This is a genomic window from Nocardia sp. NPDC004340 (assembly GCF_053602575.1).
Genome location: NZ_JBSGDW010000007.1, coordinates 114,223 through 171,251 on the forward strand (window position 1 = coordinate 114,223; position 57,029 = coordinate 171,251).

The following is a 57,029-nucleotide window of genomic DNA, read 5'->3' on the forward strand; positions in this document are numbered from 1 at the left end:
TTGACTCACTCCGGCGCGTCTTGGGACGCGCCGTTCAGAGAGAGGTCAACAGAGATGTCCGTCGTGGTGTTCACGGTGCTGACGGTGGCGTTGTTCGCGCTGTTCGGCTTGATCCAACGCGGGGTGGAGCGGCTGTGATCCAGAACGTTGTGGGTCTGATTCTGGCCGTGGGGATCGCCGTCTATCTGGTGGTGGCGCTGCTGTATCCGGAGAGGTTCTAGTGAGCACTACGACTGCGGGGATCCTGTTCGCGGTATCCCTGATCATCGCGCTGGTCGCGGTGCATGTGCCGCTGGGCGATTACATGTACCGGGTCTACAGCAGCGAGAAGCACAGCAAGGCCGAGAAGGGCATCTATCGACTGATCGGCGTGCAGCCGGGCGTCGAGATGACCTGGGCCGTCTACGCGCGCAGCGCGCTGGCCTTCTCGGCCATCAGCGTGCTGTTACTGTTCTTCCTGCAGCTGGTCCAGGGCAAACTGCCGTTGCACCTGAATGATCCGGGCACGAAGATGACCCCGGATCTGGCGTGGAACACCGCCATCAGCTTCGTCACGAACACGAACTGGCAGAACTATGCCGGTGAATCGACGATGGGTCATGTCGTTCAGGCCGTGGGTCTGAGCGTGCAGAACTTCGTGTCGGCGGCCGTCGGGATGGCCGTGGCGGTCGCGCTGGTGCGCGGCTTCGCCCGGCACCGGACCGGCGAACTCGGCAACTTCTGGGTGGATCTGGTGAGGGGAACCACCCGAATCCTGTTGCCGCTGGCCGTGTTCTTCGGCATCGTGCTGGTCGCGGGCGGCGTGATCCAGAACCTGCACGTGTATGACCAGATCGCTCAGACGGTGGGCAACACCGGTTCACAAACCCTGCCGGGTGGACCCGTTGCCAGCCAGGAGGCGATCAAGCTGTTGGGCACCAACGGCGGCGGGTTCTTCAACGCGAACTCCGCGCACCCGTTCGAGAATCCGACCGCGTGGACCAACTGGGTCGAGATCTTCATGCTGCTGGTGATCAGCTTCTCGCTGCCGCGCACCTTCGGGCGCATGGTCGGCTCGCCGAAGCAGGGCGTGGCCATCGCCGCCGTCATGGCGACCTTGGCGATCCTCAGCGTCACCCTGATGAACCTCTTCCAGCTGCAGCACCATGGCACCGTCCCCAGTGCCATCGGAGCGTCGATGGAAGGCGTGGAATCCCGCTTCGGTGTCTCGGATTCGGCGACCTTCGCCACCGCGACCACACTCACGTCCACCGGTGCGGTGGACTCGGCGCACGACTCGTACACCAGCCTCGGCGGCATGATGACCATGTTCAACATGCAGCTCGGTGAGGTGGCGCCCGGTGGTACCGGGTCGGGTCTGTACGGGATGCTGATCCTCGCGGTCATCACCGTGTTCGTGGCGGGCCTGATGGTCGGCCGCACCCCGGAGTACCTGGGCAAGAAGATCACTCCGAAGGAGATCAAGCTCGCGGCCGCCTACTTCCTGGTGACGCCGTTGATCGTGCTGACCGGAACCGCTGTCGCGATGGCCCTGCCGGGGGAACGCGCGAGCATGGCGAACTCGGGTCCGCACGGGCTCTCGGAAGTGTTGTACGCCTTCACGTCCGCGGCCAACAACAATGGTTCGGCCTTCGCCGGTCTGTCCGGTAACACCGTGTGGTGGAACACCGCACTCGGCCTGGCCATGGTCTTCGGCCGCTTCATCCCCATGATCTTCGTGCTGGCCCTGGCCGGTTCGCTGGCGGCGCAGGGGCACACTCCCGCCTCCGAGGGCACGCTGCCGACGCATCGGCCGCAGTTCGTCGGCATGGTCGCGGGCGTCACCGTCATCCTGGTCGCGCTCACCTTCCTGCCGATGCTGGCGCTCGGCCCGCTCGCTGAAGGAATCCACTCATGAGCACTCCCACCATCGACTCCGCGCCGGTGCAGACCGCGCACAGCAACCCGAAACGCGGTGTGTCAGCGGGGTTGTTCGACCCCAAGATGCTGCTCGGGTCGCTGCCGGACGCGTTGCGGAAGCTGGATCCGCGCATCATGTGGCGCAATCCGGTGATGCTGATCGTCGAGATCGGCGCGGTCTGGGCCACCTTCCTGGCCATCGCGAGTCCGACGTTCTTCGCCTGGGCGATCGTCGTCTGGCTGTGGCTGACGGTGATCTTCGCCAACCTGGCCGAAGCCGTGGCCGAGGGCCGCGGCAAGGCGCAGGCGGACACGCTGCGAAAGGCCAAGACCGACACGGTCGCTCGCCGTCTGGCGAACTGGTCGCCGGGCGCGCGCGTCGTCGAGGAGCGGGTGCCCGCTCCCGAACTTCGCCGCGGCGACTGCGTGGTCGTCGAGGCGGGGCAGGTCATCCCGGGTGACGGTGATGTCGTGGAAGGCATTGCCTCCGTGGACGAATCGGCCATCACCGGTGAGTCCGCGCCCGTCATCCGCGAATCCGGCGGTGACCGGTCGGCCGTGACCGGCGGCACCACCGTGTTGTCGGACCGCATCGTCGTCCAGATCACCCAGGAGCCGGGCGGTTCGTTCATCGACAAGATGATCGCGCTCGTCGAGGGCGCGTCGCGGCAGAAGACGCCGAACGAGATCGCGCTCAATATCCTGCTGGCCGCGTTGACGATCATCTTCGTGTTCGCGGTGGCGACCTTGCAGCCGTCGGCCATCTTCTCGAAGGCCAACAACCCTGGCGTGCTGGACAATCTGGCCCTGGACGGCAATGGCGTCACCGGCATCGTGCTGGTCTCGCTGCTCGTCTGCCTGATCCCGACGACCATCGGCGCGCTGCTGTCGGCCATCGGCATCGCGGGCATGGACCGCCTGGTGCAGCGCAATGTGCTGGCCATGTCCGGTCGTGCCGTGGAGGCCGCGGGCGACGTGAACACGCTGCTGCTGGACAAGACCGGCACCATCACCCTGGGCAACCGCCAGGCCTCGGACTTCGTGCCGATGCCGGGCGTCACCGCCGACGAATTGGCCGACGCCGCACAGCTTTCCAGTCTCGCGGACGAGACCCCCGAGGGCCGCTCGATCGTGGTGTACGCCAAGGTGGCGTTCAACAAGCGTGAGCGCACCCCCGGTGAGCTCACCGGCGCGACCTGGGTGGAGTTCACCGCCCAGACCCGCATGTCGGGTGTGGACCTGTCCGACGGGCACCAGTTGCGCAAGGGCGCGGCCAGCGCGGTCACCGAATGGGTGCGCGCCCACGGCGGCGAGATCCCGAGCCAGGTCGGCGAGACCGTCGACGGCATCTCGGCGTCCGGCGGCACGCCGCTGGTGGTCGCGGAGATCAAGCAGGACACCGCGAAGCTGCTCGGCGTCATCCACCTCAAGGATGTGGTGAAGCAGGGCATGCGGGAGCGGTTCGACGAGATGCGCCGCATGGGCATCCGCACCGTCATGATCACCGGCGACAATCCGTTGACCGCCAAGGCCATCGCCGACGAGGCGGGCGTGGACGACTTCCTCGCGGAGGCCACTCCGGAGGACAAGCTCGCGCTCATCAAGAAGGAGCAGGCCGGCGCCCGCATGGTCGCCATGACCGGTGACGGCACCAATGACGCGCCCGCGCTCGCGCAGGCCGACGTGGGCGTCGCCATGAACACCGGAACGTCCGCCGCGAAAGAGGCGGGCAATATGGTCGACCTGGATTCCGACCCGACGAAGTTGATCGAGATCGTCGAGATCGGCAAGCAATTGCTGATCACCCGTGGCGCGCTGACCACGTTCTCGATCGCCAACGACATCGCCAAGTACTTCGCGATCATTCCCGCGTTGTTCGTGTCGATCTTCCCGGGCCTGGATCTGCTGAACGTGATGCGGCTGCATTCGCCGCAGTCGGCGATCCTGTCGGCGGTCATCTTCAACGCGCTGGTCATCGTGGCGCTGATCCCGCTGTCGCTGCGCGGTGTGAACTACCGGCCGTCCAGCGCGTCGAAACTGTTGAGCCGCAACCTCTATATCTACGGACTCGGTGGCATCATCGCGCCGTTCATCGGGATCAAGCTCATCGACCTTGTCATTCAATTCTTCCCGGGGATGTCCTGATGCGTATGTCGGCCTGGATCAGGCAGCACATCGCGGCGCTGCGAGCGCTGCTGGTGCTCACCGTGATCACCGGAATCATCTATCCCGCCGTCGTTCTCGGCGTCTCGCAACTGCCGGGGCTGAAGGACAAGGCGAACGGCTCGCTGCTCGAGCGGGACGGCAAGGTCGTCGGGTCCAGCCTGATCGGTCAGGCCTACACCGACGGTAAGGGCAACGCGCTGGCGCAGTACTTCCAGACGCGCCCGTCCAACGCGGCATGGAGCGGCGACGACGCGAGCCCGGACGCCTACAACGCGCTCAATTCCGCGTTCGGGAACATGGGCCCGGAGTCCACCGTGGACACGCTGGACGCGGCGGACCCGAGCAAGGACAAGCTCAGCCTGCTGAGCACCGTGTGCTCGCGCAGCGCGGCGGTCGGCAAACTGGAGGGTGTGGACGGCAGCCGTCCGTACTGCACCTCCGGCGGCGTCGGCGCGGTGCTGGCGGTCATGGGCGAGCGTGACTCGCACGGCCTGGTCACTCACCCGACCCGGGTGATCAGTGTCAACGAGGCGTGCTCGGCCGACCCGAAGAACGCGACCACCCCGTTCCAGGAGGCGTACGAGGGCGTGAAGGTGGAGTGCGCCAAGCGTGGCGAGGACTACTCCGCCGGTCAGATCGTCCCGATCCGCGGCGACGCCTCGGCCGACACCCCGGTGCCGACCGACGCGGTGACCGCTTCGGCCTCCGGCCTGGATCCGCAGATCTCCCCGGAGTACGCGGCCATCCAGGTGGCGCGGGTCGCCAAGGCACGCCACGTGTCCGTGGACCAGATCAAGTCGCTGGTGGATGCCCACCGCAGCGGCCGGGCCCTGGGCTTCCTGGGGGAGCCCACGGTCAATGTCGTCGAGCTGAACTACGACTTGGACAGCAAGTACCCGTTCAAGGGCTGATCAGCCGATACCTGGGGTCCGGTCGCTTCGCTCACGAAGGCGACCGGGCCCCTTGGTCTTTCCTTAGGGCGAGCAGGTGGTCGGGTTCGGCAATTCGCCGCACGGGGTATTGCCCCGCGACCGCAGCACGTCCTTGCCGGTCCCGCCGGTGAGGAAACGCAGGAACGCCGCGGCCGGTGAATCGGCGGGGAGTTCGCCATTGCTGTAGGCGTATTCGACGCTCCAGAACGGATAGGTGCGGGCGAGGACCTGCTCCCGGGTGGGCGAATGCCCGTCGATGGTCACCGGCCCGACACCGGTGGCCTTCGCGGCATCGGAGAATTCGCTGTAGCCGATGGAACCCGGCAGGTCGGCAATGGTTTTCAGCATGTCGTTGGTCACCGGGACCTCGCAGAACGCGGGACTCGGCGGCTTGGTGGCGGCGATGGTGCGGCAGCTGGTGGCGGCCGGCGCGGGGGGCTGGTCGTCGCCGAGGACATGCTGGCGGAACGCCTCCCGGGAGCCGGAGCCGAGCATTCGATTCACCACGCGCACCGGCAGATCCGGGCCGCCGACCAGCTGCCAGTTGTCGATCCGGCCCGCGTAGACATCGCGGATCTGCTGGGTGGTCAGGTCGTGAACTCCCACAGCGGGATTGACGATCATCGTGAACAGTGACAGCGCGAGCGGGCGGGGGAGCAGTGTCGGGTAGCCGACGCCTTTCGGGCCGTCGGTGATCGCGAGCAGCCCCGGGTCGTTCTTGCCCTGTTCGTCCAGGCGGCTCAAACCCCGGTCGCTGCTGTCGAATTCGAAGTCGAACGCGAGGGTGGAACAGTTCTTCGCGTACGCCGCCGCGGCTTCACGGATGGTGGGCTCGAAGGCCGTGGACCCGACCAGGGTGAGTTTGCCGGACGCGCAATCCGCTGCGTCCTTCTTGCCCGGATCATCCAATCCCACCACGAATTGCACGGCGATGACCGCGACCAGAAACCCGATGAGCGCCAGCAGTTTCGGTGAGGCGCCGATGCGGCTGCGGGTCTCCGACACCCGCCCGCCCTTGAGCTTGGCCCGCACCACCGGCGGCGGATACTCCCCGGCCCCGGCCGTCCGCTGCAGGATGGCCAGGATCTTGTAGTGATCGCCCCGATCCATCGGCACCTTGGGCAGATCGATGATTCCGACCCGGTGCTGCGCGTCCTCCCGGCTCCCTATCCCGGTGTCCGGCTTCAGGCTGTCACCCATCGCGTCATCGGACAGTTCGGTCACGGCCATGCCGATCACCCGCCGGTGCGGGAAGTGGATGTGCATCCCGACCCGCTCACTGTCCGGCGAGGCGTAATCGGTGCTGTCCACGTCGGTGAGCCCGTTGTTCTCGATCCGCACCAGCACCACCGAGAGGTCCTGCAGATCCGGCGCGGCCCCGTCGCCCTCGGGCCGCAATTGCGGTAGCACGCCCGGAAAGACCGATTCGATCTCACCCGTGACCGGCGTGTCCATCTGCACCCGATACCCGAGCCGTTTCCGCCCCACCAGCACGAATTCCCAGACGAATGCCATGATCGGCACCGCTATACCGATGACCGCCAGCACGATCTCGAGGGGAAAACCGTTCACCGAAAACCCCGAATTCTGTTGTCCTCCAGCCTTGCCGCCCGAGCCTAAGGCCGTTTGCATCAGGTGAAGAAGGCGGGGCGCGGTGAACAGGGGACGTCAAGATCGGTCTTCCAGACCGGGCGGTCGGCCTAGCGTGTTCGGCCCGATCATGATCGCCTGGTTCCTGGTGATCGGCGCGTGCGGGATCTCGGGCATCACCGAGCATCCGGAGATCCCGCGGGCCCTGTCGCCGACCTACGCGCTCGGCACCGCGATCTTCGCGGTCGAATTGCGTTGACACGCTGGACGCTCGTGTGGCTGGCTGACCGTATGGGGCGAGTTGACCGTAATGGGCCCGCCGGCGGATTGCGGGGCGGCGACCGTGGATCCGGCTGTGTCAGGGTGGCGGCGGTGGGTGATCTGCACTTGCGTGAAACCCTGCGTGGTCGCTTCCGTCCCGCTCTGATGGAGTTGGGTGAACGGGCGGACGTGCTGTTGCTGGCGGGTGATCTGACCAACGGCGGCACCTTGCGGGACACCGAGGTGCTGTGTGCGGAGATCGCCGGCCTGCCGGTGCCGGTGGTCGCGGTCCTCGGCAACCACGATCACGACCGGCGCCTCGGCTTCCGGATCGCGGTGCGGCTCGGTGAGATCGGCGCTCACGTGCTCGACGGAACCGCGATCACCCTGCCGGTCAACGGCATTCGGCTCGGCATCGCCGGGGTGATGGGCGGTAGTGGCGGATTCCCCGGCCACCCGGGCACTCCCGACGAGGGCAGCGCCGAACACCGGGCGCGTTACCGCCGTGGGCCTGCCGACGCCGCCCGTCTGCGCGCCGCCCTCGAGTCCCTCGACTGCGAACTGCGCATCGCCCTGATGCACTTCTCGCCTGTCGTGGACACCCTGGTCGGCGAGCCGCCGAAGATCTACCCGGGGCTCGGCTGCGCGGAGCTCGCCGACGCCGTGGATGCGGGCGGCGCGCACCTCGCGATCCATGGACACGCCCACAGCGGCACCGAGTTCGGGCGCACGCCGGCCGGGGTCGAGGTCCGCAATGTCGCCCACCCCGTCATCCGCGCGGCCTATCGGGTGTACGAGGTGCCCGGCGTGGGCGACAGGTAAACCGGGTCCGGGTATTCTTTTACGCAATCTGTACCAACGGTGCGCCGGGAAGTCTGGTCGGCCGGTCCGAAACCTCGGGCCGTACGTTCCGACCGGGGAGTTTCGATGCGGCGTCCGTTTTCGATCTTGACGAATATTGCTGCCGTGAAGGTCCGGCCGATCGTCGTATCCTGCAGTTATGCATGCCGCTCAGATGGCCGAGGAATACCCGGTGATCGATTTGGACTCCGACGCCATCGACGCCGCGAGGCTGCTGGCCGAGCATCGGCTGCCGGGGATCCTGGTGACCGACGCCGACGGGGCTCCGCATTCGGTGCTGCCCGCTTCGCAGGTGGTGCTGTTCATCGTGCCGACCTACGTCCAGGACGACCCGTCGCTGGCGGGGGTGCTGAACGAATCCATGTGCGGCCAGGTGGTGAAGCGGTTGCGCGGCAAGAAGGTCCGCGACGTGATCCCGGAACGGCTCACCAAGATCCCGGCCGCCGAGGCGGACGACAATATCGTCGAGGTCGCCGCGCTCATGGCGAAGTACAAGTCGCCGCTGGTGGCGGTGCAGGAGGGCGAGCGGCTGCTCGGTGTGATCACCTCGTCGCGGCTGCTCGAGGTGGCGCTGGCGAACTGAGCCCGCCGGGGCGGCGACCGTGAACGTCGCCTTCGCCCTCGCGGTCTTCGCGATCGCCTACGTGCTGATCGCCTCCGAACGCGTCCACAAGACGACCGCGGCCCTGGTCGGTGGGGGCGCGGTGGTGGCGGTCGGCATCGTCGACGCCGACGACGTCTTCTACTCGCACGAGACCGGCATCGACTGGAACGTCATCTACCTGCTGCTCGGGATGATGATCATCGTCGGCGTGCTACGCCACACCGGTATCTTCGAGTACGTCGCGATCTGGGCGGCCAAGCGGGCCAAGGGATCCGCGCTGCGGGTGATGATCCTGCTGGTCCTGATCACCGCCACCGCCTCCGGATTTCTCGACAATGTGACGACCGTGCTGCTGATCGCCCCCGTCACCCTCCTGGTGTGCGAGCGGCTGGAGGTGTCGCCGACGCCCTTTCTCATCGCCGAGGTGCTGGCCTCCAATATCGGCGGCGCGGCCACCCTGATCGGTGACCCGCCGAACATCATCATCGGCAGCCGAGCGGGGTTGTCGTTCAACGACTTCTTCCTGAATCTGACCCCGATCGTGTTGATCGAACTGGCGGTGTTCACGCTGCTGCTGCCGCGGCTGTTCCGGGGCGCGTTCGACGTCGATCCCGAGCGGGCGGCCGACATCATGGGTCTGAACGAGCGTGAGGCCATTCGCGATCCGAAACTGCTGATCAAGTGCGGAATTGTGCTGGCGGCGGTTTTCGCGGGTTTCTTCGGCCACCCGATTCTCCACCTCGAGCCGTCCCTCGTGGCATTACTCGGAGCCGGTGCGCTGGTGTTGATTTCCGGTCTGCCACAACGTGATTACCTGGGCGCGGTGGAATGGGAGACCCTGCTGTTCTTCGCGGGCTTGTTCGTGATGATCGGGGCGCTGGTGAAAACCGGTGTGATCGGCCGTGCGGCGAAATTCGCGACCGAACTCACCGGTGGAAACGCGCTCGTGGCAACCATGCTGATACTGGTCGTCTCGGCGGTGCTGTCGGGGGTCATCGACAACATCCCGTACGTGGCGACCATGAGCCCACTGGTGGCGGAGCTGGCCGCGCACGTCGACCAGCCCGGCCGGGCGGACGCGCTGTGGTGGGCGCTGGCACTGGGCGCGGATTTCGGTGGCAATCTCACAGCAGTCGGGGCCAGCGCGAACGTGGTGATGCTCGGGATCGCGCGGCGTTCGGGCCATCCGATCTCGTTCTGGGAATTCACCCGGAAGGGCATTCTGGTGACGGCTGTCACTATTGCGGTGGCCGCTCCCTATCTCTGGTTGCGCTATTTCGCATTCGCCTGACCAGTGCAAATCGGTACATTCCGGACGTCTTCTGTGTGGCGATTGGGGATTTCCACGACCCCTGACCGACAATGGCAGCCGTCATGTCCATATCCAGCACCGATCATCCGACCGCGCCCGATCGCGACCGCCAGCCGGTCCCGGGCGCCCCCGTCAGGCCCGGCTCCTACCGACACGATCTGGACGGCCTGCGCGGCGTAGCTATCGCCCTCGTGGTCGCCTTCCACATCTGGGCCGGCCGGGTGTCGGGCGGCGTGGACGTGTTCCTGGTGCTGTCGGGCTTCTTCTTCACCGGCATGCTGGTGCGGCGCGCCGACACCGGCTCGGTGGGGGTGCTGCGGACCGTGCGGCGCACCCTGCGCAGACTGCTGCCCGCCATGGTGGTGGTGCTGGCCGCGGTGGTGGTGGCCGCGGTCGTGCTGCTGCCGCACACCCGCTGGTCCGATATCGCGGGGCAGACGCTGGCTTCGCTGTTCTACTACCAGAACTGGTATCTGGCGACGTCCTGGTCGGATTATCTGGCCGCGGATCCGTCGGTGAGCCCGTTGCAGCATCTGTGGTCGATGTCGGTGCAGGGGCAGATGTATCTGGCGCTGCTGCTGGTGGTGGCGCTGGTGGCGACCGGGCTGCGGCTCGCGTACACCTGGAAACGCGCTGCCGCGCATCCGATCGTGCGGCGGCTGGGCCGGGACGGGATGCTGCGGGTGACACTCGCGGTGGTGTTCGCGATCGCCGTGGTGATCTCGTTCAGTTATGCCGCCGAGGGTGTTTCGACCCAGCAGGGCTGGAACTACTACGACACCTTCGCGCGCGCCTGGGAACCGCTGGCGGGAGCGTTGCTCGCGCTCTGCGCGCCCCTGATCCGGCTGCCCACGCCCGCGCGGGAAGCGCTGGCCTGGATGGGAATCGCGGTGATCGCCTGCTGCGGCTGGGTGGTCAACGGTGTCCTGGTGTTCCCCGGTCCCGCCGCCCTGATCCCCGTGCTGGCCACCGCCGCACTGATTCTCGCGGGCGCGGGCCGCGACACCGCCGATCAGCCGGTGGTGAACCGGCTGCTGGCCACCGGCCCGATCGTGCAGCTGGGTGGTTTCGCGTACGCGCTGTACCTGTGGCACTGGCCGATTCTGATCTTCTATCTGGGTGAGCAGCATCAGCGCCGGGCCGGAGCGCTGGACGGCCTGGTCATCATCGTGGTCTCGCTGCTGCTCGCCTACGCCACCCACCATCTGGTGGAGGAGCCGCTCCGGGAGCGTTCCAAGCCCGCGACAGTCCCGCAGCGCGGTCGCGTGGCCACCGGACTGTCCCGTCTGCTCGACGGCCGGTTCGCCGGTCGCGCGCTCGCGGTCCCGGTCCGCCTGCTCGCCGGGCGGGGCGGTCTGCTCACCGGCATCGCGGTCACGACTGTCGGTGTGCTGCTGCTGGGTTCGACGGTGGCGTGGCAGTGGAACAACGGCGCGAAGGCGCACGCTGTCGGCCAGCTGGATCCGGCGAAGTACCCGGGCGCGGCGGCGCTCACCGATCACGCCCTGGTGCCGCGCGCGCCCATGCGCCCCACCACGGAGGAAGCCCCCGCCGATATCGCGTACCCGACGCGCGACGGCTGCATCTCCGACTTCGACACCCGCGCGGTGATCACCTGCACCTACGGTGACCAGAACGCCCACCGCACCATCGCGGTGGTCGGCAATTCCCATGCCGAGCACTGGATTCCGGCGCTGCAACTGCTCGGCGAGCAGTATCGCTTCCGTGTCGTCGTCTACCTGAAGATGGGCTGCCCGCTGACGGTCGCCGAGGAGCCGATGTACAAGGGTCAGCAGAACCCGGACTGCCGTGACTGGTCGGGCGAGGTCATCGACCGTCTCGGCATCGAGCGCCCCGACTACGTCTTCACCACCGCCACCCGCCCCAGCGACAATGGCGGCGACGAGACTCCGCAGGACTACATCGACGTCTGGTCGGCCCTGTCCGACCGCGGCCTCGAGGTCATCGGCATCCGCGACACCCCGTGGTTGCGCCGCAACGGCATCCGCTACCGCGCCATCGACTGCCTGGCCAGCGGCGGCGACCGGGTGAGCTGCGGTCTGAAGCGCTCCGAGGCCCTCTCGCCCCTGAACCCCGCCGAGGACCCCGCGTCCGCCTTCCCGAACATGCACCTGATCGACCCCAACGACGCGGTCTGCGAGCCCGTCGTCTGCGCCGTCGTCGAGGGCAACATCCTCGTCTACCACGACGAACACCACCTGACCGCGAGCTACGCGCGCTCCCTGGCCCCCGAGCTCGGACGCGAACTGCGCCCGATTCTCGGCTGGTGGTGATCCCGCTCCGCGGGTGTGTGCGAGACTGCTTGGACTGCAACGGGTATCGAGCAAGTACGCGAGGAGTCGGGTGTCTTTCGAACGGTGGAGCGCGAGTTGGGAATCGGTACCGCTGTCCGAGGCGGTGAAGCGCTACGACATCGGCAAAGCCAGCGACGACCACGTGGAGGATCTGGAAGACCTCTTCGAGGAGGAGCCGGAGTACTTCTTCGTGCACCAGGGCGACCTGACCGTCGACGGGTCGTTGTCGATCGGGAACGATCCCGGTCTGGCGGAGGACACCGTGTATGTCATCGATGGCGACCTGACGGTCGACGGGCCGATGCGCTTTCTGAACGGAGACGTCTACACGCCGCTCTACGTCACCGGCTCGGTCACCGCGCGCCACCTGATGTGCCTGCTGGACAGCAACCTTTTCATCGGCGGCTCGCTCACCGTCGGGGGCCTGCTGATGACGGAGTTCTCCGACATGGGGATGCTCGCCGTGCACGGCGCCGCGACAGTGGGGGCGTGGTTCGAGGCCGGGGACAGGGGCGAGGTCGTCTTCCTCGGTGATGTGAAGGCCCCGCGAGTGCGGGTGTCCGAGGCCGACGTCCTGTTGCCCGAGTTCCTGGACGGGGACATCGAGGATGCCGCGGACAAGCTCTGGGCCGCGGCCCTCGAAGGACGTCCCCTGCTGCGCCCCTGATTCCGGCTATTGCGAGACGGAACCTAGCCGCCGAGCGGCTCCAGCCGGAGCGGGACGCCGATGCGGTTCCACAGGTTGATCTGCGCGGTCACCGCGACCAGGCCGGCCCGCTGGCCGTCGTCGAAGTGCTTCTCGACGCCCGCCCAGATCTCGTCGCTCACCCCGTGCGGGCCGAGCTGCGTTGTTGCCTCGGCGTATTCGAGCGCGGCCCGCTCGGCCGGGGTGAACAGCGCCGACTCGCGCCAGGCGTTGAGATGCCAGAGGCGACGCTCGGTCTCGCCTTCCTTGCGGGCCTCGGTGGAGTGCATGTCGATGCAGAAGAGGCAGCCGTTGATCTGGGAGACCCGGATCTTCACCAGCTCGCGCACGGTGGCGTCGAGCGGGCCGCGCCGGATCGCGGTCTCGGCGGCGAGCCAGGCCTGGTAGACCTCGGGAGCCGCCTCGTGCATGGTCAATCGCGACATGGTGTCGTCCTTCCTGGGATCGTGTACCCCTTGGACGAGACAGGTCCTGCGGACGTGACGGGCGGGCCGCTGTGGCCTCGATCACACTCACGGTACGGTGGTCGCGCTGCCGTTGCCTTGTATTAGCCGAAATTGGCCGAAACACCCCCAGGCGGACAATAATCCGCACGTGGGAACCGTTCTACTGATCGCCCTGAGTCTGTTGTGCTTCGTCACCGGACCCGCGATGGCACTGGTCATCGTGGCTGCGGTGCGCAGGTCCACCCGGCATGTCGCCGCCGAACTCCGGCGTGGCGCGGATGAATCGGGTTCCGGTGGATCGGTCACGCGATCCACCGGAACCCGATCCGGCACCGGTCACCCCTGAGCCGGTGCGCGGGAGCGCCCGCTACGGCCGCGTCAGTGAGGCGTAGCGGGCAATGTGCTGGTCGGTGGTGCCGAACTCGTACTGGACGGCGGTCAGGCGCTTGAAGAAGTGGCCGATGGCGAGTTCCTCGGTCATGCCCATGGCGCCGTGCAACTGCACCGACTCCTGGCCGATCTTGCGGGCGGCGCGGCCCACGGTGGCCTTGGCTGCCGAGGCCGCGCGGGCCCGCTCGGCGGCGGGGGCGTCCAGCTTCAGGGTCACCAGATACGTTGCGGCCACGGCCTGTTCGAGCTCCAGCAGCATGTCCACCATGCGGTGCTGCAACGCCTGGAAGCTGCCGATCGCGACGCCGAACTGGCGGCGTTGCTTGGCGTAGGCGACGGTGTCGTCGACCACCTTGCGCATGGCCCCGACCGTCTCCGCGCACACCGCCGCGATGGCCTCGTCCACGGTCGCGGCGATGGCCTCACCGGCGGACGCGAGCAGCAGGGCGTCGGCGGGGACGCGCACACCGTCGAAGGTCAGGTCGGCGGCCTGACGCTCGTCGATGGTGCGGTAGACGCGCGCGGTCAGACCCGCGGGCGGCGCGGCCGGGTCGACATCGACGGCGAACAGCGCGATCTCGCCGTCCGCGACCGCGGTCACCAGCAGGTGGGTGGCCAGCGGGGCCGCGGTCACCACCGTCTTCTCGCCGGTGATCACCCAGTCGTCGCCGTCGCGCACCGCCGTGGCCGCCACCGCGGTGTAGTCGTAGCCGGATCGCGGTTCCAGCGCGGCGAATCCGGTCACCACCTCACCGGCGGCGATGCCCGCCAGCAGATCCTCGGCGCGCTTGCCGGTGGCGCGGCGCAGCAGGCCGCCGCCCACCACCACGGTGTCCACGTACGGCTCCAGCACCAGGGCCGCGCCCAGCGCCTCGGCGATGATCATGGTCTCGACCGGTCCGCCCCCGATGCCGCCCGCCGACTCCGGCAGGCTGGCCCCGAGAATCCCGACCTCCTCGGCCAGTCCGCGCCAGATCTCCGGCTGCCACCCGGCCCCGGTGCGCGCCGCGGCCCGGCTCGCCTCCAGGGGGTAGCGGGCCGTCAGGAACTCGGTGACGGTGTCGCGCAGCAGTTCTTGTTCCGCGGTGAAAGAGAAGTCCATGTCACAGTCCCAGGGTGGCTTTGGCGATGATGTTGCGCTGAATCTCGTTGCTACCGGCGTAGATCGAGCCGGCGCGGTCGTTGAAGTACCGCAGCGGGGCGACCGCCTGCCACTCCTCGCCCGCCACGAAACCGTCGGCGGGCGGGGTGAAGTCGGCGATCGGGCCGCCCGGCATGGTGGCGTGCGGCTGATAGGCGCGGCCGCGCGGACCCGCCGCCTCCAGTGCGAGTTCGGTGAGCGCCTGGCTCAGCTCGGTGCCCAGGATCTTGAGCGTGGACGCCGCCGGACCCGGGTCCTTGCCGCTGGAAACCAGTGCGAGCGTGCGGTATTCGAGGATCTCCAGCACATCGGCGCGCAACCGGGCGTCGGCCAGCTTGGCGGCGAAGGCGGGGTCGTCGATGAGCGCGCCGCCGCCCGGGGCGACCTGCTCGGTCGCGGCCTGTGCCAGCTCCTCGGCCATCACCTGCAGGGCCGGGGCCACCGCGCCCCCGCCGCGCTCGAAGTTGAGCAGGAACTTGGCCACGGTCCAGCCGTCGTCGATCTGCCCCAGCACGTTCGCCTTCGGGACCCGGACCTGATCGAAGAACACCTGGTTCTGCACCTGCTCGCCGGAGGTCATGACCAGCGGCCGGATCTCGATGCCCGGGGTGCGCATATCGATCAGCACGAAGGTGATGCCCTGCTGCTTCTTGGCCTGCTTGGAGGTGCGGACCAGGGCGAAGATCCAGTTCGCCTCGGTGGCGTGGGTGGTCCAGATCTTGGACCCGGTGACCACCAGGTCCTCGCCGTCGGCGACCGCGGCCATGGACAGCGAGGCCAGGTCCGACCCGGCCTCGGGCTCGGAATAGCCCTGGCAGAAGAAGACCTCGCCGGTGAGGATGCCCGGCAGGAAGAAGTCCTTCTGTTCCTTCGTGCCGAACGCCATGATCGCGTGCGAGACCATGCGAATCCCCATGGGGGACAGGTTCGGCGCCCCGGCCAGGGTGCACTCACGGCCGAAGATGTAGTGCTGGGTGAGGCTCCAGTCGCAGCCGCCGTACTTCACCGGCCACGCCGGGGCGGCCCAGCCGCGCTCGTGCAGGATGTGCTGCCACTCCATGCTGGCCTCGTGGTCCGGGTAGACGCTGGTCGCCAACCGTCCCGCTCGGCGTAGATCGTTCGTTAACTTTTCGTCGAGAAAGCTGCGCACTTCATCACGAAACGCCAGATCAGCAGGCGACCAGTCAAGGTCCACGATGACTCCTTGTCCGAGAACTGGCACCAACCATCTCACCGCATCCCCCCTGCTGGCAAATGTGCTGGCACCCGCCCTCACTTGAATCCCTTGAACATTCCAATGTGGAGGTTTATCCTGGATTTACGTTCCACAATGGAATATCCGGCAGCGCCCGACCGTTAAGGATCGATATGGACATCACCACCGGCACCCGCGCCTCCGACGCCGAGCGCGCCCAGATCGCCGATCTGCTGGGCCGCCACCTGTCCGAAGGCCGCCTGGACCTCGCCGAATACAACGACCGCCTCACCAGCGTCTACGCCACCGCTACCCGCGAAGACCTCCAGCTCGTCCTGCGGGACCTGCCGAAGCTCTCGAAGACCGTTGCCCCGCAGACCACTTCGCGCACCCGCCTCCCGCTCTGGCAGCGGATCGAGGGCAGCGCCTGGCTCGGCGTGAGCCTGCTGTGCCTGTTCATCTGGGCCGCGATCTCGGTGGCCGCAGGCGAATTCACCTACCCCTGGCCCATCTGGGTCATCGGCCCCTGGGGCGCGGTGCTGATCTTCCGTGTCGTCATGGGCTGGGAATCCACCGCCTGGAACCGCTACCGCGCCCGCTGACCCGCGACCCGGATCGCGTCGTGGCGCAGAAGGGACGCGGGGTCGGCATACTCGGGGCAATCTTCGGGGAACGGGTAGTCTGAGCCGCTGTGCACCTGAAGAGTCTGACGTTGAAGGGGTTCAAGTCCTTCGCGTCCGCGACGACGTTGCGATTGGAGCCGGGGATCACCTGCGTGGTGGGGCCCAACGGGTCGGGCAAGTCGAACGTCGTCGACGCGCTCACCTGGGTGATGGGTGAGCAGGGCGCGAAAGCGCTGCGGGGCGGGAAGATGCAGGATGTCATCTTCGCCGGCACCGCGGGCCGCGCCCCGCTCGGTCGTGCCGAAGTCACGCTGACCATCGACAACTCCGACGGGGTGCTGCCCATCGAGTACTCGGAAGTGTCGATCACCCGCCGCATGTTCCGCGACGGCGCCGGCGAGTACGAGATCAACGGCAACTCCTGCCGGTTGATGGACGTGCAGGAACTGCTGTCGGACTCCGGTATCGGCCGGGAGATGCACGTCATCGTCGGTCAGGGTCAGCTCTCGGCGATTCTGGAATCGCGGCCGGAGGATCGGCGGGCCTTCATCGAGGAGGCCGCGGGCGTGCTCAAGCACCGGCGGCGCAAGGAGAAGGCGGTCCGCAAGCTGGACGCCATGCAGGCCAATCTGGCCCGCCTCACCGACCTCACCACCGAACTGCGCAGGCAGCTCAAGCCGCTGGGCCGGCAGGCCGAGGTGGCGCGTCGCGCCGCGACCGTCCAGTCCGAACTGCGGGACGCCCGATTGCGGCTCGCCGCCGACGATCTGGTCAGCCGCCGCCGCGAACTCGAGAGCCAGCAGAGCAAGGAGGCCTACGCGCGTGAGCAGCACGTCACCGTGCAGGCCGAGCTCGACGCCGCCAATGCCGCACTGGCACAGCAGGAATTCGAGCTGTCCAAGCTGACCCCCAGCGCCGAGGCCGCCGCTCAGACCTGGTTCCAGCTGTCCGCGCTGACCGAACGCGTCAACGCCACTATCCGGATCGCGCGGGATCGCGCGCGCAACCTGACCATCGAGCAACCGACCGGCACCGGCCGGGATCCGGAACAGCTGGAGCGCGAAGCGGATCGGGTCGAGGCCGAAGAGGCCGAACTGCGCGAAGCCGTCGAAATCGCCACCGAGACGCTGGAAGCGGCCCGCGAGCAACTCTACGAACGCGAGCAGGCCGCCAAGGCCGCCGAGCAGGCGCACCTGGCCGCGGTCCGCGCCGTCGCCGACCGCCGCGAGGGCCTGGCCCGGCTCTCCGGCCAGGTCGACACCCTGCGCATCCGCGCCCAGTCCGTGGACGGCGAGGTGGCCCGCATGTCCACCGCCATCGCCGAGGCCCGCCGCCGCGGCGAGGACGCCAATGCCGAATTCGAGTCCGTGCAGGGCGAACTCAATGAACTCGACGCGGGCGAGGAAGGCCTCGACCACGCCTACGAGCACGCCGCCCAGGCCCTCGCGCTGGCCGACCAGCGCGTCACCGAACTGCGCGAACAGGACCGCGAGGCCGGCAAACGCGTCGCCTCCCTCACCGCCCGCATCGAAGCCCTCGCCATGGGCCTGCGCCGCAAGGACGGCGCGGCCTGGCTGCTCGAGCACCGCGCCGACGGACTGCTCGGCCCGCTGTCCGGCCTGATCCGCGTGCACGGCGGCTTCGAGTCCGCGGTCGCCGCGGCCCTGGGCCCGCTGGCCGACGCCGTGGCCGCCGACACCGGGCCCGCCGCGCACGCCGCGGTGCGCGCGCTCAAGGAGACCGACGGCGGCCGTGCCGCCCTGGTCTACGCCGACGCCGCGGCCCTGCCTGCGGCGCAGGCGAATTCACCCCTGCCCGGCTCGGCCCGCTGGCTCGCCGACGTGGTCGATTGCCCCGCCAACCTGCGCGGCGCGATCACCGCCCTCACCGCGGGCATCGCCGTCGCCGACGACCTCGCCACCGCCGCGCAGGTCATCGCCGCGCGCCCGGAACTGCGGGTGGTCACCCGCGACGGCGACATCACCGGCAGCGGCTGGCTGCTCGGCGGCTCCGACCGCGCCCCCAGCCAGCTCGAGGTGCAGGCCGACATCGATTCCGCCACGGCCGAATTGGCGTCCTGGCAGCGGCAGGCCGAGGAGCTGGAAGCCGCGCTCGCCGGGGCGCTGGCCGAGCAGACCGACCGCAAGGAAGCCGTCGACCACGCCCTGCTCGCCCTGCACGAATCCGACCAGGCCCTGGTCGCCATCTACGACCGGCTCGGCCGCCTCGGCCACGCCGCCCGCGGCGCCCAGCGCGAATGCGACCGGCTGCTGGCCCAGCGCGCCGACGCCGAGACCGGCCGCGAGGAAACCCTCGCCAAGCTCGCCGAACTCGAGGACCGGCTGCGCCACGCCGAGAACGAACAGGCCGACCTGGACCCGGAATCCGCAGGCACCGAGACCGCCGGGTACGCCCGCGAGGAGGCCGCCGCCGCCCTCGCCGAGGTCCGCTCCATGGAGGTCGAGGCCCGCCTGGCCGTGCGCACCGCCGAGGAACGCGCGGAATCGGTACGCGGCAAGGCCGATTCGCTGCGCCGCGCCGCCCGCGCCGAACGCGAGAACCGGGCCCGCGCCGAACGCGCCCACGCCGCCCGCCGCCAGGCCGCCGCGCTGGCCGCCGTGGTCGCGGCCTCCGCGGAGAAGATCGCCGCCGAACTCGAGCAGGTGGTGGCCCAGGCCGCCGTACGCCGCGACGAATTGGTGCGCCGCCGTGGCGAATACGCCGCCCAGGTCGATCAGACCAAGGAGCGTTCGCGCGCCCTGACCACCCAGCTCGCCCAGCTCACCGATGCCGTGCACCGCGACGAGGTGGCCCGCGCCCAGGCCGCGCTGCGCATCGAACAGGTCGAGACCACCATCTCCGAACAGTTCGGCGTCAGCCTCGACGACCTCATCGCCGAATACGGCCCCGACGTCCCCACGCCGCCCACCGCGCTGGAGATGATCGAGTACGAGCAGGCCCGCGAGCGCGGCGACACGGTCAGCGAACCGCAGCCCATGCCCTACGACCGCGCCACCCAGGAACGCCGTGCCAAGCGCGCCGAGAAGGACCTGGTCACCCTCGGCAAGGTGAATCCCCTTGCGCTGGAGGAGTTCGCGGCCCTCGAGGAGCGCTACACGTTCCTCAACACCCAGCTCGAGGACGTCAAGAAGGCCCGCCAGGACCTGCTCGACGTGGTCGCCGAGGTCGACGAGCGCATCCTGCAGGTCTTCACCGAGGCCTACGAGGACGTGGAACGCGAGTTCACCGGCGTCTTCGGCCGCCTGTTCCCCGGCGGTGAGGGGCGGCTGCTGCTCACCAATCCCGCGGACATGCTCACCACCGGCGTCGAGGTCGAGGCCCGCCCGCCGGGCAAGAAGGTCAAGCGGCTCTCGCTGCTCTCCGGTGGCGAGAAGTCCTTGGCCGCCGTCGCTTTCCTGGTGTCGATCTTCCGCGCCCGGCCCTCGCCCTTCTATGTGATGGACGAGGTCGAGGCCGCGCTGGACGACACCAACCTGCGCCGGCTCATCGGACTGTTCGAGCAGCTGCGGGAGAAGAGCCAGCTGATCGTGATCACCCATCAGAAGCCGACCATGGAGATCGCCGACGCCCTCTACGGCGTCAGCATGCGCGGTGACGGCATCACGCAGGTGATCTCGCAGCGGATGCGCGGGGAGAACCTGGTCGGCGCGACGTCGTAGATTCGCTACAGTGTCCCGCTCAGCGGGAATTCATCCCGATGTCGGAGTGAAACACCTGCGCGTCCCATTGCGTTGCCGCTAGCGTCCGGCCCCATGAAGCGCTCCATCGCCGTCCTGGCCGCCGGACTCTCCGTCGGACTCGCCGCTCCGCTCCCGATCGCCCTCGCCGACACCGGATCCGCCGGGTCCGGCTCGGGCACGGGATCCCTGTCCGGCTCCGGCGGCAGCAAGGCCGATCTGCCGCCCTACAGCCAGTGGATCAGCGACGTCACCACCGTCGCCAACGCCGCCCAGGCCTACCTGACCACCGCGCTGCCCGGCGTCACCAAGCCCGCCATCGTCCTCGACATCGACAACACCTCGCTCGAGACCAGCTACAACGCGGCGCCCATCACCCCGGCCATCCCGCCCATGCTGGCGCTGGCCAAGTGGGCGAAAAGCCAAGGCGCGTCGATCATCTTCGTGACCGGCCGCCCCTCGGTGATGAACATCTACACCCAGATCAACCTGACCACGGTCGGCTACCCGGTCGACGGCCTCTACGGCGGCGGCCTCACCACCGGCTCCGCGGGCGCGGGCGCGCTCGCCGACTACAAGACCGCCACCCGCGCCTCGATCGAGGCCCAGGGCTACACCATCGTCGCCAATATCGGCAACAGCGCCTCCGATCTGTCCGGCGGCCACGCCCAGCAGACCTTCAAGCTGCCCGACTACAACGGCGCGCTGAACTGATCCACCCGGACCCCGATCGAGCGCGCGCTCGTCAATCCAGCAGCGACTTCAACCGCGCCGCACCGGATTCGGCGAGCCACGCCTCGAAAGTCCGCAACCCGGGATGGATCTCGCGGACCGCCGGGATATCGGCGTGCCAGCCCCGGCCCTCCCGGGACAGCCGCCAGACCACACCGACCTCGGGGCCCATGGCCTCGGCGTCGGCCTGCGACGCCTCCACGTAACGGACCTGGTGGCCGGTCGCGGCGGTGATGGCCGCCGCGGCCTCGGTCATGGTGAGCGCGTCACCGGCCAACTCCAGGACCTCGCCGTGGAAGCGGGCCGGATCGTCGAAGGCCAGCTGCGCGATCACCGCGATGTCCTCGATCGCGATGGACTGGACCGGCTTGTCGGCCGGGAACAGATGCCGGTGTACGCCGTCGTTGATGCCGTCCACCGGGAAACCCTGCATGAGGTAGTTCTCCATGAACCGGGCCGGACGCAGGATCGTCCAGTGCAGGCCGCTCGCGCGCAGCGCCTCTTCCACCCGGCGTTTGCCCTGCGCACCCCACTGGCCGTCCTCGGTCAGCGAGGCGACGGTCGTGAACACGATGTACTCGACGCCGGCCGCGGCCGCCGCGTCGAGGAAAGCGTCGCCGCGCGCGACCTCCAGGCCGACATCCCAGCCCTCGGGGCCGAAGGCGGCCGGCGGCACCAGGAATGCCGCACCCACACCCGCCAGCGCCGGGGCCAGGGTCTCGGGCCGGTCGAAGTCGCCGACGGCGAGCTCCGCGCCCGCCGCGGCGAGGGCCTGCGCCGCAGCCGATTCCGGATCACGCACCAGGACACGCACCGACCGGCCGGTGTCGAGCAACCGGCGCGCGGTGACGCCACCCTGCTTGCCGGTCGCGCCGGTCACCAGGATCAGGTCGTTCCGAGAGGACGCCAGATTCTTCCGAGAAGACATTCTCATCCGTTCGTTCGGTAGTATTCGGGTCGGTCGACCCGGATAAGAACGCTAGGACCACCGCGTTTCCATTGGCCAGCACCGGAAAGGACGCGCGTAACGAAATGTCCGCACCCACCACCAGCCTCGCCCCCCATGCCCGCGCCGACGCGCGCCGCAATCGCGCCCTGGTCCTGGCCGCCGCCCAGCGCGCTCTCGCCGACGGCGGGCTCGCGGTCTCCCTGGCCGAGGTGGCCCGCCGCGCCGGGGTCGGCGCGGGCACCGTGTACCGCCATTTCCCCACCAAGACCGCGCTGCTGGAAGCCGTTATGCAGCAACGCATCGACCGGCTCACCGGTCTGGGCCACCGGTTGCGCGACGCCCCCGACGCGGGGGCCGCCTTCTTCGGGTTCTGCACCGAGGTCATCACCTCCAGCCATCGCAACCAGGCGGTGTGCGACATGGTCAACAATGACGGCTGGCCGCGGGAACTGGTGCGCGACGCCGGAGCCCGTTTCCACGCCGTCCTCGGCGACCTGCTCACCGCCGCCCAGCGCCAGGGCTCCGTCCGCGTCGACCTCACCGTTCCCGACGTCCTCGCCCTGTTCACGGGATGTGTTGCGATCCAACGTCTGTCCCCGGACCGCGAACTGTCCCGCCCCGCCGCCCTGGTCCTGGACGCCATGCGCGCCCGGCCCCCGGCGCAGTCCGTAACGAAACGCGGGAACACGATCGCCGCCCGTGACGAAACGGCCATCCGTGACGAAACCCCGGCCCCGCACTGCCCGATCTGCGCCACCCCGATCCGGCCGACCGGCACCGGCCGCCCCGCCCGCTATTGTTCGGCAGCCTGCCGGCAGAAGGCCCACCGCCGCCGCCACGCGGTGCCCGCCTGACCTCACCGCCCGGCCCCCGATGAAAGCCGTTGGGGCCCTTCGTGACCTGCGTGTGCCCAAACGGATGCGAAGGTGTGACGAGGGGGTCTAATCGGTGAAAAATACTGGTAGAAGGCCATATCCGGCGTTGCGGTATGCCCCCCCGAACCGCCGGCGGGGCAGTACGCTCCCTGCGTGGTTTGGGTGTCGGCCGCGGCGTTCGGTGCCGCATGGTGGCTCGGTTTGTATCTATTGGCGCGGGATCCGCGAAAGCTGTTGTTACGCAGAGCGGCAATCGGATTGCTGGCGTTCGCTGCCGCGGTGGTGGCGGATCGGATGGCAGGGGGAAGTCCCTGGTTCGACGGTGTGCGCATCGTGCTGGTGTGCGCACCGGTACTGGCCTTCAGCGGTGTCTTCGTGCGGCTGCTGCCCGCCGGGGTGGAACGAGTCGACCGCTGGTGGCGGGTCGGGCTGGTGCCGCTGTGCGCGGTGCTGGCCATGCCCGCCGCGGGCGGTTTCCTGCCCGCGGGCTACGTGCTCGGCGCGGTCACCCTGCTGGCCCTGCTCGGCACCATGCTGGCCATGCTCGGCCAGCAGGCCGAATGGTCCGAGGACTCACGGCGTTCCGCGGCCGGGCTGCTCACCGTGGGCGCGCTGCTGCTCGGGATGAGCGCGGCGCTCATCCTGCTCGGGTTCAACGTGCTGCCCAGCACGGCCATGCTGTCGGTGACCGCCGCCGACCTGGTGGTGCTGGGCCTGGGGATCGCGGTGCTCGACGCCTACGACGAGGGTGAGGCGCTGCGCGCGGACATGACCCACTCGCTGGTCATCTCGGCGGCCACCGCGGCCGTGTTCGGCGGCCAGGCGGCGCTCACCCTGGCTCTGGCGGGGGAGCGGCCCGCGCTGGTGGCGCTGTTCTTCGGGGCCATCGCCGGTTCCATCACCCTGCAGGTGCTCAACGGCCCGCTGCACGCGGGCGCGGACCGGGTGGCGTTCGCCTCCGATCCGCGCCTGTTCGCGGCCCGCGTCGAATTGCGCAGCGCCACCGAGGCTTTACTGCGCAAGGGCGCCGACGACTAGAGCGGGGCGCTGACGACTAGAGCAGGTCGCTGACGTCGTCGGGGACGTCGACGGCGTATTTGCGCAGCGTCTCCATGGGCACCACCTCGAGGGCGTTCTCATGGGTGGCGGCCAGCACCACAGGTGCGGCCACCCCGTCCTCGTGGGCGTGCAGCCAGCGCACGGCCACCACGCACCAGCGGTCGCCCGGTTGGAGGCCGGGGAAGTTGTTCTCCGGCCGTGGGGTGACGAGGTCGTTGCCGATCGACTTCTGGTGCTCCAGGAATTCCGCGGTCACCACCGTGCAGACGGTGTGGCTACCCAAATCCTCGGGACCGGTGCTGCAGCATCCGTCCCGGTAGAAGCCGGTGAGAGGATCGGTGCCACACTCCTCCAGCGGTCCCCCAAGCACATTTCGATCGGTCACGTCGCCGATCCTATTGTCTCGGTGTCGCATTCGCCGCTCCTTCCGCACTGTGGCACGTAGTCGGGCAGACCGGTTGGTAGATGGTCGGATTTTCGGACCAAACCCCGGCGTGTCGCTGCATCCCACGGCCCCGTCGTGTGATATCGACCACGGCCCCCGACGCGACGGTAGGTGCGTGAATCCGACATGGCAACCACCTCTGAAAGGATGGGGATGTGACGACTGCAGAAGTTTGGATTCTCATCGCCGCCATCGCGGCGGTGCTGCTCGTGGCGCTGGTTGCCGGATATGCCCTGAACAAGCGCCGCCGGATCTCGCTGACCCCCGAGGTCACCGAGTCCAAGGAGCTGACCGACAGGTCCGGCGGATACCAGGCCGCGAGCGGATTCAGCTTCAGCCAGGGCACCGCCGCGCCCGAACGCGAGCAGGTCCCGGCCACCAAGGACAAACCGGTGCCGCTCCCGCCCGAGCGCACCGACGACGAGGGCCAGCCGCACATCGGCGACGACGCGGCCGTTCCGCGCGACTCCGGCAAGCGCAGCATCCACGAAGTGCGCCTCCCGGAACCTGTCCAGGGGCCCGAACCCGCCCCGGCCGCGGAGACCGTCACACCCGACGCGGACGACCCCGCGACCGCGGTCGACACCACCACGAGCGCCGCCGCGACTGAGGCCGACACGACCGCGAGCGCCGCCGCGGAGACCGCTCCCACCGACGCGGCAGTCACGCCCGCCACCGATGCCCCCGCCGAGTCGGAGGACGACGCGGCCCGCGCCGCGGCGGTCGAGGCCGCCGAAGCCGCCGGGGAGATCGCCGCGGGCAAGGCCGCCGGTGATGTCGCCGAGCAGCCCCTCTCGCAGGAGGCCGCGGCCGAGGAGGCCGCCGAGGCCGCTGTCGCCGCCGCCGAGATCGCGGCGGGCGCCGAGGCCGCCGTCGCCGCCCACGCCGGTGCGCACGCCCCCGCGGCCGCCGCTCCGGCCGAGCCCGCCACCGCGGCTCCCGCGATCGCCGAGATCGAACCCACCGCGGGCCGTCTCACCAAGCTGCGCGGCCGCCTGTCCCGTTCCCAGAACGCCGTCGGCAAGTCCCTGCTGGGCCTGCTCGGCGGCGGCGATCTGGACGAGGACTCGTGGGAGGAGATCGAGGACACCCTCGTCATGGCCGACCTGGGCACCGCCAGCACCGCCGCCATCGTGGAGCGTCTGCGCGAGGAGATGGCCGGGCGCAGCGTCCGCACCGCCGCCGACGCCCGCGCCCTGCTGCGCGAGGTGCTCGTCGACGCGCTACGTCCGGAGCTCGATCGCTCCATCCGCGCGTTGCCGCACGCCGATCACCCGTCGATCCTGCTGGTCGTGGGAGTGAACGGCACCGGAAAGACCACCACCACCGGCAAATTGGCGCGCGTGCTGGTCGCCGACGGCCGCCGCGTGCTGCTGGGCGCGGCCGACACCTTCCGGGCCGCGGCCGCCGATCAGCTGCAGACCTGGGGTGAGCGCGTGGGCGCGGAGACCGTGCGCGGCAAGGAGGGCGCGGACCCCGCGGCCGTCGCGTTCGACGCGGTGTCCGCCGGTATCGATCGCGGCGTGGACGTGGTGCTCATCGACACCGCGGGCCGCCTGCACACCAAGACCGGCCTGATGGACGAGCTGGGCAAGGTCAAGCGCGTGGTCGAGAAGAAGGCCGCCGTCGACGAGGTCATCCTGGTGCTGGACTCCACGGTCGGCCAGAACGGTCTGATGCAGGCGCGGGTCTTCGCCGACGTCGTGGACATCACCGGCGTGGCGCTGACCAAGCTGGACGGAACCGCCAAGGGCGGCATCGTGTTCCAGGTGCAGCATGAGCTGGGCGTACCGGTCAAACTGGTCGGTTTGGGTGAGGGCACGGATGATCTTGCTCCCTTCGAACCCGGCGCCTTCGTCGACGCCCTGCTGGGTTAACCCCCACTGAACTGCATCGATATCGAAACCAACATCATCCTCACAATGTCGTCGTAACAGTGGTGCGGGACCGGAAACGTGACCGCAACACTGCAATCTCATCCGTTCACCTACGCGAAACGCCGCAGGATCACGGAGGAAACACCGACTGACGAATCTCATTGCAGGCTTATGCGCAGGTTGCTGCGGGGCCAGAGATGAGGAGGACAAAAGGTGGCGTTTCCCGTAATCGGTGCAGCCGACACCGGCGACACCGCATGGATGCTGGCCAGTTCAGCACTCGTGCTTCTGATGACACCCGGTTTGGCGTTTTTCTACGGCGGTATGGTCCGCTCGAAGAACGTCCTGAACATGATCATGATGAGCATCGCCTCGATGGGCGTGATCACTGTTCTATGGGCGCTGTACGGCTTCTCCGTCGCCTTCGGTGACGACAAGGGCAGCCTGATCGGCAACCCGACCCAGTACTTCGGGCTGAAGTCGCTGTTCGGTGGCACCTACCTGGCCAGCAGCACCGACCAGACGATCAAGTCGGCCATCCCCCTGGCGGGAACCGTGCCGGCGACGGTCTTCGTGGCCTTCCAGCTCATGTTCGCGATCATCACCGTCGCCCTGATCTCCGGTGCGGTTGCCGACCGCCTGAAGTTCGGGTCGTGGGTGCTGTTCTCGGCCGTGTGGGCCACCGTGGTCTACTTCCCGGTCGCGCACTGGGTCTTCGCCTTCGACGGCGTCACCGGTGAGCACGGCGGCTGGATCGCCAACAAGCTGAAGGCGATCGACTTCGCCGGCGGTACCGCGGTCCACATCAACGCCGGTGTCGCGGGCCTCGTCCTGGCGATCGTGCTCGGCAAGCGCAAGGGCTGGCCGAAGACCCCGATGCGTCCGCACAACCTGCCGTTCGTGATGCTCGGCGCCGGTCTGCTGTGGTTCGGCTGGTACGGCTTCAACGCCGGTTCGGCGGTCGGCTCCAACGGCATCGCGGGCGCCACCTTCGTCACCACCACCGTCGCCACCGGCGCCGCCATGCTCGCCTGGCTGCTCGTGGAGAAGATCCGCGACGGTCACGCCACCTCCCTGGGCGCCGCCTCGGGCATCGTGGCCGGTCTGGTCGCCATCACCCCCTCCTGCTCCTCGGTCAACGTGATCGGCGCGCTCGCCATCGGTGTGGTCGCCGGTGTGCTCTGTGCTCTCGCGGTGGGCCTGAAGTTCAAGTTCGGCTTCGACGACTCGCTCGACGTGGTCGGCGTCCACCTGGTCGGCGGTATCGCGGGCACCCTGATGGTCGGCCTGGTCGCCGCCCCCGAGGCTCCGGCCGCGGTCAAGGGTCTGTTCTACGGCGGCGGCTTCGATCAGCTGATCAAGCAGGCCGTGGGAGCCGGTGCGGTGCTTGCCTTCTCGGGCATCGCGACCCTGATCATCGCGCTCGCCATCAAGTACACCATCGGTCTCCGGGTGAACGAGGAAGCCGAGTTCCAGGGCTTGGATGAGTCCGAGCACGCAGAATCGGCATACGATTTCGCTGCTGTGAGTGGTGCGGCGCGCACCGCCGCCGTCAAGGAGGCATGACGAACATGAAACTGATCACTGCGATCGTGAAGCCGTTCACCCTGGAGGACGTGAAGACCGGCCTGGAGCAGGCGGGCGTGCTCGGCATGACCGTCAGCGAAGTGCAGGGCTACGGTCGCCAGAAGGGCCACACCGAGGTCTACCGCGGTGCCGAGTACTCGGTGGATTTCGTCCCGAAGGTCCGGGTCGAGGTTGTGGTGGACGACGCCTCCGTCGACAAGGTCGTCGAGGTCATCGTCGAAGCCGCCCGCACCGGCAAGATCGGCGACGGCAAGGTCTGGGTCACCCCGGTCGACACCATCGTCCGGGTGCGCACCGGCGAACGCGGTTCCGACGCTCTGTAATTCGAGCGGGATCCCCGTGGCGGCCCCGGCCCCGTCGGTGTCGAAACCGGCGGTGACGGGGCCGTCCCCGTGCCGGGGCGGCGAAGTGAATTGAATCGAGAGGGGCGGGTTGTGGGTTTCCAGCAGGAACGCGATGACAAGGCCGAGGACACCAAGGTCTCCGGCGGCGCCTCGGACCTGGTCCGGGCCCGCAACCAGTTGCTGGCCGAGCACGGCTCGAACGGCCGCGCCGTCCGGCTCGACGCCGAGGCCCTGCGCGAGGCCCTGGTGGATCTCTACGACCTGTGGCTGACCACCAAGGGCCACGAGGTCGGCATCACCGCTGACAGCGGGCTCGCCCTGGTCGCGGTGGGCGGGCTGGGCCGCCGGGAGATGCTGCCCTACTCCGACCTGGATCTGGTGCTGCTCTACGACGACGTCGACCCCGCCCGGGTCGCCGAGGTCGCCGATCAGCTCTGGTATCCGTTGTGGGACGCCCACATCAAGCTCGATCACAGCGTGCGCACCGTCCCGCAGGCGCTGCGCGTGGCCGCCGACGATCTCACCGCCGGCCTCGGCATGCTCGAGGCCCGGCACATCGTCGGCGACGACGGATTGAGCAACCTGCTCATCGGCGGCGTGCGCCGGGACTGGCGGGCCGGGATCCGGTCCCGTTTCGACGCCCTGATCGAACAGGCCCAGACCCGTTGGCGCCGGAGCGGAGACGTCGCCCACCGCGCCGAACCCGATCTCAAGAACGGGCGCGGCGGACTGCGGGACATCCAATTGCTGGACGCCCTCGCCATCGCACAACTGACCGACGCCATGCCGGGGCTCGGTCCGGAAGTGCCGGGCGGGGGGCTGAAGCAGGCGCACCGCCGCCTGCTCGATGTACGCACCGAGCTGCATCGGGTGGCGGGCCGCGCCCGCGACCAGCTGCGGGCCCAGGACGCCGACGAGATCGGGGCGGCCCTGCGGATCGGTGACCGCTTCGATCTGGCCCGCACGCTCAGCGACGCGGCCCGAACCATCGGCTACTCCACCGATGTCGGGCTGCGGACCGCCGGGAACGCGCTGCCCCGCCGCGGGCTCGCGCGCTTGCGCCGTGTTCCGGTGCGCCGACCACTCGATGAGGGGGTGGTCGAGCATTCCGGAGAAGTGGTGCTCGCCCGCGATGCCCGCCCGCAGCGCGATCCCGGCCTGATCCTGCGGGTGGCCGCGGCGTCGGCACAGACCGGGCTGCCGATGTCGGCCACCACCCTCAACCGGCTCGGCGAGGACGCGCCCGAACTCCGCGAGCCGTGGCCCAAGGAAGCGCTCAACGACCTGCTGGTGCTGCTGGGCGCGGGCCGCGGCAGCGTCGACGCCGTCGAGGCCCTGGACCGAACGGGCTTGTGGGGCAGGCTGTTTCCGGAATGGGGTGTGGTGCGCGACCTGCCGCCGCGCGACGCCATGCACACCTGGACCGTGGACCGCCACCTGATGGAGACCGTCGCCCAGGCCGGGGCGCTGTCCACCCGCGTCTCCCGCCCGGACCTGCTGCTGCTGGGCGCGCTGCTGCACGATATCGGCAAGGGCCGCACCGAGGATCACAGCTTGGTCGGCGCGGAACTGGCCGTGTCGATCGGAAATCGCCTGGGGCTGTGGCCTTCCGACGTGCAGACGCTGGCCGCCATGGTGCGTCACCACCTGCTGCTGCCCGATACCGCCACGCGCCGCGACACGTCCGACCCCGACACCGTGAAGATGGTGATCGACGCCCTCGACGGCGACCCGCATCTGCTGGAGCTGCTGGCCGCGCTGGCCGAGGCCGACGCGCTGGCCACCGGGCCCGGGGTGTGGAACGACTGGAAGGCCTCGCTGATCGGCGATCTGGTCCGCAACTGCCGCCACGCCATGGCGGGCGACCCGCTGCCGGAGCCGACCCCGATCCCCGAGGAACTGCATGCCCGCGCGAAATCCGGTGGCGTGCACGTGGATCTGAAGCCGGGGGACGGGCGCTACCACCACGTGGTCACCGTGGTCGCCCCGGACAGTCCGGGACTGCTGTCGGAGGCCGCGGGCGTGCTGGCCGTGCATTCGCTGCGCGTGTTGTCGGCCGAGCTGGCCAGTGTGGGCGAGGCGGCCATCGACACCTTCGTGGTGGCCCCGCGGTTCGGTGATCCGCCGGACGCCGGTCTGCTGCGGCAGGAGCTGATCCGCGCCATCAACGGCGATCTGGATCTGGCGTCGGTGCTGGCCCGCAAGGAGCGCGACGCGGTCGGCACCCAGCCGAGTCCGTTCGCGCAGGCGCGGCCGCGGGTGTTCTGGCACGAGACCGCCGAGCCGGGGCGGGTGTTGCTGGAATTGCGAGCCGAGGACCGGATCGGGTTGCTGAACCGGTTGGCCGCCGCGCTGGCCGAATCGGGGGTGAACGTGTCGTGGGCGAAGGTGGTGACCCTGGGTTCCGCGGTCGTCGACACGTTCTGCCTGGATCTGGGCGATACCGACACGCCCGGGCGGCGAGCCGAGATCTCGGCGGCGGTGCTCGCGGTGGTGCCGCCGCAACAACCGAAGAAATCGCCTGAATCGGACAGCTGAAACGGATCTTCCAGCGGTTTTCCGGTTGGAGACCAGGCGACGGGAGTAACTGGCAAACCAGGCGTTTGCCAGTTGATCAGAATGTTGCAGGAGATTTGCTGTAAGGCGGCCGAGTGACCGGTGTCACACCCTAGTATTCCGCGTGCACGTGTTCAGTCACGAGTCGCGAGCACGAGGGGAGTGAGTCGGTGGCAATCGAAGTCGTTTCCGCGTCGATGATGACAAGCGATCTGACCGCGCACATCGCCCGCTGTGTCGGTGGCGACCGCTGGGTGGTCTCCTGGCTGCCCGGCCGGACCCTCACCGGGCAGCAGGCCGTGACAGCCATGACCATCGCCTCCGCCGTCACCGGCGAGAGCCCGTCGGACGCCGGCTGGGCGATCCTCGACGGGCTCGCCCTGGAGCTGGGCCTCACCGCCCGCGAGGCGGTCGGCATGGTTGCCATCGAGAAGCACGACCTGCACCGCCCTGGCCCCCGCCCGCGGTCGCTCGAATAACCACTACCCTGGTATCTCGAGTGAACGTCCCTCGAGATCAGGAGCATCGGTGTTCGAATCCCTTTCCGACCGGTTGGCCGGTGCCCTCAAGGATCTGCGTGGCAAGGGACGCCTGTCGCCGGCGGACATCGACGCGACCGCTCGTGAGATCCGCCTGGCGCTGCTCGAGGCCGACGTCGCGCTGCCCGTGGTGCGCGGCTTCATCGCCAATGTCAAGGAGCGCGCCAAGGGCGCGGAAGTCTCCGCGGCGCTGAATCCCGCGCAGCAGATCGTCAAGATCGTCAACGACGAGCTCATCAAGATCCTCGGCGGCGAGACCCGGCGGCTGCGCCTGGCCAAGAACCCGCCCACGGTCATCATGCTGGCCGGTCTGCAGGGTGCCGGTAAGACCACCCTCGCGGGCAAGCTCGCCAAACACCTGAAGGGGCAGGGTCATACGCCGCTGCTGGTCGCGTGTGACCTTCAGCGTCCGGGCGCGGTCACCCAGCTGCAGGTGGTCGGCGAGCGGGCCGGGGTGCCGGTCTTCGCGCCGCACCCGGGCACCTCCATCGGCGGCGGCGAGAACCCGCTGGGCGTCTCGGCGTCCGATCCGGTCGACGTCGCGCGCGCCGGTATCGAGGAGGCCAAGGCCAAGCAGTACGACGTGGTCATCGTCGACACCGCCGGTCGCCTCGGCATCGACGAGGAGCTCATGCGGCAGGCCGCGGGCATCCGCGACGCCGTCAACCCCGACGAGACCCTGTTCGTCCTCGACGCCATGATCGGTCAGGACGCGGTCTCCACCGCCGAGGCCTTCCGCGACGGCGTCGGCTTCACCGGTGTCGTGCTCACCAAGCTCGACGGTGACGCCCGCGGTGGTGCGGCGCTGTCGGTGCGTGAGATCACCGGCCAGCCCATCCTTTTCGCCTCCACCGGTGAGAAGCTCGAGGACTTCGACGTCTTCCACCCCGACCGCATGGCCTCGCGCATCCTCGGCATGGGTGACCTGCTCACCCTGATCGAGCAGGCCGAGCAGGTCTACGACGCCAAGCAGGCCGAGGAGGCCGCCCGCAAGATCGGCTCCGGCGAGCTGACCCTCGAGGACTTCCTCGAGCAGATGCTGGCCATCCGCAAGATGGGCCCGATCGGCAACCTGCTGGGCATGCTGCCGGGCGCGGGCCAGATGAAAGACGTGCTCGCGCAGGTCGACGACAAGCAGCTCGACCGCGTGCAGGCCATCATCCGCGGCATGACCCCCGCCGAGCGCGCCAACCCGAAGATCATCAACGCCTCCCGCCGCCTGCGCATCGCCAACGGCTCGGGTGTCGCGGTCTCCGACGTCAACCAGCTCGTGGACCGCTTCTTCGAAGCGAAGAAGATGATGGGTGCGATGAGCCGCCAGTTCGGTTTCCCCGGCGGCAACCGGGGCGGCAAGAACACCAAGAAGGGCGGCAAGAAGGGCAAGAAGGGCGGACGCGGCCCGACCCCGCCCAAGGTGCGCGGCGGCTTCCCCGGCATGCCCGGCCTCCCGGGCGGCATGCCCGGCGGCATGCCGGACCTGTCCAACCTCCCGGCCGGCCTCAACGAGCTGCCCCCGGGCCTCGAGGGCTTCGACCTCAGCAAGCTGAACTTCCCCAAGAACTGACGCGATAACCGCGGGCTCCGCGTCGCCGTGTGCGGTGCCCGGATCGTCGGTACGGTTCGGGCGTGAAAATCGATCAGGTTTCCGATTCCGTGTACGTCGTGGCGGGGACGAACGTCAACTGGGCGTTGGTCAGTGATGATCGTGGTGTGACCGTGGTGGACGCGGGGTATCCCGCCGATACCGCCGCGGTGCTGAGTTCGGTGTCCCAGATCGGGCATCAGCTCGGCGATATCGCGGCGGTCCTCGTGACCCACGCGCATCTGGATCACATCGGGGCGATTCCGGCCCTGGTCGAGCGGGCCGGGGTGCCGGTGTACACCGGGGCCGAGGAGGTCCGGCACGCCAAACGGGAGTACCTGCAACAGATCACGCCGCTGCAGATGGCAGGGCAGTTGGGGAATCGGCGCGGCGCGGTGTGGGTGGCGCAGACGCTGCGGGCCTGCGTGGGGCATATCGGGATGAGCGTGCCGACCGCGGTGGCGGCGGACGCGGAGACCCTGGCGGCGTTGCCGGGCGGGTTCATCGCGGTGCCGACGCCCGGTCACACGAACGGTCACACCGCGTACTACATGCCATCGGAAGGCGTGCTGTTCTCCGGGGACGCCCTGGTCACCGGTCACCCCATCGCGCGGGGGACCGGTCTGCAGTTGCTGCCGGGCGTGTTCAACCACGACGAGCCCGGGACGCTGGCGAGCGCGCGGAGCCTCGCCGACCTGGGGGCCGAGGTGCTGGTGCCCGGGCACGGGCTGCCGATCCGCGAGGATCTGCCCGCCCTGCTGGGCGCTTTCGCGAAGTCCTGAGTCTCAGCTCGCCGCCTGTTTCACCAGCGCGGTGATCCGGGCCTCGGTCTCGGGGGTCATCTCGACGATGGCGAAGCTGGTCGCCCACATGCCGCCGTCGTCGAGATTGGCCGCGCCCTCGAAACCGAGGGTGGTGTGGCGGTCCGTGCGATAGTGATCCCATGCGGCTGCATTTCCGTGGCTTCGTCCTGCCCGACGGTGAACTCCGTGATCTGTGGGTGCGCGACGGGGTGATCTCCGCCGAGCCGGTGCCCGGCGCGGACACCGTGCACGCCTCCGGCTGGATCCTGCCCGGCCTGGTCGACGCGCACTGCCATGTCGGCATCAAATACGGTGGCGGACACGAGGATTCGGACGGGCTGATTGCCCAGGCCGAGGTCGAGCGGGACGCCGGGGCGCTGCTGCTGCGCGACGCGGGCTCACCGGTCGACACCCGTTTCCTCGACGAGCGCGCCGATCTGCCGCGCATCATCCGCGCGGGCCGCCACATCGCCCGCCCCAGACGCTATATCCGTGAACTCGGCATCGAGCTCGACGACGAGCGCGACCTGCCCGACATCGTGGCCGAGCAGGCCCGCCGCGGCGACGGCTGGGTCAAGATCATCGGCGACTGGATCGACCGCGCGGTCGGCGACCTCGCGCCGCTGTGGTCGGATCCGGTCCTGAAGGCCGCCATCGACGCCGCCCACAGCGAGGGCGCCCGTGTCACCGCCCACGTCTTCGGCGAGGACGCCCTGCCCGGCCTGCTCGCCGCGGGCATCGACTGCATCGAGCACGGCACCGGCCTCACCGACGACACCATCGCCGCCATGGCGGCGCAGGGCACCGCCCTGGTCCCCACCCTCGTCAATATCGACACCTTCCCCGGAATCGCCGACGGCGCAGCCAAATTCCCCATCTACGCCGCCCACATGCGCGACCTCCACCGCCGCTCCCGCGACACCGTCGCCAAGGCCCACGACGCCGGGGTGCCCGTCTACACCGGCACCGACGCGGGCGGCTCCATCCGCCACGGCCGCATCGCCGACGAGATCATCGCCCTCACCGAGGCCGGTTTCAGTGCCCACGACGCGCTGGGCGCGTCCGCCTGGAACGCCCGGGAGTGGCTCGGCCACCCCGGCATCACCCCGGGCGCCCCCGCGGATTTCGTTGTCTACCAGGACGACCCCCGCGTCAACCTCCGCATCCTCACCACCCCCTCCTGGGTGGTGCTGCGCGGCCACGTCTATGACCGCCGCGACCCGGTGACCGCGTACCGCTGAGCCGATCCGGCTCGAAGATCCACGGCGTATAGGTATCCCAATCCGTCACCCGGCATCGGAAATGCCGGGTCTTACGATCTCCCCCTGCATTGTCGCGGAGAGTTTCCGCAGCAGTCCGTGGGAGGGAACCATGCTCGAACCATCCGATCCCGTCGCCCGCGTGGCACCGCCGAGGGACCAGTCGCCCGGGCAGCCGGTCGAGGCGAATCCCGGCTGGGGGCCGGCGGTTTCGGCCGACGCACCGGGGATTCCCACCTCGGCCCCGCGGAAGCGGCGGTGGTGGGTGTGGGGCGCGGTGCTCGCGGTGGTGATCGTCGGCGCGGCGTCGGCATTGTTCGGGTGGGTGCTCACCCGGCCGGATCCGGTGGCGTTCCCCGTCGGCGCCTGCGTCGCGCTCGAGACGCCCGTCAAGCCCGTGGTGCACGGATGCGGTGACGAGTACTCGCTGTACAGGATCGTGGCCCGCGAGGATCTGGTGTTCCCGGTGGAAACGGCGTGCGCGAAGTACCCCGACGCCACCCGCGCGGTGACCGAGTGGCCCGTGGCGGGCAAGGAGACGAGCACCATCCTGTGCCTGGCCCCGACCCGGTTCAATCTCACCGACCCGGGCGCGTTGCAGGCCGAGGACTGCGTCGACGTGAAGGGCGCGGGGGACACTCTGACCCGGGTCGACTGCGGCATGACCCCCGCACCGGCGAAAGTCGTTGCGATCGAACTGCATACGAAGGTCCCGGTCACCGATCAGGCGTGCAAGCAGTATCCGGCGGCGCGGATGGCGTTCGCGCAGTCCTCGCTGGGCGGCCGCGCGATCGTGGTGTGCGCCAATGACACCGACACCACCTCGATGGGCACCGCGAAGCTCGGTGACTGCGGCGACCGCAACACCATGAAGAAGGTGGCCTGCACCGCTCCGGGCGCCTCGCAGCGGGTCCTGTCGGTGCGCACCGTCCACGGCATGCCCGCGCGCCCGGAGTGCTCGGACGATCTGGGTGCGAACTCGGTGTTCACCCGCGGCAACGACAAGACGGATCTGGTGCTGGTGGTCTGCATGGGCCCGGCCGATCTCGGTGATGCGCGGTACGCCGTGGTGGGCGACTGCGTCACCGACAACGGAGTCCGCGCCTCGTCGGCCGCCGGTCTGCACCGCATCGACTGCGCGGAGTCGAAGGCCGAGTACGAGGTCACCGATCGCCACGATTCGAACGACAACGCCTGCCCGGCGGGCACGGGGGTCAGCTTGACCTACGACCCCGGCGTCACCACGGGCCTGACCATCTGTCTGCGCCGCCGGTAGGACTCTTCTGCCGATTCTCCTGCGCGGGGATAGTGAATCGTGCATGCTTCACACGTTTCATTTCTCGACCCCTGATGAGGAGAACGACCGTGGGTTCCATCGAAGCCCTGGCCATCAGCGTGCTGGCCGGACTGATCGTGAAGCTGCTGACCTCGGGCAGCTCGACCCCGAACTAGCGGCGGGTACGGTCACAGCCCATCGGGACCCTCCGGTGGGCTGTCGCCGTTTCCGGGGGTTGCGGGGCGATTTCTCCGGCCGGACGGGGGTCTGGCAGAATGAACGACCGTCCTCATCGAGGACAGTGTCAGCCCGTCTCCGGTTCCGTACCGCGCGGCGGTCACAGCACTTGACGCAAAACCGGGCCCACCGCGAGTGGGTCGCTGAATTGCGACGTGACCAACCTTTGAAAGGAAGCAGCTCATGGCTGTTCGTATCAAGCTGACCCGTCTGGGCAAGATCCGCAACCCCCAGTACCGCATCGTCGTCGCCGACGCCCGCACCCGTCGTGACGGCCGCGCCATCGAGTCGATCGGCATCTACCAGCCGAAGCAGGAGCCCTCGCTCATCCAGATCGACTCCGAGCGCGCCCAGTACTGGCTGGGTGTCGGCGCGCAGCCGACCGAGCCGGTGAAGCGTCTGCTGGAGATCACCGGCGACTGGCAGAAGTTCAAGGGCCTGCCGGGCGCCGAGGGCACCCTGAAGGTCGCGGCCCCGAAGCCGTCCAAGCTGGACCTGTTCAACGCCGCGCTGGCCGCCGCCGAGAACGAGCCGGTCGCCGAGGCCGTCACCCCCAAGAAGAAGGCCGCCAAGAAGGACGAGGCCGCCGAGGCCGAGGCCGCTGAGGCCACCACCGAAGCCGCCGAGTAATGAGCGCCGTCGTGGCTGATGCCGTCGAACATCTGGTTCGCGGCATCGTCGCCAATCCGGACGACGTCCACGTCGAGCTGATCACCAGCCGTCGTGGCCGCACCGTCGAGGTGCACGTGCACCCCGACGATCTGGGCAAGGTGATCGGTCGCGGCGGTCGTACCGCGACCGCGCTGCGCACCCTGGTCGCCGGCATCGGCGGCAAGGGCATTCGCGTCGACGTGGTCGACACGGATCAGTAGATGGAACTGGTCGTCGGGCGGGTCGCCAAATCGCACGGTGTGCGCGGCGAACTCGTCGTAGATGTCCGCACCGACGAGCCGGATCTGCGGTTCGCGCCCGGCAGCGTCCTCACGGGGAAGCTGCCGCGCGCGAAGCAGACGCAGGAATTCGTAGTGGAGTCGGCCCGGGAGCACTCGGGCCGGCTTCTGCTGCGTCTGGACGGGCTCGTCGATCGCACCGCCGCGGATGCGTTGCGCGGCATGCTGTTCGTGGTCGACACCGCGGACCTGCCGCCCTCCGAGGATCCGGACGAGTACTACGACCACGAGCTCGAAGGGCTCCGCGTCGAACTCGCCGACGGAACCCTCGTCGGCACGGTCAACGAAGTGCTGCATTCCGCTGCGGGAGAACTGCTCTCGATCAAGGCCGGGGACGCCTACCCGCCCGCGGGCCGGGAGATCCTGGTGCCGTTCGTGCTGGCCATGGTGCCGACCGTGTCCGTCGCTGACGGGCTGATCGTCATCGACCCGCCCGAGGGCCTGCTGGACCCGGAGTAGTGGCATGCGTATCGACGTCGTCACGATCTTCCCCGAATACCTCGAGCCGATGCGAGCGGCCTTGCTGGGCAAGGCCATCGACAAGGGCCTGCTCGAGGTCGAGGTGCACGATCTGCGCCACTGGACCCATGACGTGCACAAATCCGTGGACGACACCCCCTACGGCGGCGGGCCCGGCATGGTCATGAAACCGACCGTGTGGGGCGACGCCCTCGACGAGGTGTGCCCGGACAATGCCCTGCTGGTGGTGCCCACCCCCGCGGGCGTGCCGTTCACCCAGGAGACCGCGCAACGCTGGTCGGGCGAACAGCACATCGTGTTCGCGTGCGGCCGCTACGAGGGCATCGACCAGCGGGTCTTCGACGATGCCGCGCGGCGCGTGCGCGTCGAGGAGGTCAGCATCGGCGATTACGTGCTGATCGGCGGCGAGGCCGCGGTGCTGGTCATGACCGAGGCGTTCGTCCGGTTGATCCCGGGCGTGCTGGGCAATCAGCAGTCCCACGAACAGGATTCGTTCTCCGACGGACTGCTCGAGGGGCCGTCCTACACGCGGCCGGTGAGCTGGCGCGGGCTGGACGTGCCGGAGATCCTGTTGTCCGGCAATCACGCCAAGATCGCGCAGTGGCGGCACGAGCAGTCGCTGGAACGCACGGCCGAGCGCCGGCCCGACCTGCTGCCCGACGTCGCGCCGACCGAACTCGGCTGAGACCGGTCAGCGTTTCGGGATGGCGGCGTAACTGTTGTCCGAACCCGTGACGAGGATTCCCCACGGCGCGGGATAGAGCCGGGTGTGCGAGATGTCCAGATTCATGGTGAGCGTGGGCTTTTCGCCCGCCGTGGTCGGGCCCGGGCCGAGGACGACGGTCCGTTTGCCGTTCCTGGTGTCGTAGGCCACCAGCCATGCCTTGGACCCGCTGCCCTCCCGCATGAGCAGGAAGACGGCGTTGCGGCTGCTCACCATCGACGGCTGCATCTCCTCTTTGTGCGCGTCCAGGGGCACGCTCCAGCGGACGCTGCCGTCGGGGGATTGCAGCCGCATGTCCTTGTCGTCGGCGATGACATAACTGTCCATCGTGAGCGACGAACCGTCGGCGAGCAGGGCACGGAATTCCTTGTCGGAGGCGGCTTTCCGGCTGCCGAGTGAGGACCCGGTGGCCATGTCGACGGTGTCGATGCTGCCGTCGGTCACCACGATGGCCATCCGTCCGGGGCCGCGCAGAAAGTTGCCCTTCTCGGGGATGTCGCGATGCCAGACCGTGGATCCGGTGGTGCGATCGAGACCGCCGACGACGGTCCGGCCGCCTGCCGCGGCACAGCGGAACACGACGACGCCGGGACCTTCGGCCAGGCTGGGCACATCCGAATCGAACAGGGCCGGAAGGTCTTTCGGCAACGGCGTGGCGCAACCGAGCGTGCCCGGATCCACAGACCAGCGCTGCTCGCCGGTGCGCGGATCGAAGTGGACGAATTGCCCGGTGGTGGAATCCGACTCGAACCACTGCTCGGCCGGGGTGTCCCACAGCCGAGCGCCGGTCCCGGTGTCGTAGGCGGTCAGGCCCGGAGTGCCCTGCCATCCGGCCAGCAGCACACGGCCGGAGTCCAGCACCTGGATCTTGCCCTGCTCGGGCGGATTTCCGGTCGACGCGATCTTCCAAAGCTGTTGTCCGGTACGGATGTCCACGCCGGTGATCCCGTCGTCGGCCAGTGTGTAAACCCCCGTGGACGTGACTCCGAAGGACTCGCTCGGGCCCAGTGACAGCATCTTGACCGCGCTCGGATCCAGGTCGGGCACCGTGGATCCGTCGGTGGTGGAGGCGGAACCGCTCGAACCACAGCCCGCCGCGGCCACCGCCAGCCCCGCCGCCAAAGCGGCATGGGCGCAGGCCCGCAACACTCGACGTGGAACACGTTCGCGCAGAGTCGGGATCGGCACGGGGGTCGATCCTGCCACCGGCCTCGCGGCGCGCCGATCCGAGACTCGCGGGACAGAACGGACCGAATCGCGCGTGGGCGTTGCACCGGGCGTCGGACGACGGCGGTAGTGTCTGCGGGCGTGACGACAGCCTCCGAAACCGTCAGCGCAGCATCCGCAGGTGCCACCGGCACCGTCCGCCTCGCCAGCGTCGGCCGGCGTATCGCCGACGAGCTGGGCGTGCGCGAGGAGCAGGTGCGCTCCGCCGTCGAACTCCTGGATGCCGGCTCGACCGTGCCGTTCATCGCCCGCTACCGCAAGGAAGTCACCGGCGGACTCGACGACGCGCAGCTACGCACCCTCGACGAGCGCCTCCACTACCTGCGAGAACTCGACGAGCGCCGGGGCTCGATCATCGAATCCATCCGTGGCCAGGGCAAATTGGACGACGCGCTGCACACGCAGATCATGCTCGCCGACACCAAGGCCCGCCTCGAGGACATCTACCTGCCGTTCAAGCCGAAGCGGCGCACCAAGGCGCAGATCGCGCGCGAGGCCGGGCACGAGCCGGTGGCCGACGCGCTGCTGGGCGACCCCACCACCGATCCCGCGCAGTACAACGCCGAGCAGCTCGACGGCGCCCGCGCCATCCTGGTTGAGCGTTTCGCCGAGGACGCCGACCTGGTCGGTGAACTGCGCGAATTGATGTGGGACCGCGGCCAGGTGTCCTCGTCCGTGCGCGCGGGCAAGGAAGAGGCGGGCGCGAAGTTCGCCGACTACTTCGAATTCTCCGAGCCGTTCTCCAAGCTCCCCTCGCACCGCATTCTGGCGCTGCTGCGCGGCGAGAAGGAGGAGGTGCTCAACCTGCACCTCGAACCCGACACCGAGGAGCTCGAGGACGGGCAGCGCTCGATCTACGAGGGCCGCATCGCCGTCAAGTTCGACATCGCCGATCGTGGCCGGGCCGCCGACGGCTGGCTGCTGGACACCGTGCGCTGGGCGTGGCGGACCAAGTTGCAGGTCAGCCTGGGTATCGACACCCGGATGCGGTTGCGCCAGTCCGCCGAACGCGATGCCGTCGACGTGTTCGCCGCCAATCTGCGCGACCTGCTGCTGGCCGCCCCGGCGGGCACTCGCACCACCATGGGCCTGGACCCGGGCTACCGCACCGGTGTGAAGGTGGCCGTGGTCGACTCCACCGGTAAGGCCGTCGCCACCGAGGTCATCTACCCGCACAAGCCGCAGGGGCAGACCGAGAAGTCGCTCGCCGTGCTCGGCGCACTGGTCGCCCGGTTCAATGTGGAGCTGATCGCCATCGGCAACGGCACCGCCTCCCGCGAGACCGACGCCCTTGCCACCGAACTGATCTCGCGCATCCCGGAGAACAAGCCCACCAAGATCGTGGTCTCCGAGGCGGGCGCGTCGGTGTACTCGGCCTCCGCGTACGCCTCCGCGGAGCTGCCCGACATGGACGTGTCGCTGCGCGGCGCGGTGTCCATCGCCCGCCGCCTCCAGGACCCCCTGGCCGAACTGGTGAAGATCGACCCGAAGTCCATCGGTGTCGGCCAGTACCAGCACGACGTGTCCGAGACCCTGCTGGCCCGTTCGCTGGGCGCGGTGGTCGAGGACGCGGTGAACGCGGTCGGCGTCGACGTGAACATCGCCTCGGTCCCGCTGCTGTCGCGGGTGTCGGGCATCTCCAACTCGATCGCCGAATCCATTGTGGCCCACCGCGATGCCAACGGCCCGTTCCGTAACCGCGCCGGGCTCAAGGACGTCCCGCGCCTGGGCCCCAAGGCCTTCGAGCAGTGCGCCGGCTTCCTCCGCATCCGCGAGGGCGACGACCCGCTCGACACCTCCGGCGTGCACCCCGAGGCGTACCCGGTGGTCCGCCGCATCCTCGACGCCAGCGGCAAGGGCATCAAGGAGATCATCGGCAACACCTCCGCGCTGCGCGCCCTGCGTCCCGCGGACTTCACCGACGAGCAGTTCGGTGTCCCCACCGTCTCCGACATCATCTCCGAGCTCGAGAAGCCCGGCCGCGACCCGCGACCGGAGTTCAAGACCGCCGAATTCGCCGCGGGCATCGAGAAGGTCGCCGATCTGAAGCCCGGCATGGTGCTCGAGGGCGTCGTCACCAATGTGGCCGCCTTCGGCGCGTTCGTCGACATCGGCGTCCACCAGGACGGCCTGGTCCACGTCTCGGCCATGTCCCACAACTTCGTCAAGGATCCGCGCGAGGTCGTGAAGTCCGGCGATGTCGTGAAGGTCAAGGTCCTGGAAGTGGATGTCCAGCGCCAGCGCATCGGCCTGTCGCTGCGCCTCGACGACGAGCCCGGCGCCGGCAAGCCCGAGCGTGGCGGTCCCCGCGCCAACCAGGGCGGCGGCCAGCGCGGCGGCGGCAACCGTCAGGGCGGCGATCGTCAGGGTGGCGACCGCTCCGGCGGAAACCGCCAGGGCGGCAACCGCAATCAGGGCGGCGGCAACCGCAACCAGCCCGCCGCCAGCGGCAGCATGGCCGACGCCCTGCGCCGCGCGGGCTTCGGTCGCTGACCGACCTGTTCTGAACCACCCGTCCGGCCGCGCCCACCTCAGGGCGCGGCCGGACGGCTGTTCCGGGATCGGGGAACCGACGCGGTGCGGAGTGCCGTCGGGATCGACAACCGGTGTGGACCGACAATCCGGCTGTCGTCGAAGGTCGAGCGGGGTGGTGAAAAGTGGAGCGGCGGAGGCGGATCGGGCCCGGCTAGGCCGCTCCGGGGCGGCTATTCGACGCCGAGCGAGACTTCGGTCGACTTGATCAGGACCTTGACGGGCGTGCCGTCGGCCAGGCCGAGGTCGTCGGCGGCGTCGCGGGTGATGGAGGAGGTGATCTCGTCGCCACCGGTGAGGCGGATGCGGACGACGGCCATGGCCTCGCCGCGGGTGACCTGGGTGACCGTTCCATCGAGTTGATTTCGTGTACTCAGTCGCATGGTCGCCAGGGTATAGCTCCGTCGCGTCGCCGCGTGTTCGTGATCTCGGCGTGCCGATCTTGGACCCGGGTAGCGTGGCGGGGGTTGGGGTTCGCGTGAGGATTCCGGAGGCGACACGGGCATGCATGTGCGGCGGTGGTGGGAAGATGTCGTGGTGGCGCACGGCCGAATGCCGCTGGCATGCCTGCTGCTGGGGTTCATCGTCGGATTCCTGTTGATCCGGATCAGCGTGCGGCTCATCCGGAAAGAGGTGCGGTGGTGGCCGGGCAATGTCCGCGCGGGCGACGTGCACATCCATCACATGGTGTTCGGCGTGGTGCTGGTGCTCGGGTCCGGCATGGGACTGGTCGCGCTGTATCAGAGCACGGTCGGCGTGATCAGTGCGCTCGCCGCGGTTTTCGGGCTCGGCGCCGCCCTGGTGCTCGACGAGTTCGCGCTCATCTACTACCTGCGCGACGTGTACTGGGAGGAGCAGGGCCGCACCTCGGTCGACGCGGTGTTCGTCGCCTTGGCCGTGACGGGCTTGCTGCTGCTGGGTTTCCATCCGCTGTGGCTGCTCGACATCGGGGACCTGCGCGAGTTGCGGTCCGATCCGAATGTGCCCGAGCGCTTGTTCACGATCGCGTTCGCGTTGATGAACCTGCTGCTCGCCGCGATCGTCATCGCCAAGGGCAAGATCTGGACCGGTCTGTTCGGCATGTTCTTCCCGCCCCTGCTCTTCATCGGCGCGCTGCGACTCAGCCGCCCGGGCGCGCCCTGGGCCCGCTGGCGCTACGGCACCCGCTCGGGTCTCATGCGCCGCGCCATGGTGCGGGAACGCCGCTACCGCCGCCCGATGATCCGCGCCAAGATCTTCGTGCAGGATGTGCTGGCCGGAAAGCCCGACGCCGAGCACGTCCTGCGCGCCGCCGAGGAGGAGCTGAGCCGCACCGTGGTCCCGGCCCCGCCGGCGCCGCCGCCGACCCACCTACACTTGATGCCGGGCCGCAAGCCCTTCGAGCGCCCGACCGAACCGGTCGACAGCCCGTAGCTTGCCGCGGCCCGGCGGCGGCGGATCGCGCCGGTCGGCCGCCTGCCGGTCGCCCCCGATTCCCGTCCGGGCCGCGTCGTCTGGCACAATGCTCAGGTTGCCTTGGGCGCACCGCGCCCGGGCACCGCCCAATTATCCGGAGCACGAACCGGTAGAGCACCCTCCCCGGGTAGCCGCCAGGTTCCTCTGTTCGCGCGAAAACCAATAAGGACGGACATGAACACCCTCGACTTCGTCGACGCAAGCTCGCTGCGCAATGACATCCCGGACTTCCGCCCGGGTGACACCGTCAACGTGCACGTGAAGGTTATTGAAGGCAACAAGGAGCGAGTCCAGGTCTTCAAGGGCGTCGTCATCCGCCGCCAGAACGGTGGCATCCGCGAGACCTTCACCGTGCGCAAGGTGTCGTTCGGTGTCGGCGTGGAGCGCACCTTCCCGGTGCACAGCCCCAACCTCGACAAGATCGAGGTCGTGACCCGCGGTGACGTGCGTCGCGCCAAGCTGTACTACCTGCGCGATCTGCGCGGCAAGGCCGCCAAGATCAAGGAGAAGCGCTGAGGTAGCGACCGTCCCCGACTCGTCGGGGATCGGTTCTCACAGAGCATCACCGTCGGCTCGCCACAATGCTTCATTGTCGGCTCGCCGACGCCGAGTAGCCCGGCACCGCATGGTTCTTCGCGGTGCCGGGCTACTCTGTTCCGGTGGCAGACGAGAGCGAGTCGGTGACGAAGTCCGGGTCGGGCGATGGCAATGGGTCCCAGACGCCCGAACCCCTGCAGCCGAAGCCGAAGAAGAAGCAGCGCCCGTTCTGGCAAGAGCTGCCCATCCTGATCGGATTCGCGGCGTTGATCGTGGCGCTGCTGGTGACCTTCATAGGCCGGCCGTACGTGATCCCGTCGCAGTCCATGGAACCCACCCTGCACGGGTGCGCGGGCTGCACCGGTGACCGCATCTACGTGCAGAAGCTGAGCTACTACTTCGGCGACCCGGAGCCGGGCGACGTGGTGGTCTTCGTCGGCCCGACCGACGACTGGAACCGGCACTACAAGTCGATCCGCTCGTCGAACACCGCGGTCCGCGGCGTCCAGAACTTCCTGTCCTTCTTCGGCCTGGTGCCGCCGGACGAGAACGACCTGGTCAAGCGGGTCATCGCGACGGGTGGCCAGTCGGTCAAATGCTGTGACGCGCAGGGCCGCATCCTGGTCAAGGACAGCGCCCCCGGTTCGGAGTGGAAGCCGCTCGACGAGCCGTACGTGCTGCACAACAACCCGTTCAACGCGCAGAACCCCGACATCCAGTTCAATGCCGGCGGCCGCGCGTTCCCCGAGGTCAAGGTGCCCGAGGGCAACCTGTGGGTGATGGGCGACAACCGCGCCGAATCCGCCGACTCCCGCTATCACATGCGCGACGAGCTGAACGGCACCGTCCCGGTCGACGATGTGCGCGGCAAGGCCGTGTTCAAGATCTGGCCGCCCAGCCGCATCGGTCCGGTCCGGGCCGAGAACCCGCAGACGAACTGAGAATCGCGAGATAATCGACCGGTGGGGAAGATGGCAGGCGGAGCCGCCGGCGCGCGCCGGAAGGAGCGCGGCGGTAAGAAGATTCAGCGGATCGACCGCGGCGACTGGCCGCCGCGCGTGGTGATGCGGCAGGCGGGCGGGCTACGCACGCTCGAGGCCGCGCTGATCCGCAGCGGACTGGGCCCGGTCGCGGGCGTGGACGAGGCCGGGCGCGGTTGCTCGGCCGGACCGCTGGTCGTCGCCTCCTGCCTGCTACCGCCCAAGGCCTACACCTCGCTGGCCGGTCTCGACGATTCCAAGAAGCTCACCGAGAACACCCGTGAGCAGCTGTTCCCGATCATCAAGCGGATCGCGCTGGCCTGGTCGGTGGTGGTGATCCCGGCCTGGGAGATCGACGCCATCGGCATCCACGTGGCCAATATCGAGGGCATGCGGCGGGCGGTGGCCGGACTCGATCCGGTGCCCGGCTACGTGCTCACCGACGGGTTCCGGGTGCCGGGCATTCCGGTGCCCTCGCTGCCGGTGATCGGCGGCGACGCGTCCGCGGCCTGTATCGCGGCCGCCAGCGTGCTGGCCAAGGTGACCCGCGACCGCATGATGGTCGAGATGGACCGCGAGTATCCCGGCTACGGTTTCGCGGGCCACAAGGGCTACAACACCCCCGAGCACAATGAGGCGCTGACCCGTCTCGGCATCACGCCCGAGCACCGTCGATCGTGGCGAAACGTCCGGGAGACCGGCCGAGTGGCTACCGACACGGCGTATGCGGGATGATGTTTCTACACCCAGTTGGGCGACAAGGAGGACGTTCCACCCGATGAGCGCCGAGGACCTCGAGAAGTACGAAACCGAGATGGAGCTATCCCTGTACCGCGAGTACAAGGACATCGTCGGGCAATTCTCGTACGTGGTGGAGACCGAGCGTCGCTTCTACCTCGCCAATTCCGTCGAACTGCGTCCGCAGAACGCCGATGGCGAGGTGTACTTCGAGGTTCGGATGTCGGATGCATGGGTGTGGGACATGTACCGGCCCGCCCGCTTCGTGAAGCACGTTCGCGTGATCACCTTCAAAGACGTGAATATCGAAGAGCTGGAGAAGACCGACCTGCGGCTTCCCGACTGATCCACAGGCTGGAGGTTATCCCCAGCCTCGCTGTTTTCCCAGGTCGGCATGGCCGCGTCCGGTACGGGCGCGGCCATGCTGGCTGAATGGCACAGCATCTGGCGCTGGGAGCGCAGGGGGAAGACCTGGCCGCGGACTTATCTCCGCACGGCCGGGATGTCGATCGTCGCCCGCAATTGGCGATGCCGCTACGGTGAACTCGACCTCATTGCCCGCGAGGGCGACATCACCGCCTTCGTCGAGGTCAAAACCCGCCGCAATCTGAGCTGCGGCCGCCCCGAGGAGGCCGTCACCCTCCTCAAACAGCAGCGCATCCGCACCGTGGCCCGCCACTGGCTGCAGGCCCACCCCGGCCCCTTCCAGCGCATCCGCTTCGACGTCGTCTCCGTCATCCTGCGCCCCGGCCGCCCACCGGAGATCCTGCACCTGAAGGCGGCGTTCTGACATGCCCCTCGGCAGGGCCTACTCCGTCGCCGTCAACGGCGTCGAGGGCCAACTCGTAGAAATCGAAGCCGACATAGGCCAGGGCCTCCCGTCGGTCCACCTCGTCGGCCGCCCCGACACCACCCTCCAGGAATCCCGAGACCGAGTCCGGGCAGCCGTCTCGAACACCGGCGAAGAATGGCCCGACGGCCGCGTAATCCTGGCCCTGTCTCCCGCCACCCTCCCCAAAGTGGGCAGCGTCTACGACCTCGCCCTCGCCGGCGCGGTCCTCGACGCGGCAGGAGTCATCCCCTCCAACCGCCTCGCCGAATCCGTCCTACTCGGCGAACTGGCCCTCGACGGCCGCGTCCGCCGAGTACGAGGCATCCTCCCCGCAGTGCTCGCCGCCCGAAAAGCCGGCCGCCGAACCGTCATCGTCCCCACCGCCGCCCTCCCCGAAGCAGGCTTGGTCGACGGCATCCGAGTCCTCGGCGCCGCCACCCTCCTCGAACTCCTCGACTGGCTGCGCGGCGGCGCAGAACTGACCGTCCCGGAGCTCGTGCCGCCGCAACCCGTGCCCTCGATCGGCGATCTGCGTGAGGTCGTCGGCCAGGAGGAAGCACGGTGGGCGTTGGAGGTCGCGGCGGCCGGTGGTCACCACCTGCTGCTCACCGGGCCGCCGGGGATCGGCAAGACCATGCTCGCTCAACGACTTCCGGGACTGCTGCCTCCGCTGCGCGAGCGGGATTCACTGGAGGTGACCGCGATTCACTCGGTGGCGGGCACGCTGTCGGACGATTCGCCGTTGATCACCGCGCCACCGTTCGTGGCTCCGCACCACTCGTCATCGGTGGCCGCCATGGTCGGCGGCGGTTCGGGTTCGGCTCGACCCGGGGCAGTCAGCTGCGCCCATCGCGGGGTGTTGTTCCTCGACGAGTGCGCCGAGATCAGCACGAAAGTTCTGGAGGCGCTGCGAACTCCGCTCGAGGAGGGCGAAGTGCGTATCGCCCGGCGCGATGGGGTGTCGCGATTCCCCGCCCGCTTCCAACTGGTGCTCGCGGCCAATCCTTGCCCCTGCGCACCGGCGCGCGATATCGATTGCATCTGTGCGCCTTTGGCTCGCCGCCGCTACCTCGGCAAACTGTCCGGTCCGCTGATGGACCGGATCGACCTGGCGGTCCGGATGCACGCCCAGGCGGCCGGTGCGTTCAGCGGCGACGAGGTGGAGGGCAGCGAGGTGGTCCGGACGCGGGTGGCCGCGGCCCGCGAGGCCGCCTCGAAGCGGTGGGCCGATCTGGGCCTGACAACCAATGCGCAGGTCCCCGGACATGTGCTCCGTCAACGGTTCCGGCTGCCACGCGAAGCGCTCGCCCCGGTGGAGAACGCCCTGCAGCACGGGCGCATGTCGGCGCGTGGCGCGGATCGAGCGATCAGAGTGGCCTGGACCGTGGCGGATTTGCGGGGCGGCGATATTCCGAACGCGCAGGACATCCTGCAGGCGTTGAGTTTCCGGCAGCGGGGGTGAGCATGAGCGAAACCGTGAAGACGAGCGCCGCTGGGGATGAGCGGCGGTTGGCGTGGGTGTACTTGTCTCGGGTGGTGGAGGGGCCTTGTGCGGCCTTGTCGGCGTTGATCGAGTCGGTGGGGGTGGTGGAGGCGGCTCGGGCTGTGCGGGAGCGGGAGTTGCCGGATGTGTTGCGGGGGCCTACCGAGTTGCGACGGGGGATTGAGCGGGCGGACGAGGATCTGGCGCTGATCGAGCGATTGGGTGGGCGGGTCGTTACGCCGGATGACGGGGAGTGGCCTGCGTGGCGGATGTTGGGGTTGGGGCAGTTGGATCCGGGCCATGATGCGGATGCGGCTGTGCCGCTGGTGTTGTGGGTGCGGGGGACGCAGTCGTTGGTGACGGCGACCGAGAAGGCGATCGCGGTGGTGGGGGCCAGGTGCAGTACCGGGTATGGGAATCACGCGACGGGGGAGATCGCGGGGGAGTTGGCCGCGCGAGGGTGGACTGTTGTGTCGGGGGCGGCTTTCGGGATCGATGGGATGGCGCATCGGGCCGCGCTGGCGGTGGGTGGCATGACCGTCGCGGTGCTCGCGTGTGGGCCGGATCGGCCGTATCCGGTGCAGCATGACCAGTTGTTGGGGGAGATCGCGGAGCGGGGGTTGGTGGTGACCGAGTATCCGCCGGGGACGGCGGCGCGGAAGCATCATTTTCTGGCGCGGAATCGGCTGATCGCGGGGCTCGCGGATGGGGTTGTGGTGGTGGAGGCGGGGGTGCGGAGTGGGTCTCGGAACACGGTGAAGTGGTGCCGGAGGCTGGGGCGTCCGGCGATGGCGGTGCCGGGGCCGATCACCTCGGCCGCCTCGATCGGGTGTCACCGGATGATCCGGGAAGGGGAGGCGTTCATCGTGACCCGGGCCGAGGACATTCTCGACGAGGCCGGGCCGTTGCGGCTGTCGCTGCCGGGAGCCGTCCCGGCCGATCCGGAGGACAACCTGTCCGGGGACGAGGCGCTGGTGCTGGCCGCGCTGCCCGCCACCGGGTCCCGGCTGCCGCGGGCGGTGGTCACCGACACCGGGCTGGCATTGCCCACGGTGCGAGCCACCCTGTCCGCGTTGGAGATCGCGGGTCTGGTCGGCTGCGATGGCGACGGGTGGTATCGGATGCGGTCGCCGGGGGCCTCCGGGGCCGGGGCCATTGCCGCGACCCATGAACGGCATCGGTAATCCCGTCCGCCGGAATTGGTGTGGCGCGATCGCGCGGCGGGGGTGCTTGAAAAGGCGGCGGAATGCCGTCAGCGTGGGGGGATGAGTGGGTTGCCCGAGGATTTGGAGGCATTGCTGGCCGAGTACGGCCGGCATTTGCGATTGGGTCGGAATCGGTCGGCGCATACGGTGCGGGCCTATGTGGGGGATGCTCGCGGATTGCTGGAACATTTGCTGGCGCGGGCGGTGGATTCCGGTGTGGGGGAGGTGGATCTGGCCCTGCTGCGATCGTGGCTCGCGGCACAGGCGGCGGGCGGAGCGGCCCGGACCACGATGGCGCGGCGGGCGTCCTCGGCGCGGACATTCACCGCGTGGCTGACGCATACGGGTCGGCTGGCGGTGGATCCCGGGCCGCGCCTCGGATCGGCGCGGGCGCATCGGGTGCTGCCGTCGGTGCTGGGGAAGGAGCAGGCCCGGGCGGCCATGGAGGCGGCGGAATCGGGTGCGGCGCAGCAGGATCCGATGGCGCTGCGGGACCGGCTGATCGTGGAGATGCTGTACGCCACCGGGATTCGCGTGAGCGAGCTGTGCGGCCTCGACATCGAGGACGTCGATCGGGAACGGCGGCTGGTGCGGGTGCTGGGCAAAGGCAACAAGGAACGGTCGGTGCCCTTCGGCGGGCCCGCCGAACAAGCCCTCGAGGCCTGGCTCCGGTTCGGCCGGTCGGCCCTCGCGACGCCGGACTCGGGCCGGGCGCTGCTGCTGGGCCGCCGCGGCCGCCGCATCGACCCCCGGCAGGCCAGAACCGTGGTCCACGAGGTGGTTTCCGCGATTCCCGGCGCACCCGACATGGGCCCGCACGGGTTCCGTCACACCGCCGCCACCCACCTGCTGGAGGGCGGCGCCGACCTGCGCGTGGTGCAGGAGATCCTCGGCCACGCCAGCATGGCCACCACCCAGCTCTACACCCACGTCTCGATCGACCGGCTAAAGAAGGTCCACGACCAGGCGCACCCACGCGCCTGACCGGCCCGTTCGTCGGCACCCGGGGAAGCGGTCGGTGATCTACGGCCTATCGGAAAGTTATCGACGACCTATCGACACCCGTGCTAGCGTCAGTTAGGTAACCCTAATTATGCACTGACCATGGAGGTGCCCTTTGGCGCGCACACGCATCACGCTGGTGGTCCAGAACGCGGTTCACCTGACCGATCACCTGATCCGGGTCCGATTGGGCGGCCCGGGCTTCACGTCCTTCCAGCCCAACGACAGCACCGACGCCTACGTCAAACTGATCTTCCCGGGCCCGGACGGCGACGTCATGCGCACCTACACCGTGCGCGAAGTCGACCGCGCCGCCCAGGAGATCGCCATCGACTTCGTCCACCACGGCGATGAGGGCGTCGCCGGCCCCTGGGCGGCCGCCGCCCAGCCCGGTGACACCATCGACCTGTTCGGCCCCGGCGGCGGCTACGCCCCGCGCCCCGACGCCGACTGGCACCTCCTCGCCGGCGACGAATCCGCCCTCCCCGCCATCGCCGCCGCCTGCGCGGCTCTCCCCGCCGACGCCGTAGGCCAGGTGTTCGTCGAGGTCGGCGGCCCGTCGGACGAACTCGCCTTCCCGCGCCCGGAGGGTGTGGACCTCACCTGGATCCACCGCGGCGACGCCGAACCCGGCGACCGGCTGGCCGCCACCGTCCGCTCCGCGCCCTGGCGAGACGGCCGGGTCCAGGTCTTCATCCACGGTGAGGCCCGTGCGGTCATGCACGACCTGCGCCCCTACATCCGCAAGGAGCGCGCCGTCCCCGCCGAATGGGCGTCCTCCATCTCCGGCTACTGGCGACGCGGCCGCACCGAAGAGGGCTTCCGCACCTGGAAGTCCGAACTGGCCGAACGCGAAAAGGCCACGCCCGCAGCCGTTCAACCGATCGCGTAGCAGCGGGGCGGGTTCGCGATGCCCCGCTGACCGGCGGGTCCCGCGTGTGGCACCCGAATCCCCGCCGGCGACACCCGGTCGCTGAGATCCGGTTCGGGGCATTTCGGCGGGTAGCGTCGAATGGCATGACGCCGCCGCCCGCCGAGACCCCCGCCCTACGCGAACGCCTCCGCGCAGCACTCCCCGCCGCCATGAAGGTCCGGGACCGTCACGCCACCGCCGCCCTGCGCTCGGCGCTGGCCGCGATCGACAATGCCGAAGCCGTGGACGGTTCCGATGCGCGGGCCGGCGCGATCGAGAGCAGCGCCGTCGGCTCCGGCGCGGCCGAGCGCCCCCGCCGTGTACTGACCGAAGCCGAGGTCGTCGCCATCGTCCGCGCCGAGATCGACGAACGGCTCACCGCCGCAAGGGAATACGCCGAGTTCGAGAGTGGAGCGGATCGCGCAGCCGGTCTCCGCGCGGAGGCCGCCACCCTCGCCGCTCAGCTCAAAGGTTGACGTCGCCTTCAGCGATGCCGAACCGCTGACCGATCACGATCCGGTCGAGTGAGGGGGTAGTCCGCGCCGCTCAGCGGGGCTCGAGCGCTGCGATGTAGCGACCGGAGAACCAGCGCTGGACGAGGCGGACGACAGGTGCTCCGAGGCGGGCGTACCAGGGGTCGGGGTGGGAGAACGAGGCGATGACTCCGTACACGGAGTCGTCGGCGGGGTCGTATTCGACGGCGAAGAGTTCCTCGCCGCGCAACGGGTGGCCGGGCAGCGTGCCGTAGGCGAATCCGCGGCGGTTCGGTTCGTCCACGACATAGACGACACGGCAGGGCGCGGTGAAGCCGATCGGGCCGAAGCTGATGCGGACGGTGATGTCGGTGCCGGGCCGGGCCTCGGGCGTCGACGCGTTCTGGAAGACGCCGCTGCCGCGTTGCATGCGATAGGTGAGGACCTGTTCGGCGGCCTCGTCGAAAAACGCACGGCCGGAACCGATTCGGCGCCGCAGCCGGAAGTGGTGGTACCCCGCCGGGAACTCGCCCGCGGTCGCGCCGACGTCGGGATAGGTGAACGGCTGCTGCGGCATCGATCCATCATGGCCCGCCTCGTGACCCGGTGGGCGGATCTGTGAGCGGTTTCAACCGGATCGGCGCGCGATGGATCAGGCCGAGCGGATCGACGTATTCGCCGTCGCGCCGGGCGCCCCAGTGCAGGCAGGGAGAGCAGGGCGGATGCCCGTCGGCGAGCACGCCGATCACGGTGCCGCGAGTCAGTCTGCGGCCCACCGTGATTGACGCGGTGACCGGCTCGTAGGTGGTGCGCAACCCGCCCGGGTGATCGATGGAGACCGCCGGTTTCCCGGCCACGATTCCGGCGAACACCACGATCCCGTCACCCGCCGCCAGCACCGCCTGTCCCCGGCTTCCCGTCAGGTCGACGCCACGATGTCCGGGCAGCCAGTCGTGCTCGGGTTTGTCGAAGGCCCGCACCACGGCGGGCCGCGGCGCGAGCGGCCACCCGAACTCCCCGCCGGGCGCGGCCGACCCGGGTGCGGCCAGGACGACCGTCATCACCACCATCGCCGCGGACGAGAATGCGCGGCGAAATTCCGGATCGAAGTAGTTCGCGGACATGCGAATCAGCGTGCGCCCCGTAACCGTCGTCCAGCCCCTCCCGCCCCGCGAGTGTGGATGAAATTCAGTATTGTGAATAGAACAAGCGCAGCGTTCTGACCTGCGTCGACGGGTCCGGACCAGCCCCTGCTCCGGGCCCGATTTCGATCTGGCGGAACCGCTGCGTAAACTGATTCAGCGGTTTGCGTTAACGCGGACCGACTTCGCGCGCCCACAGTGAGTGTCGCCGGCTGGTCCCCCTGATTCGTTCTCGGAGGGTTCCGGTGGCCGTGGGCGCCAGGGCAGGGATCGCCGATTCCTGTGTCAACCAGCAACGAGAGGAAGTTACGGAGCCATGGCTGTCGTAACAATGAAGCAGCTGCTCGACAGCGGCGCGCACTTCGGTCATCAGACCCGCCGGTGGAACCCGAAGATGAAGCGTTTCATCTTCACCGACCGCAACGGCATCTACATCATCGATCTGCAGCAGACGCTGACCTACATCGACAAGGCCTACGAGTTCGTCAAGGAGACCGTTGCCCACGGCGGCACCGTCCTCTTCGTCGGCACCAAGAAGCAGGCCCAGGAGTCGATCGCCTCTGAGGCGACCCGTGTCGGCATGCCCTACGTGAACCAGCGCTGGCTGGGCGGCATGCTCACCAACTTCCAGACCGTGCACAAGCGGCTGCAGCGCCTGAAGGAGCTGGAGTCGATGGAGCAGACCGGCGGTTTCGAGGGTCGCACCAAGAAGGAAATCCTCATGCTGACGCGTGAGAAGAACAAGCTGGAGCGCACCCTGGGCGGCATCCGGGACATGGCCAAGGTTCCCTCGGCCATCTGGGTTGTCGACACCAACAAGGAGCACATCGCCGTCGGCGAGGCTCGCAAGCTGAACATCCCGGTGATCGCGATCCTGGACACCAACTGCGACCCCGACCTGGTCGACTACCCGATCCCGGGTAACGACGACGCGATCCGTTCGGCCGCGCTGCTGACCAAGGTCGTCGCTTCCGCCGTCGCCGAGGGTGTGCAGGCTCGTGCCTCGCGTGCCGGTGGCGACTCGAAGCCGGAGGCCGGCGCGGGCGAGCCCCTCGCCGAGTGGGAGCAGGAGCTGCTGTCGCAGGCTGCCCCGGCCGAGGCTGCCCCGGCCGAGGCTGCCGCCGAGGCCCCCGTGGAGACCGCTGCCGAGGCGGAGCTGAAGGAAGAGCCGGCCACCAAGACCCCGGCCGACTTCTGATCCACCGCCGCCAGGCATCTGTTCACCTTGCCGACCGCTGTCGTTCGATGACGGTCGGCAAGGTGTGACCACCACAGACTTTCACTCACACAGGGAGGCTCGCCCGAGATGGCGAACTACACCGCCGCCGATGTGAAGCGGCTCCGCGAGCTCACCGGCTCCGGCATGATGGACTGCAAGAAGGCGCTCGAGGAGAACGCGGGCGACTTCGACAAGGCCGTCGAGTTCCTGCGTATCAAGGGCGCCAAGGATGTCGGCAAGCGCGCTGAGCGCGCCACCGCCGAGGGCCTGGTCGTCTCGCAGGACGGCATCCTGATCGAGATCAACTCCGAGACCGACTTCGTGGCCAAGAACCAGGAGTTCCAGGACGTCGCGAACGCCATCGTGGCCGCCGCCGCGAAGGCCCGCCCGGCCGACCTGGACGCCCTGAAGGCCGTCGAGGTCGACGGTCAGACCGCCGACCAGGTGCTGCAGGCGCTGGCCGCCAAGATCGGCGAGAAGCTCGAGCTGCGCCGCGTCGCCGCGTTCGACGGCCAGACCACCGTCTACCTGCACAAGCGTGCCACCGACCTGCCGCCGTCCGTCGGCGTGCTGATCGAGTACACCGGCACCGACGCCGACGCCGCCCGCGCCGTCGGCATGCAGGTCGCGGCCCTCAAGGCCAAGTACCTCACCCGCGAGGACGTCCCGGCCGAGCTCGTCGCCAAGGAGCGCGAGATCGCCGAGGCGACCGCCAAGGAAGAGGGCAAGCCGGAGGCCGCGCTGCCGAAGATCGTCGAAGGCCGCGTCAACGGCTACTACAAGGACGTCGTCCTCCTGGAGCAGGCTTCGGTCACCGACTCCAAGAAGACCGTCAAGGCCCTGCTGGACGACGCCGGTGTCACCATCACCCGCTTCGCCCGCTTCGAGGTCGGCCAGGCGTAATCGCCTGACACACACGCGGAAGGCTCTTCGCACATCGTGATTCGATGAGCGAAGGGCCTTTTCGCGTGCCTGGCCCGGGGGTCAGCTACACACGGGACAGCCCAGATTCACGGGAGGGAAGAGTGCGTTGGATATGGCGGCGCTGCCGGAGGTCAAGGCGCTGCTCCCGGAGTCGAGGCTGGTAGCGATCTGGTCGGCGGTCGTGGTGGGCGTCAGCGGCACTTCGGCCGAGGCGGGTCCCGCGAAGGCGGCGAGAGCCGCCGCGAGGGCTACGGTGGCCAGGCCTGCTCGGACCGTGCGGTTCTTGGTGTTCACGGCCGAAAGATATGCGAAACACCTTTGTTTAAAAGGAAGTTGGCGCCCCCAACTTTTGGGGGCACTACGTCTCTGGGGGGTAGCCCCGCGATTGCCCCGCCGGTTGCCGAGCCGACCCACCCGCGCCCGAAATATCGCGATCCAGTGGGCCGTATCGAGGGTCGGCTCACGCTCGTGACCGGTCGTGAGGCAGGATGGATGGAGCTTTGTTGCCGTCCCGTGCAATTCGTCGGCCGGGATGGTCTTTTCATGTGCCTGCGCACGCTCGAACGTCTGGACAAGGAGACCGATGACGGACCCGGATACCGCCCCCGATCGCAAGGGCTATCGCCGAGTGCTCCTCAAGCTGGGTGGCGAGATGTTCGGCGGTGGCCGTGTCGGGCTCGACCCGGATGTCGTGCAGGCGGTCGCCGAGCAGATCGCGGAGGTCGTCGAGGACGGCGTCCAGGTGGCCGTGGTGATCGGCGGCGGCAACTTCTTCCGTGGCGCCGAGCTCGAGGAGCGCGGCATGGAACGGGCCCGCTCGGATTACATGGGCATGCTCGGCACCGTCATGAATTCCCTTGCGCTGCAGGACTTCCTGCAGAAGCAGGGCATCGACACCCGGGTGCAGACCGCCATCACCATGGGTCAGGTCGCCGAACCGTATCTGCCGCTGCGCGCCAAGCGGCACCTGGAGAAGGGCCGCGTCGTGATCTTCGGCGCCGGTATGGGCATGCCCTACTTCTCCACCGACACCACCGCCGCGCAGCGCGCCCTGGAGATCGGCGCCGAAGTGGTGCTGATGGCCAAGGCCGTGGACGGCGTCTTCACCGCGGACCCGCGGGAGGACCCCGACGCCACCATGTTCACCCAGATCACCCACAAGGAAGCGCTGGAGCGGGGCCTCAAGGTCGCCGATGCCACCGCTTTCAGCCTGTGTATGGACAACCAGATGCCGATGCTGGTGTTCAATTTGTTGACCAAGGGAAATATCGCCCGCGCTGTCGCCGGTGAGAAGATCGGCACCCTGGTCCGGTCGTGACCGACGACAAGAACCATGACGCAGTGGAGGAAACGCCGTGATTGAAGAAGCGCTCTTCGACGCCGAGGAAAAGTTCGAGAAGGCCGTCTCGGTGGTGAAGGACGACCTGGCCTCGATCCGGACCGGTCGCGCGAATCCTGGTATGTTCGCGCGGATCGTGGTCGAGTACTACGGCTCGATGACGCCGATCACCCAGATCTCCTCGATCACCGTGCCCGAGCCGCGCATGGTCGTGATCAAGCCGTACGAGCAGGCGCAGATGCAGCCGATCGAGACCGCGATCCGCAATTCGGATCTCGGGGTGAACCCCACCAACAACGGTGACATCATCCGCGTCTCGATCCCGCAGCTCACCGAGGAGCGGCGCCGGGAAATGGTCAAGCTGGCCAAGTCCAAGGGTGAGGACGCGAAGATCTCGATCCGCAACGTGCGCCGTAAGGCCATGGAAGAGCTGGGCCGCATCCAGAAGGACGGCGAGGCGGGCGAGGACGAGGTCGGCCGCGCCGAGAAGGAACTCGACAAGACCACGCAGAAGTACGTCGCGCAGATCGACGAGCTGGTGAAGCACAAAGAAGGCGAACTGCTCGAGGTCTAGGACGGCCGATCTTCGGCCGGGGGTAGGGAACGGACGACAAG

General features: G+C 68.8%; 55 protein-coding genes and 2 pseudogenes (1 of these 57 running past the window's edge). 46 read left to right on the plus strand and 11 right to left on the minus strand.

Annotation, left to right across the window (positions count from 1 at the left end):
• The first annotated feature begins 149 nt into the window (after positions 1–149).
• Genes kdpF through ACWEOI_RS25975 form a run of 4 tightly spaced genes read left to right on the plus strand, consistent with a single transcriptional unit; the run spans position 150 to position 4,976 of the window.
• On the plus strand, positions 150–221 hold the full coding sequence (gene kdpF, locus ACWEOI_RS25960) for a K(+)-transporting ATPase subunit F (RefSeq protein WP_379102194.1): 72 nt from the start codon (positions 150–152) through the stop codon (positions 219–221).
• On the plus strand, positions 221–1,897 hold the full coding sequence (gene kdpA, locus ACWEOI_RS25965) for a potassium-transporting ATPase subunit KdpA (protein WP_452361291.1): 1,677 nt from the start codon (positions 221–223) through the stop codon (positions 1,895–1,897). The genes kdpF and kdpA overlap by 1 nt, the downstream gene beginning before the upstream one ends.
• Complete coding sequence (gene kdpB / locus ACWEOI_RS25970) at positions 1,894–4,044, plus strand: potassium-transporting ATPase subunit KdpB (RefSeq protein ID WP_452361292.1); 2,151 nt, start codon at positions 1,894–1,896, stop codon at positions 4,042–4,044. Before kdpA ends, kdpB begins: the two co-directional genes overlap by 4 nt.
• The gene (locus ACWEOI_RS25975) at positions 4,044–4,976 is read left to right on the plus strand and encodes a potassium-transporting ATPase subunit C (RefSeq protein ID WP_452361293.1); all 933 of its coding nucleotides are present in this window, start codon (positions 4,044–4,046) and stop codon (positions 4,974–4,976) included. Before kdpB ends, ACWEOI_RS25975 begins: the two co-directional genes overlap by 1 nt.
• Before the next feature lie 63 nt (positions 4,977–5,039).
• Here ACWEOI_RS25975 and ACWEOI_RS25980 read toward each other — a convergent pair whose 3' ends face one another.
• Positions 5,040–6,569: a substrate-binding domain-containing protein gene (locus ACWEOI_RS25980; protein WP_452361294.1), complete on the minus strand. Its 1,530-nt coding sequence runs from the start codon at positions 6,567–6,569 to the stop codon at positions 5,040–5,042.
• A 133-nt stretch (positions 6,570–6,702) separates the two neighbouring features.
• Between ACWEOI_RS25980 and ACWEOI_RS25985 the strand changes: the two are divergent.
• The 6 genes and pseudogenes from ACWEOI_RS25985 to ACWEOI_RS26010 all read left to right on the plus strand — a co-directional run.
• Positions 6,703–6,816: pseudogene (locus ACWEOI_RS25985) on the plus strand (KUP/HAK/KT family potassium transporter); the annotation flags it as partial.
• Positions 6,817–6,959: 143 nt separating this feature from the next.
• Positions 6,960–7,670 carry a metallophosphoesterase family protein gene (locus ACWEOI_RS25990; RefSeq protein ID WP_452361295.1) on the plus strand — a complete coding sequence of 237 codons (711 nt, stop codon included), beginning with the start codon at positions 6,960–6,962 and terminating at the stop codon, positions 7,668–7,670.
• Between the two features lie 178 nt (positions 7,671–7,848).
• Positions 7,849–8,292 (plus strand): CBS domain-containing protein, encoded by a 444-nt coding sequence (locus ACWEOI_RS25995; protein ID WP_452361296.1) that lies wholly within the window; start codon positions 7,849–7,851, stop codon positions 8,290–8,292.
• A 19-nt stretch (positions 8,293–8,311) separates the two neighbouring features.
• Complete coding sequence (locus ACWEOI_RS26000; RefSeq protein WP_452361297.1) at positions 8,312–9,604, plus strand: SLC13 family permease; 1,293 nt, start codon at positions 8,312–8,314, stop codon at positions 9,602–9,604.
• A gap of 83 nt (positions 9,605–9,687) precedes the next feature.
• A complete protein-coding gene (locus tag ACWEOI_RS26005; RefSeq protein WP_452361298.1) occupies positions 9,688–11,919 on the plus strand; it encodes an acyltransferase family protein in 2,232 nt (743 codons plus the stop codon).
• A gap of 70 nt (positions 11,920–11,989) precedes the next feature.
• Positions 11,990–12,607, plus strand: a complete 618-nt coding sequence (locus tag ACWEOI_RS26010; RefSeq protein ID WP_452361299.1) for a hypothetical protein — start codon at positions 11,990–11,992, stop codon at positions 12,605–12,607.
• 23 nt (positions 12,608–12,630) lie between these two features.
• Here the strand turns inward: ACWEOI_RS26010 and ACWEOI_RS26015 are convergent, their stop codons facing one another.
• Positions 12,631–13,071 (minus strand): carboxymuconolactone decarboxylase family protein, encoded by a 441-nt coding sequence (locus tag ACWEOI_RS26015; protein ID WP_433671998.1) that lies wholly within the window; start codon positions 13,069–13,071, stop codon positions 12,631–12,633.
• 169 nt (positions 13,072–13,240) lie between these two features.
• Here ACWEOI_RS26015 and ACWEOI_RS26020 point away from each other — a divergent pair, with 169 nt between their 5' ends.
• The gene (locus ACWEOI_RS26020) at positions 13,241–13,438 is read left to right on the plus strand and encodes a hypothetical protein (protein ID WP_357092590.1); all 198 of its coding nucleotides are present in this window, start codon (positions 13,241–13,243) and stop codon (positions 13,436–13,438) included.
• Between the two features lie 21 nt (positions 13,439–13,459).
• Here the strand turns inward: ACWEOI_RS26020 and ACWEOI_RS26025 are convergent, their stop codons facing one another.
• Positions 13,460–14,584 (minus strand): acyl-CoA dehydrogenase family protein, encoded by a 1,125-nt coding sequence (locus ACWEOI_RS26025; protein ID WP_433671999.1) that lies wholly within the window; start codon positions 14,582–14,584, stop codon positions 13,460–13,462.
• 1 nt (position 14,585) lies between these two features.
• The gene (locus tag ACWEOI_RS26030) at positions 14,586–15,818 is read right to left on the minus strand and encodes an acyl-CoA dehydrogenase family protein (RefSeq protein ID WP_452361300.1); all 1,233 of its coding nucleotides are present in this window, start codon (positions 15,816–15,818) and stop codon (positions 14,586–14,588) included.
• 173 nt (positions 15,819–15,991) lie between these two features.
• On the opposite strand from ACWEOI_RS26030, the gene ACWEOI_RS26035 reads away from it, so the two are divergent.
• From ACWEOI_RS26035 to ACWEOI_RS26045, 3 genes are all read left to right on the plus strand, one after another.
• Positions 15,992–16,420 (plus strand): DUF1707 SHOCT-like domain-containing protein, encoded by a 429-nt coding sequence (locus ACWEOI_RS26035; protein WP_452361301.1) that lies wholly within the window; start codon positions 15,992–15,994, stop codon positions 16,418–16,420.
• 89 nt (positions 16,421–16,509) lie between these two features.
• Positions 16,510–20,121 carry a chromosome segregation protein SMC gene (gene smc, locus ACWEOI_RS26040; RefSeq protein ID WP_452361302.1) on the plus strand — a complete coding sequence of 1,204 codons (3,612 nt, stop codon included), beginning with the start codon at positions 16,510–16,512 and terminating at the stop codon, positions 20,119–20,121.
• A 93-nt stretch (positions 20,122–20,214) separates the two neighbouring features.
• Complete coding sequence (locus ACWEOI_RS26045; RefSeq protein WP_452361303.1) at positions 20,215–20,853, plus strand: HAD family acid phosphatase; 639 nt, start codon at positions 20,215–20,217, stop codon at positions 20,851–20,853.
• A gap of 31 nt (positions 20,854–20,884) precedes the next feature.
• Here ACWEOI_RS26045 and ACWEOI_RS26050 read toward each other — a convergent pair whose 3' ends face one another.
• Complete coding sequence (locus tag ACWEOI_RS26050; protein WP_433672003.1) at positions 20,885–21,799, minus strand: NmrA family NAD(P)-binding protein; 915 nt, start codon at positions 21,797–21,799, stop codon at positions 20,885–20,887.
• Between the two features lie 104 nt (positions 21,800–21,903).
• On the opposite strand from ACWEOI_RS26050, the gene ACWEOI_RS26055 reads away from it, so the two are divergent.
• A complete protein-coding gene (locus ACWEOI_RS26055; protein WP_452361304.1) occupies positions 21,904–22,674 on the plus strand; it encodes a TetR/AcrR family transcriptional regulator in 771 nt (256 codons plus the stop codon).
• Between the two features lie 315 nt (positions 22,675–22,989).
• Positions 22,990–23,733: a hypothetical protein gene (locus ACWEOI_RS26060; protein WP_452361305.1), complete on the plus strand. Its 744-nt coding sequence runs from the start codon at positions 22,990–22,992 to the stop codon at positions 23,731–23,733.
• 16 nt (positions 23,734–23,749) lie between these two features.
• Here ACWEOI_RS26060 and ACWEOI_RS26065 read toward each other — a convergent pair whose 3' ends face one another.
• Positions 23,750–24,139 carry a DUF2237 family protein gene (locus tag ACWEOI_RS26065; RefSeq protein WP_326357779.1) on the minus strand — a complete coding sequence of 130 codons (390 nt, stop codon included), beginning with the start codon at positions 24,137–24,139 and terminating at the stop codon, positions 23,750–23,752.
• A 215-nt stretch (positions 24,140–24,354) separates the two neighbouring features.
• Here ACWEOI_RS26065 and ftsY point away from each other — a divergent pair, with 215 nt between their 5' ends.
• From ftsY to trmD, 13 genes are all read left to right on the plus strand, one after another.
• Positions 24,355–26,076 carry a signal recognition particle-docking protein FtsY gene (ftsY, locus tag ACWEOI_RS26070; RefSeq protein WP_452361306.1) on the plus strand — a complete coding sequence of 574 codons (1,722 nt, stop codon included), beginning with the start codon at positions 24,355–24,357 and terminating at the stop codon, positions 26,074–26,076.
• A 261-nt stretch (positions 26,077–26,337) separates the two neighbouring features.
• Positions 26,338–27,642, plus strand: a complete 1,305-nt coding sequence (locus ACWEOI_RS26075) for an ammonium transporter (protein WP_379278633.1) — start codon at positions 26,338–26,340, stop codon at positions 27,640–27,642.
• A gap of 5 nt (positions 27,643–27,647) precedes the next feature.
• Positions 27,648–27,986 carry a P-II family nitrogen regulator gene (locus ACWEOI_RS26080; RefSeq protein WP_154787741.1) on the plus strand — a complete coding sequence of 113 codons (339 nt, stop codon included), beginning with the start codon at positions 27,648–27,650 and terminating at the stop codon, positions 27,984–27,986.
• Between the two features lie 111 nt (positions 27,987–28,097).
• The gene (locus tag ACWEOI_RS26085; protein ID WP_433672007.1) at positions 28,098–30,545 is read left to right on the plus strand and encodes a [protein-PII] uridylyltransferase; all 2,448 of its coding nucleotides are present in this window, start codon (positions 28,098–28,100) and stop codon (positions 30,543–30,545) included.
• 188 nt (positions 30,546–30,733) lie between these two features.
• A complete protein-coding gene (locus ACWEOI_RS26090) occupies positions 30,734–31,042 on the plus strand; it encodes a hypothetical protein (RefSeq protein ID WP_379278627.1) in 309 nt (102 codons plus the stop codon).
• Positions 31,043–31,091: 49 nt separating this feature from the next.
• On the plus strand, positions 31,092–32,666 hold the full coding sequence (gene ffh, locus ACWEOI_RS26095; RefSeq protein WP_452361307.1) for a signal recognition particle protein: 1,575 nt from the start codon (positions 31,092–31,094) through the stop codon (positions 32,664–32,666).
• A gap of 62 nt (positions 32,667–32,728) precedes the next feature.
• On the plus strand, positions 32,729–33,466 hold the full coding sequence (locus ACWEOI_RS26100) for an MBL fold metallo-hydrolase (RefSeq protein ID WP_452361308.1): 738 nt from the start codon (positions 32,729–32,731) through the stop codon (positions 33,464–33,466).
• Between the two features lie 161 nt (positions 33,467–33,627).
• Entirely contained in the window at positions 33,628–34,728 is a 1,101-nt protein-coding gene (locus tag ACWEOI_RS26105) for an amidohydrolase family protein (protein ID WP_452361309.1), read from the plus strand.
• Between the two features lie 130 nt (positions 34,729–34,858).
• Positions 34,859–36,022, plus strand: coding sequence for an LppU/SCO3897 family protein (locus ACWEOI_RS26110; protein WP_452361310.1), 1,164 nt, complete (start codon positions 34,859–34,861; stop codon positions 36,020–36,022).
• Between the two features lie 420 nt (positions 36,023–36,442).
• A complete protein-coding gene (gene rpsP, locus ACWEOI_RS26115) occupies positions 36,443–36,889 on the plus strand; it encodes a 30S ribosomal protein S16 (RefSeq protein ID WP_357092641.1) in 447 nt (148 codons plus the stop codon).
• Positions 36,889–37,131, plus strand: a complete 243-nt coding sequence (locus ACWEOI_RS26120) for an RNA-binding protein (protein WP_029930032.1) — start codon at positions 36,889–36,891, stop codon at positions 37,129–37,131. Before rpsP ends, ACWEOI_RS26120 begins: the two co-directional genes overlap by 1 nt.
• Entirely contained in the window at positions 37,132–37,668 is a 537-nt protein-coding gene (rimM, locus tag ACWEOI_RS26125; protein WP_433672012.1) for a ribosome maturation factor RimM, read from the plus strand.
• Positions 37,669–37,672: 4 nt separating this feature from the next.
• Positions 37,673–38,374 carry a tRNA (guanosine(37)-N1)-methyltransferase TrmD gene (gene trmD, locus ACWEOI_RS26130; RefSeq protein ID WP_452361311.1) on the plus strand — a complete coding sequence of 234 codons (702 nt, stop codon included), beginning with the start codon at positions 37,673–37,675 and terminating at the stop codon, positions 38,372–38,374.
• Positions 38,375–38,380: 6 nt separating this feature from the next.
• Here the strand turns inward: trmD and ACWEOI_RS26135 are convergent, their stop codons facing one another.
• A complete protein-coding gene (locus ACWEOI_RS26135; RefSeq protein ID WP_452361312.1) occupies positions 38,381–39,601 on the minus strand; it encodes an outer membrane protein assembly factor BamB family protein in 1,221 nt (406 codons plus the stop codon).
• A gap of 120 nt (positions 39,602–39,721) precedes the next feature.
• Between ACWEOI_RS26135 and ACWEOI_RS26140 the strand changes: the two genes are divergently transcribed.
• Complete coding sequence (locus ACWEOI_RS26140) at positions 39,722–42,133, plus strand: Tex-like N-terminal domain-containing protein (RefSeq protein ID WP_433672015.1); 2,412 nt, start codon at positions 39,722–39,724, stop codon at positions 42,131–42,133.
• A gap of 212 nt (positions 42,134–42,345) precedes the next feature.
• Here the strand turns inward: ACWEOI_RS26140 and ACWEOI_RS26145 are convergent, their stop codons facing one another.
• Positions 42,346–42,555: a TOBE domain-containing protein gene (locus ACWEOI_RS26145; RefSeq protein ID WP_357281576.1), complete on the minus strand. Its 210-nt coding sequence runs from the start codon at positions 42,553–42,555 to the stop codon at positions 42,346–42,348.
• Between the two features lie 127 nt (positions 42,556–42,682).
• Between ACWEOI_RS26145 and ACWEOI_RS26150 the strand changes: the two genes are divergently transcribed.
• The 11 genes and pseudogenes from ACWEOI_RS26150 (at position 42,683) to ACWEOI_RS26200 (ending at position 51,793) form a co-directional block, all read left to right on the plus strand.
• Positions 42,683–43,585, plus strand: a complete 903-nt coding sequence (locus ACWEOI_RS26150; RefSeq protein WP_433673282.1) for a hypothetical protein — start codon at positions 42,683–42,685, stop codon at positions 43,583–43,585.
• Between the two features lie 216 nt (positions 43,586–43,801).
• Complete coding sequence (gene rplS, locus ACWEOI_RS26155; RefSeq protein ID WP_120737548.1) at positions 43,802–44,143, plus strand: 50S ribosomal protein L19; 342 nt, start codon at positions 43,802–43,804, stop codon at positions 44,141–44,143.
• Positions 44,144–44,286: 143 nt separating this feature from the next.
• The gene (lepB, locus tag ACWEOI_RS26160; RefSeq protein ID WP_433672016.1) at positions 44,287–45,105 is read left to right on the plus strand and encodes a signal peptidase I; all 819 of its coding nucleotides are present in this window, start codon (positions 44,287–44,289) and stop codon (positions 45,103–45,105) included.
• Positions 45,106–45,135: 30 nt separating this feature from the next.
• Positions 45,136–45,879 (plus strand): ribonuclease HII, encoded by a 744-nt coding sequence (locus tag ACWEOI_RS26165; protein WP_452361421.1) that lies wholly within the window; start codon positions 45,136–45,138, stop codon positions 45,877–45,879.
• Between the two features lie 43 nt (positions 45,880–45,922).
• Positions 45,923–46,228, plus strand: a complete 306-nt coding sequence (locus ACWEOI_RS26170; RefSeq protein ID WP_040859817.1) for a DUF2469 domain-containing protein — start codon at positions 45,923–45,925, stop codon at positions 46,226–46,228.
• An 86-nt stretch (positions 46,229–46,314) separates the two neighbouring features.
• Positions 46,315–46,672, plus strand: a pseudogene (locus tag ACWEOI_RS26175) (YraN family protein).
• A 1-nt stretch (position 46,673) separates the two neighbouring features.
• The gene (locus ACWEOI_RS26180; protein WP_452361313.1) at positions 46,674–48,176 is read left to right on the plus strand and encodes a YifB family Mg chelatase-like AAA ATPase; all 1,503 of its coding nucleotides are present in this window, start codon (positions 46,674–46,676) and stop codon (positions 48,174–48,176) included.
• Positions 48,177–48,178: 2 nt separating this feature from the next.
• On the plus strand, positions 48,179–49,381 hold the full coding sequence (gene dprA / locus ACWEOI_RS26185) for a DNA-processing protein DprA (RefSeq protein ID WP_433672019.1): 1,203 nt from the start codon (positions 48,179–48,181) through the stop codon (positions 49,379–49,381).
• An 81-nt stretch (positions 49,382–49,462) separates the two neighbouring features.
• Positions 49,463–50,386: a tyrosine recombinase XerC gene (locus ACWEOI_RS26190; protein ID WP_357092664.1), complete on the plus strand. Its 924-nt coding sequence runs from the start codon at positions 49,463–49,465 to the stop codon at positions 50,384–50,386.
• 133 nt (positions 50,387–50,519) lie between these two features.
• Positions 50,520–51,296: an SIP domain-containing protein gene (locus ACWEOI_RS26195; protein WP_433672020.1), complete on the plus strand. Its 777-nt coding sequence runs from the start codon at positions 50,520–50,522 to the stop codon at positions 51,294–51,296.
• Between the two features lie 125 nt (positions 51,297–51,421).
• Positions 51,422–51,793: a hypothetical protein gene (locus tag ACWEOI_RS26200; protein WP_452361314.1), complete on the plus strand. Its 372-nt coding sequence runs from the start codon at positions 51,422–51,424 to the stop codon at positions 51,791–51,793.
• Between the two features lie 70 nt (positions 51,794–51,863).
• Here the strand turns inward: ACWEOI_RS26200 and ACWEOI_RS26205 are convergent, their stop codons facing one another.
• Together ACWEOI_RS26205 and ACWEOI_RS26210 are read right to left on the minus strand one after the other, a co-directional pair.
• A complete protein-coding gene (locus ACWEOI_RS26205) occupies positions 51,864–52,367 on the minus strand; it encodes a DUF1990 family protein (RefSeq protein WP_452361315.1) in 504 nt (167 codons plus the stop codon).
• A 7-nt stretch (positions 52,368–52,374) separates the two neighbouring features.
• On the minus strand, positions 52,375–52,860 hold the full coding sequence (locus tag ACWEOI_RS26210; protein ID WP_452361422.1) for a M23 family metallopeptidase: 486 nt from the start codon (positions 52,858–52,860) through the stop codon (positions 52,375–52,377).
• A 388-nt stretch (positions 52,861–53,248) separates the two neighbouring features.
• On the opposite strand from ACWEOI_RS26210, the gene rpsB reads away from it, so the two are divergent.
• Entirely contained in the window at positions 53,249–54,130 is an 882-nt protein-coding gene (rpsB, locus tag ACWEOI_RS26215) for a 30S ribosomal protein S2 (protein WP_433672023.1), read from the plus strand.
• A 108-nt stretch (positions 54,131–54,238) separates the two neighbouring features.
• The gene (gene tsf / locus ACWEOI_RS26220; protein ID WP_433672024.1) at positions 54,239–55,054 is read left to right on the plus strand and encodes a translation elongation factor Ts; all 816 of its coding nucleotides are present in this window, start codon (positions 54,239–54,241) and stop codon (positions 55,052–55,054) included.
• 81 nt (positions 55,055–55,135) lie between these two features.
• On the opposite strand, the gene ACWEOI_RS26225 is transcribed toward tsf, so the two are convergent.
• Positions 55,136–55,369 (minus strand): hypothetical protein, encoded by a 234-nt coding sequence (locus ACWEOI_RS26225; protein ID WP_433672025.1) that lies wholly within the window; start codon positions 55,367–55,369, stop codon positions 55,136–55,138.
• Between the two features lie 289 nt (positions 55,370–55,658).
• Here ACWEOI_RS26225 and pyrH point away from each other — a divergent pair, with 289 nt between their 5' ends.
• The 3 genes in view from pyrH to ACWEOI_RS26240 are tightly spaced (at most 40 nt apart) and all read left to right on the plus strand, a layout consistent with a single transcriptional unit that may run on beyond the window.
• Complete coding sequence (pyrH, locus tag ACWEOI_RS26230) at positions 55,659–56,393, plus strand: UMP kinase (RefSeq protein ID WP_357092686.1); 735 nt, start codon at positions 55,659–55,661, stop codon at positions 56,391–56,393.
• Between the two features lie 37 nt (positions 56,394–56,430).
• Positions 56,431–56,988: a ribosome recycling factor gene (frr, locus tag ACWEOI_RS26235; protein ID WP_213556998.1), complete on the plus strand. Its 558-nt coding sequence runs from the start codon at positions 56,431–56,433 to the stop codon at positions 56,986–56,988.
• A gap of 40 nt (positions 56,989–57,028) precedes the next feature.
• On the plus strand, position 57,029 holds a 1-nt sliver of the coding sequence (locus ACWEOI_RS26240; protein ID WP_433672026.1) for a phosphatidate cytidylyltransferase. The gene runs 971 nt beyond the window's last position; just 1 of its 972 coding nucleotides falls inside the window; the start codon is cut by the window's right edge — 1 of its three bases falls inside, at position 57,029; its stop codon lies beyond the right edge, outside the window.

Coding starts and splice junctions, on each gene's coding strand:
- kdpB (WP_452361292.1), top strand. CDS start 1,894: ATGAGCACTCCCACCATCGACTCCGCGCCGGTGCAGACCGCGCACAGC.
- ACWEOI_RS25975 (WP_452361293.1), top strand. CDS start 4,044: ATGCGTATGTCGGCCTGGATCAGGCAGCACATCGCGGCGCTGCGAGCG.
- ACWEOI_RS25995 (WP_452361296.1), top strand. CDS start 7,849: ATGCATGCCGCTCAGATGGCCGAGGAATACCCGGTGATCGATTTGGAC.
- ACWEOI_RS26005 (WP_452361298.1), top strand. CDS start 9,688: ATGTCCATATCCAGCACCGATCATCCGACCGCGCCCGATCGCGACCGC.
- ACWEOI_RS26015 (WP_433671998.1), bottom strand. CDS start 13,071: ATGTCGCGATTGACCATGCACGAGGCGGCTCCCGAGGTCTACCAGGCC.
- ACWEOI_RS26025 (WP_433671999.1), bottom strand. CDS start 14,584: ATGGACTTCTCTTTCACCGCGGAACAAGAACTGCTGCGCGACACCGTC.
- ACWEOI_RS26035 (WP_452361301.1), top strand. CDS start 15,992: ATGGACATCACCACCGGCACCCGCGCCTCCGACGCCGAGCGCGCCCAG.
- ACWEOI_RS26045 (WP_452361303.1), top strand. CDS start 20,215: ATGAAGCGCTCCATCGCCGTCCTGGCCGCCGGACTCTCCGTCGGACTC.
- ACWEOI_RS26050 (WP_433672003.1), bottom strand. CDS start 21,799: ATGTCTTCTCGGAAGAATCTGGCGTCCTCTCGGAACGACCTGATCCTG.
- ACWEOI_RS26055 (WP_452361304.1), top strand. CDS start 21,904: ATGTCCGCACCCACCACCAGCCTCGCCCCCCATGCCCGCGCCGACGCG.
- ACWEOI_RS26060 (WP_452361305.1), top strand. CDS start 22,990: ATGGCAGGGGGAAGTCCCTGGTTCGACGGTGTGCGCATCGTGCTGGTG.
- ACWEOI_RS26075 (WP_379278633.1), top strand. CDS start 26,338: ATGCTGGCCAGTTCAGCACTCGTGCTTCTGATGACACCCGGTTTGGCG.
- ACWEOI_RS26080 (WP_154787741.1), top strand. CDS start 27,648: ATGAAACTGATCACTGCGATCGTGAAGCCGTTCACCCTGGAGGACGTG.
- ACWEOI_RS26105 (WP_452361309.1), top strand. CDS start 33,628: ATGCGGCTGCATTTCCGTGGCTTCGTCCTGCCCGACGGTGAACTCCGT.
- ACWEOI_RS26110 (WP_452361310.1), top strand. CDS start 34,859: ATGCTCGAACCATCCGATCCCGTCGCCCGCGTGGCACCGCCGAGGGAC.
- rpsP (WP_357092641.1), top strand. CDS start 36,443: ATGGCTGTTCGTATCAAGCTGACCCGTCTGGGCAAGATCCGCAACCCC.
- ACWEOI_RS26120 (WP_029930032.1), top strand. CDS start 36,889: ATGAGCGCCGTCGTGGCTGATGCCGTCGAACATCTGGTTCGCGGCATC.
- rimM (WP_433672012.1), top strand. CDS start 37,132: ATGGAACTGGTCGTCGGGCGGGTCGCCAAATCGCACGGTGTGCGCGGC.
- trmD (WP_452361311.1), top strand. CDS start 37,673: ATGCGTATCGACGTCGTCACGATCTTCCCCGAATACCTCGAGCCGATG.
- ACWEOI_RS26145 (WP_357281576.1), bottom strand. CDS start 42,555: ATGCGACTGAGTACACGAAATCAACTCGATGGAACGGTCACCCAGGTC.
- rplS (WP_120737548.1), top strand. CDS start 43,802: ATGAACACCCTCGACTTCGTCGACGCAAGCTCGCTGCGCAATGACATC.
- ACWEOI_RS26165 (WP_452361421.1), top strand. CDS start 45,136: ATGGCAGGCGGAGCCGCCGGCGCGCGCCGGAAGGAGCGCGGCGGTAAG.
- ACWEOI_RS26170 (WP_040859817.1), top strand. CDS start 45,923: ATGAGCGCCGAGGACCTCGAGAAGTACGAAACCGAGATGGAGCTATCC.
- ACWEOI_RS26180 (WP_452361313.1), top strand. CDS start 46,674: ATGCCCCTCGGCAGGGCCTACTCCGTCGCCGTCAACGGCGTCGAGGGC.
- dprA (WP_433672019.1), top strand. CDS start 48,179: ATGAGCGAAACCGTGAAGACGAGCGCCGCTGGGGATGAGCGGCGGTTG.
- ACWEOI_RS26190 (WP_357092664.1), top strand. CDS start 49,463: ATGAGTGGGTTGCCCGAGGATTTGGAGGCATTGCTGGCCGAGTACGGC.
- ACWEOI_RS26200 (WP_452361314.1), top strand. CDS start 51,422: ATGACGCCGCCGCCCGCCGAGACCCCCGCCCTACGCGAACGCCTCCGC.
- ACWEOI_RS26205 (WP_452361315.1), bottom strand. CDS start 52,367: ATGCCGCAGCAGCCGTTCACCTATCCCGACGTCGGCGCGACCGCGGGC.
- ACWEOI_RS26210 (WP_452361422.1), bottom strand. CDS start 52,860: ATGGTGGTGATGACGGTCGTCCTGGCCGCACCCGGGTCGGCCGCGCCC.
- rpsB (WP_433672023.1), top strand. CDS start 53,249: ATGGCTGTCGTAACAATGAAGCAGCTGCTCGACAGCGGCGCGCACTTC.
- tsf (WP_433672024.1), top strand. CDS start 54,239: ATGGCGAACTACACCGCCGCCGATGTGAAGCGGCTCCGCGAGCTCACC.
- pyrH (WP_357092686.1), top strand. CDS start 55,659: ATGACGGACCCGGATACCGCCCCCGATCGCAAGGGCTATCGCCGAGTG.